At 73.2% G+C, this 47,605-nt stretch carries 35 protein-coding genes, 1 tRNA gene, 1 rRNA gene and 1 pseudogene (1 of these 38 running past the window's edge); 16 read left to right on the plus strand and 22 right to left on the minus strand.

Annotated features, from left to right (window positions below; genetic code table 11):
- Nucleotides 1-2,438: the 3' portion of a BTAD domain-containing putative transcriptional regulator gene (locus ABZ858_RS13350; RefSeq protein WP_361376055.1), read on the plus strand. The gene continues 1,039 nt to the left of window position 1, outside the view; the window shows 2,438 of its 3,477 coding nt (coding positions 1,040-3,477); the start codon falls outside the window, past its left edge; its stop codon occupies nt 2,436-2,438.
- Nucleotides 2,439-2,596: 158 nt separating this feature from the next.
- On the plus strand, nt 2,597-3,865 hold the full coding sequence (locus ABZ858_RS13355; protein ID WP_361376058.1) for a glycosyltransferase 87 family protein: 1,269 nt from the start codon (nt 2,597-2,599) through the stop codon (nt 3,863-3,865).
- A 15-nt stretch (nt 3,866-3,880) separates the two neighbouring features.
- On the opposite strand, the gene ABZ858_RS13360 is transcribed toward ABZ858_RS13355, so the two are convergent.
- Complete coding sequence (locus ABZ858_RS13360) at nt 3,881-4,288, minus strand: hypothetical protein (RefSeq protein ID WP_361376061.1); 408 nt, start codon at nt 4,286-4,288, stop codon at nt 3,881-3,883.
- A 142-nt stretch (nt 4,289-4,430) separates the two neighbouring features.
- On the opposite strand from ABZ858_RS13360, the gene ABZ858_RS13365 reads away from it, so the two are divergent.
- Nucleotides 4,431-5,429 (plus strand): TAXI family TRAP transporter solute-binding subunit, encoded by a 999-nt coding sequence (locus tag ABZ858_RS13365; protein ID WP_361376064.1) that lies wholly within the window; start codon nt 4,431-4,433, stop codon nt 5,427-5,429.
- Here the strand turns inward: ABZ858_RS13365 and ABZ858_RS13370 are convergent.
- Nucleotides 5,419-6,855, minus strand: coding sequence for a HAMP domain-containing sensor histidine kinase (locus ABZ858_RS13370; RefSeq protein WP_361376067.1), 1,437 nt, complete (start codon nt 6,853-6,855; stop codon nt 5,419-5,421). The two genes, ABZ858_RS13365 and ABZ858_RS13370, sit on opposite strands and share 11 nt — an antisense overlap.
- Before the next feature lie 9 nt (nt 6,856-6,864).
- Nucleotides 6,865-7,551, minus strand: a complete 687-nt coding sequence (locus ABZ858_RS13375) for a response regulator transcription factor (protein ID WP_361376070.1) — start codon at nt 7,549-7,551, stop codon at nt 6,865-6,867.
- Nucleotides 7,552-7,824: 273 nt separating this feature from the next.
- Here ABZ858_RS13375 and ABZ858_RS13380 point away from each other — a divergent pair, with 273 nt between their 5' ends.
- The 8 genes from ABZ858_RS13380 (at nt 7,825) to ABZ858_RS13415 (ending at nt 14,353) form a co-directional block, all read left to right on the plus strand.
- Nucleotides 7,825-8,601, plus strand: a complete 777-nt coding sequence (locus ABZ858_RS13380) for an amino acid ABC transporter ATP-binding protein (protein ID WP_361376073.1) — start codon at nt 7,825-7,827, stop codon at nt 8,599-8,601.
- Between the two features lie 142 nt (nt 8,602-8,743).
- Complete coding sequence (locus tag ABZ858_RS13385; protein WP_361376076.1) at nt 8,744-9,574, plus strand: glutamate ABC transporter substrate-binding protein; 831 nt, start codon at nt 8,744-8,746, stop codon at nt 9,572-9,574.
- A gap of 77 nt (nt 9,575-9,651) precedes the next feature.
- Nucleotides 9,652-10,317: an amino acid ABC transporter permease gene (locus ABZ858_RS13390; RefSeq protein ID WP_361376079.1), complete on the plus strand. Its 666-nt coding sequence runs from the start codon at nt 9,652-9,654 to the stop codon at nt 10,315-10,317.
- Nucleotides 10,314-11,201: an amino acid ABC transporter permease gene (locus ABZ858_RS13395; RefSeq protein ID WP_361376082.1), complete on the plus strand. Its 888-nt coding sequence runs from the start codon at nt 10,314-10,316 to the stop codon at nt 11,199-11,201. Before ABZ858_RS13390 ends, ABZ858_RS13395 begins: the two co-directional genes overlap by 4 nt.
- 175 nt (nt 11,202-11,376) lie before the next feature.
- A complete protein-coding gene (locus ABZ858_RS13400; protein ID WP_361376085.1) occupies nt 11,377-13,107 on the plus strand; it encodes an FAD-dependent monooxygenase in 1,731 nt (576 codons plus the stop codon).
- Nucleotides 13,108-13,218: 111 nt separating this feature from the next.
- Nucleotides 13,219-13,290, plus strand: a complete 72-nt coding sequence (locus tag ABZ858_RS13405) for a putative leader peptide (protein WP_332836340.1) — start codon at nt 13,219-13,221, stop codon at nt 13,288-13,290.
- 113 nt (nt 13,291-13,403) lie between these two features.
- Nucleotides 13,404-13,943, plus strand: a complete 540-nt coding sequence (locus tag ABZ858_RS13410; protein ID WP_361376088.1) for a cysteine dioxygenase — start codon at nt 13,404-13,406, stop codon at nt 13,941-13,943.
- Nucleotides 13,940-14,353, plus strand: coding sequence for a rhodanese-like domain-containing protein (locus tag ABZ858_RS13415; RefSeq protein WP_361376091.1), 414 nt, complete (start codon nt 13,940-13,942; stop codon nt 14,351-14,353). Before ABZ858_RS13410 ends, ABZ858_RS13415 begins: the two co-directional genes overlap by 4 nt.
- A gap of 12 nt (nt 14,354-14,365) precedes the next feature.
- Here the strand turns inward: ABZ858_RS13415 and recX are convergent, their stop codons facing one another.
- A complete protein-coding gene (recX, locus tag ABZ858_RS13420) occupies nt 14,366-15,271 on the minus strand; it encodes a recombination regulator RecX (RefSeq protein ID WP_361376094.1) in 906 nt (301 codons plus the stop codon).
- Between the two features lie 3 nt (nt 15,272-15,274).
- Nucleotides 15,275-16,402 carry a recombinase RecA gene (recA, locus tag ABZ858_RS13425; protein ID WP_361376097.1) on the minus strand — a complete coding sequence of 376 codons (1,128 nt, stop codon included), beginning with the start codon at nt 16,400-16,402 and terminating at the stop codon, nt 15,275-15,277.
- 360 nt (nt 16,403-16,762) lie between these two features.
- On the opposite strand from recA, the gene ABZ858_RS13430 reads away from it, so the two are divergent.
- Entirely contained in the window at nt 16,763-17,554 is a 792-nt protein-coding gene (locus ABZ858_RS13430) for a hypothetical protein (RefSeq protein WP_361376100.1), read from the plus strand.
- A gap of 100 nt (nt 17,555-17,654) precedes the next feature.
- On the opposite strand, the gene ABZ858_RS13435 is transcribed toward ABZ858_RS13430, so the two are convergent.
- Together ABZ858_RS13435 and ABZ858_RS13440 are read right to left on the minus strand one after the other, a co-directional pair.
- Nucleotides 17,655-18,935 carry an AI-2E family transporter gene (locus ABZ858_RS13435; protein ID WP_361376103.1) on the minus strand — a complete coding sequence of 427 codons (1,281 nt, stop codon included), beginning with the start codon at nt 18,933-18,935 and terminating at the stop codon, nt 17,655-17,657.
- 68 nt (nt 18,936-19,003) lie between these two features.
- Nucleotides 19,004-19,198 carry a DUF3046 domain-containing protein gene (locus ABZ858_RS13440; RefSeq protein WP_361376106.1) on the minus strand — a complete coding sequence of 65 codons (195 nt, stop codon included), beginning with the start codon at nt 19,196-19,198 and terminating at the stop codon, nt 19,004-19,006.
- An 81-nt stretch (nt 19,199-19,279) separates the two neighbouring features.
- Here ABZ858_RS13440 and ABZ858_RS13445 point away from each other — a divergent pair, with 81 nt between their 5' ends.
- Nucleotides 19,280-20,224, plus strand: coding sequence for a hypothetical protein (locus ABZ858_RS13445; RefSeq protein ID WP_361376109.1), 945 nt, complete (start codon nt 19,280-19,282; stop codon nt 20,222-20,224).
- 45 nt (nt 20,225-20,269) lie between these two features.
- Here ABZ858_RS13445 and ABZ858_RS13450 read toward each other — a convergent pair whose 3' ends face one another.
- From ABZ858_RS13450 to ABZ858_RS13460, 3 genes and pseudogenes are all read right to left on the minus strand, one after another.
- Complete coding sequence (locus tag ABZ858_RS13450; protein WP_361376112.1) at nt 20,270-20,578, minus strand: AzlD domain-containing protein; 309 nt, start codon at nt 20,576-20,578, stop codon at nt 20,270-20,272.
- Nucleotides 20,575-21,483, minus strand: a complete 909-nt coding sequence (locus ABZ858_RS13455) for an AzlC family ABC transporter permease (protein WP_361376191.1) — start codon at nt 21,481-21,483, stop codon at nt 20,575-20,577. Before ABZ858_RS13455 ends, ABZ858_RS13450 begins: the two co-directional genes overlap by 4 nt.
- 92 nt (nt 21,484-21,575) lie before the next feature.
- Nucleotides 21,576-22,595, minus strand: a pseudogene (locus ABZ858_RS13460) (AraC family transcriptional regulator); the annotation flags it as partial.
- Here ABZ858_RS13460 and ABZ858_RS13465 point away from each other — a divergent pair.
- Nucleotides 22,483-27,564, plus strand: a complete 5,082-nt coding sequence (locus ABZ858_RS13465) for an ATP-dependent helicase (RefSeq protein ID WP_361376115.1) — start codon at nt 22,483-22,485, stop codon at nt 27,562-27,564. The pseudogene ABZ858_RS13460 and the gene ABZ858_RS13465 sit on opposite strands and share 113 nt — an antisense overlap.
- Nucleotides 27,565-27,737: 173 nt before the next feature.
- Nucleotides 27,738-28,595, plus strand: coding sequence for a DNA-formamidopyrimidine glycosylase family protein (locus ABZ858_RS13470; RefSeq protein WP_361376118.1), 858 nt, complete (start codon nt 27,738-27,740; stop codon nt 28,593-28,595).
- Here the strand turns inward: ABZ858_RS13470 and ABZ858_RS13475 are convergent.
- From ABZ858_RS13475 to ABZ858_RS13515, 9 genes are all read right to left on the minus strand, one after another.
- Nucleotides 28,574-28,837 carry a hypothetical protein gene (locus tag ABZ858_RS13475; RefSeq protein WP_361376194.1) on the minus strand — a complete coding sequence of 88 codons (264 nt, stop codon included), beginning with the start codon at nt 28,835-28,837 and terminating at the stop codon, nt 28,574-28,576. The genes ABZ858_RS13470 and ABZ858_RS13475 overlap by 22 nt on opposite strands.
- Before the next feature lie 366 nt (nt 28,838-29,203).
- Nucleotides 29,204-29,584 (minus strand): helix-turn-helix transcriptional regulator, encoded by a 381-nt coding sequence (locus ABZ858_RS13480; RefSeq protein WP_361376120.1) that lies wholly within the window; start codon nt 29,582-29,584, stop codon nt 29,204-29,206.
- Between the two features lie 109 nt (nt 29,585-29,693).
- On the minus strand, nt 29,694-30,239 hold the full coding sequence (locus ABZ858_RS13485) for a CinA family protein (protein WP_361376122.1): 546 nt from the start codon (nt 30,237-30,239) through the stop codon (nt 29,694-29,696).
- Nucleotides 30,236-31,015, minus strand: coding sequence for a CDP-diacylglycerol--glycerol-3-phosphate 3-phosphatidyltransferase (pgsA, locus tag ABZ858_RS13490; protein ID WP_361376125.1), 780 nt, complete (start codon nt 31,013-31,015; stop codon nt 30,236-30,238). The genes ABZ858_RS13485 and pgsA overlap by 4 nt, the downstream gene beginning before the upstream one ends.
- Nucleotides 31,012-32,484 (minus strand): 30S ribosomal protein S12 methylthiotransferase RimO, encoded by a 1,473-nt coding sequence (gene rimO, locus ABZ858_RS13495; RefSeq protein WP_361376128.1) that lies wholly within the window; start codon nt 32,482-32,484, stop codon nt 31,012-31,014. Before rimO ends, pgsA begins: the two co-directional genes overlap by 4 nt.
- Before the next feature lie 102 nt (nt 32,485-32,586).
- Entirely contained in the window at nt 32,587-33,432 is an 846-nt protein-coding gene (locus tag ABZ858_RS13500) for a RodZ domain-containing protein (protein ID WP_361376131.1), read from the minus strand.
- A 307-nt stretch (nt 33,433-33,739) separates the two neighbouring features.
- Nucleotides 33,740-36,559 (minus strand): DNA translocase FtsK, encoded by a 2,820-nt coding sequence (locus ABZ858_RS13505; RefSeq protein WP_361376134.1) that lies wholly within the window; start codon nt 36,557-36,559, stop codon nt 33,740-33,742.
- A 181-nt stretch (nt 36,560-36,740) separates the two neighbouring features.
- Nucleotides 36,741-37,421 (minus strand): response regulator, encoded by a 681-nt coding sequence (locus ABZ858_RS13510; protein ID WP_361376137.1) that lies wholly within the window; start codon nt 37,419-37,421, stop codon nt 36,741-36,743.
- A gap of 373 nt (nt 37,422-37,794) precedes the next feature.
- The gene (locus ABZ858_RS13515; protein ID WP_361376140.1) at nt 37,795-43,368 is read right to left on the minus strand and encodes a HAMP domain-containing protein; all 5,574 of its coding nucleotides are present in this window, start codon (nt 43,366-43,368) and stop codon (nt 37,795-37,797) included.
- Nucleotides 43,369-43,704: 336 nt separating this feature from the next.
- Between ABZ858_RS13515 and ABZ858_RS13520 the strand changes: the two genes are divergently transcribed.
- Entirely contained in the window at nt 43,705-46,470 is a 2,766-nt protein-coding gene (locus tag ABZ858_RS13520) for a SpoIIE family protein phosphatase (protein ID WP_361376143.1), read from the plus strand.
- A gap of 70 nt (nt 46,471-46,540) precedes the next feature.
- On the opposite strand, the gene ABZ858_RS13525 is transcribed toward ABZ858_RS13520, so the two are convergent.
- From ABZ858_RS13525 to rrf, 3 genes are all read right to left on the minus strand, one after another.
- A tRNA-Thr gene (locus ABZ858_RS13525) sits at nt 46,541-46,613 on the minus strand.
- A gap of 41 nt (nt 46,614-46,654) precedes the next feature.
- The gene (locus ABZ858_RS13530) at nt 46,655-47,353 is read right to left on the minus strand and encodes a DegT/DnrJ/EryC1/StrS family aminotransferase (RefSeq protein WP_361376146.1); all 699 of its coding nucleotides are present in this window, start codon (nt 47,351-47,353) and stop codon (nt 46,655-46,657) included.
- A 100-nt stretch (nt 47,354-47,453) separates the two neighbouring features.
- A 5S ribosomal RNA gene (rrf, locus tag ABZ858_RS13535) occupies nt 47,454-47,570 on the minus strand.
- Between the last annotated feature and the right edge of the window lie 35 nt (nt 47,571-47,605).

The raw sequence follows: 47,605 nt of genomic DNA on the forward strand, positions 1-47,605 counted from the left end.
CACTGCCCGACGGGGTACGGCTCGTGGAGTTCGCCGGCGTACGGTCCGGCACCGCCGCCGCTCTCGCCCAGATCGTCGCCGCCGCCCTCGGTGTCCGCGACGACGCCGTGCCGGGCACCGGTCCGGTGGCCGGGCCGGGTGCCGCCTCCCCCGCCCACCGGCTCGCCGCCGCCGTACGGGACCGGCGGGCGCTGCTCGTCCTGGACAACTGCGAGCACGTCGTGGACGCCGCCGCCGAACTCGCGGAACTGCTCCTGAGCACCGCCCCCGGGCTGCGCGTGCTGGCCACCAGCCAGGAACCGCTCGGCCTGACCGGCGAGGCCGTGTTCCTGGTGGAACCGCTGGGCGACGCCGACGCCGTACGGCTGTTCACCGAGCGTGCGGCGGCCTCCGCGCCCGGCTTCCCGGCCGATCCGGACGCCGCGGAACCGGCCGACCGCGAGGCCGTCGCGGAGATCTGCCGCCGCCTGGACGGCATCCCGCTCGCCCTCGAACTCGCCGCCACCCGGGTGCGCGCCCTGGGCGTACGGGAACTGGCGGCCCGGCTCGGTGACCGGTTCCACCTGCTGACGTCCGGTCAGCGCGGGGCGCCCGCCCGGCAGCAGACGCTGCGGGCGGTGATCGACTGGAGCTGGGAACTGCTCAGCGCGCCCGAGCGGATCGTCCTGCGGCGGCTCGCCGCGTTCAGCGACGGCTGCGACCTCGCGGCGGCCGTGGCGGTGTGCCCGGGCGGCGGTGTCGCCCGCGACGAGGTGCTCGACCTGGTGACCCGGCTCGTCGACCGCTCCCTGGTGGCCGTGGTGGAGGGCTCGGCCGGTCCCCGCTACCGCCTCCTGGAGTCGGTGGCGGCGTACGCGACGGAACGGCTGCACGAGATGGAGGACCTGGACAACGTACGGGACCGCCATCTGCGCCACTACCTCGCGCTCGCGGAGGACGCCGGGCCCCGGCTGCGCGGCGGCGCGCAGAGCGAGTGGCTGGCGCGGCTGGACGCGGAGGCGGGCAATCTGCGCGCAGCCCTGGACGAGGCGGTGCGCCGCGCCGCCGCGGGCGCCCCGGAGCAGGCCGCGCGGCTGGCCCTCGCCCTGTCCTGGTGGTGGCTGCTGCGCGGCCGGCTCACCGAGGCCCGCAGCCGACTGGCGGCCCTGCTGGCGGCGCTCGCGCGAAGCGGCGGGTCCGGCGGCGGCGCCCTCCCCTGCGAGTCGGCCGCCGAACTCGCGCTGCTGCACGCGGGGTTCGCGCTGCTCACCGGGGATCAGGTGCCGGTGAGCGCCACCGGGGACGCCGACGCCGTCGCGGACCCGGTACGCCGGGCGCGCGCGCTGTGGCTGTGCGCGTTCGGGCTGTTCAGCTCGGGCGCCACGGCCGAGAGCGGCGCGCTGAACGATCGTGCCTGCACGCTGTTCACGGCCGCGGGCGACCAGTGGGGCACCGCCGCCGCGCTCAGCCTGCGGGCGCGGCTCGCCCTGGACCGCGGCGACCTGGCCGCGGTGGAACGCGACGGGCTGCGCGGCGCCGCGCTCTTCCGGGAACTGGGCGACCACTGGGGCGAGTTGCAGACGGTGTCGCCACTGGCCACGTTCGCCGAGATCAAGGGCGACTACCAGGACGCGGCGCGCCGCCAGCGCGAGGGGCTGCGGATCGCCCGCGAACTGGGCCTGGCGGCCGAGGTCTCGGCGCGGCTGTCCGGCCTCGGCCGGCTCATGCTGCTCACCCGGGACTGGGACCGGGCCCGCGAACTGCACGAGCGGGCGCGGCGCATCGCCGCCCGGCACGGCTACCGGTACGGCGAGATCCACTCCGAGATGGGGCTCGCGCTCGGCGCCCGCCGCTCGGGCGACCTCGACGCCGCCGAGACGCACCTGCTGCACCTGCGCGGCCACGCGGCCGTCTCCTCCCCGGCCGGCGACCACCTGCTGCTCGCGGAACTCGGTTTCCTCGCCGAACTGCGCGGCGACGCGGCCGGGGCCGCCGCGCACCACCTGCGCGGCCTGGAGATCGCCCGCTCCCTCGGTGAGCCGCGCGCCCTGGCCCTCTCGCTGGAGGGACTCGCGGGCGCGGCGGCCCTCCCGGCCGGGCCCGGACCGGCGTACGCGGCCCTGCTGCTCGGCGCGGCGGACGCGGCACGCCGCAGCGTGGGCGCGCCGCTGCCGCCCGCCGAACGCGGCGACGTGGACCGCGTCACCTCGGCCGCGCGGGCCGCTCTGGGCGCGGGGCCCTTCGCCGAGGCGTTCGCCCGGGGCACCCGGCTGACCCCGGAGGAAGCGGTACGCGAGGCTCCCGCGCCCTTCGGCCGACGGCACCCGGCGAATCCGACCGATAAGGCTGATACGGCTGATACGGCTGATACGGCTGAACCGACCGAACCGACCGAACCGACCGAACCAACCGATCCGGCCGATCCCGCCGATCCGGCCGATCCCGCCGATCCCGCCTGAGCACGCTCCCCCCTCCCGACGCCCGCCCCGACACGCCCGCCCCCCCCTGACTCCGGGACAGACCCCGCGACCCCAGAATGGGACATATCGCCCGGCGGCCCCCGTTCCGCTCATGGCGGACCATACCGGACAGGCGACAGGTAACAGGTACACGTGTGATGCAGCTTCGTGCCGCCCAGAGGACCGCGGCCCCGGCCGTCCCCCCGCCCGTCCCCCCGCCCGGCTCGCCGCAGGCGTGGCCGCTGCGTCCGGCCGGTCCGGTGCCGCTCCTCGTGCTCGCCGTGGTCCTGCTGGCGCGGGCCGCGCACGTGGCGGTGGTCTCCGCCCAGGGCGGCATGGACAACGCCTTCGTCCTGCACGCCGGACAGACCTGGCTGCACGGCGGCGCCCCGTACGCCGACCGCCGCTTCCTCTACCTGCCGAGCGCCGTGCTCTTCGCCGCCGGTCAGGCACTGCTGCCCGCGGCCCTGCTGCGGCTCGCGGCGCCCGCGGTGTGCGTGGGGCTGATCGCGGGCGGCTGGTGGTGCGCCCTGCGGCTGTTCCGGGTGCCGGCGCGCAGCCGGTTCGCGGTGCTGGGGCTGCTCGGCCTGGTGCTGTGCTGGGCACCGGTGGGGCACCTCGTGGAGCTGGGGAACTGGACCGCGGTCGGCGCCTTCGCGCTGCCGTGCGCCCTGCTGCTCGCGGACCGCGGGCGCTGGACCGCAGCCGGGGTGGTGCTGGGGCTGTCCGTGGCGGTCAAGCCTTTGCTGCTGCCGGTGCTCCTGCTGCTGGTGGCGGCCCGCAGGTGGGGCGCCCTGGCCTGGGCGGCGGGGCTGCCGCTGGCCCTGTCGGCGGGCACCGCGCTGGTCATGCCGGACCCGGGCGGGTTCTTCACCCGTACGCTGCCCTTCCTCCTCAAGGGCGGGGACCGGCTGATGCGGCCCTTCGACTGCTCGCTGCCCGCGGTGCTGCCGCGGCTCGGGGTGCCGCCGCTCGCGGCCGAGGCGGTGGCGCTGGCCGCCGCGGCGGCCGGCCTGGTGTGCGCCTGGCGGCGCTGGCGGCGCGCCGACCCGGGCCCGGCCCGGCTCGCGGAGACGGCCGCCCTGCTCATGCTGTCGTCGTTCCTGGTGTCCCGGCCTTCGTACGAGCACTACCTGGCCGTCGTGGTGCCGCTGCTGGCGGCGGGCGTGCTGCGGCCAGGCGCGGTGGCGCGCTCACCGTGGTTCTGGGCGGCGCTGGTGCCGCAGGTGCCCGGGATCGCGGTCCCGTACCTGGACGCCTCCACCCGCCGGGCGTTCAAGGACACGGTCACGCTGTGCGGCCTGGCGCTGGTCGTGGCGGTGCGCTGCGCGCGGCCGGCGCCGGCCCGGCGGACCGCCTCCGCTCCCGGGCGAGCACCCGGGCCGGGGCCCGCGCCCGGCTCCGAGCCGCCCGCCGCGGTTCCCTGACCCGGGGCCGCCCCGTCAGGCGTCGCCCCCGGGCTCCCAGCCCTGCCGGCGCAGCACGGCCGACACGTCGGGCGCCTCGTAGTGGTCGCCCTTGAGCACCTTGCCGTCGGCCCGGCGGGCGACCTGGCCGTCAGGGCCGAGCTTGGTCATGTTGGACCGGTGGATCTCGGCGATGACCGCGTCGAGGTCGACGCCGTGCACCAGGGCGGTGCCGTACGCGATGTACACCACGTCGGCCAGTTCGTGCGCCAGCTTGTCGAGGGGGCCGTCGACCGAGACCTCCGCCACCTCGGCCGCCTCCTCGGCGAGCAGTTCCCCGCGGTGCGCGGCCAGCTCCGGGGAGACCCGCGCCGGAGTGGCGCGGACGTCGAGCCCGAAGGCGCGGTGGAACTCACGGACGAGGTCGGCGGGGGAGGAACTCATACGGCGACTCTATCGGCCGCCGGTGACAGTCAGCCGTCCGTCACGGACAGGCACCCTCTGCCCCTCACCCCGGCCCCCTGCTCCACCCCCACCCCCACCCCCGGCCCTGTTCAGCCGCCCCCACTGCTGGCAGGATCGCGCCATGTCCAAGCTGTCCCCCTCCGCCGGCAGGCGCCGTGGCCTGCGGGGCGCGGCCGTCGCCGCCGTGGTCCTCGGGCTGCTGCTGTGGTGGCTGCTGCCGCTGGGCGAGCGCCCGCCGAGCGGCACCATCACCTTCAGCACCGGCACGCTGCGCGGCGTCTACCAGGAGTACGGCGTACGGCTGCGCACCGCGTTCGCCCAGGACATGCCGCGTCTGAAGGTGCGGCTGCTGACCAGCGACGGCTCGCAGGAGAACGTCACCCGGGTGGCGACCGGCAAGGCCGACTTCACCATCGCCGCGGCCGACGCGGTGGAGACGTACGAGCTGAACGACGGTCCGGGCGCCGGGCGGCTGCGCGGGGTGGCCCGCCTCTACGACGACTACGTGCAGCTCGCCGTCGCCCGCGATTCCAAGATCAACTCGGTGGCGGACCTGCGGGGCAAGCGAGTGGCGATCGGGCCGCCGGAGTCGGGCGTGCGGCTGATCGCGGAGCGGGTGCTGCGGGCCGCCGGGATCGACCCGGCCAAGGACATCCAGCCCAGGGCGGACGGCATCGACACCGGGCCGGGCCAACTGCGCGGCGGTGCGATCGACGCGTTCTTCTGGTCGGGCGGCCTGCCCACGGACGGGCTCAAGCAGCTCGCCTCGAAGTTCGCGTTCCGGTTCGTGCCGATCGACGCCGATCTGGTGGCGCGGCTGCACGCGGAGGGCGGTGCCACGCGCTACTACCGGGCCACCAACATGCCGGAGTCGGCGTACCCGACGGTGCAGAACGGCGCGACCGTGCCGACGATCGCGGTGTCCAACGTGCTGATGACCCGCGCGGACATGGACCCCCGGCTCACCGAGTGGCTGACCCGGACCGTGATCAGGAGCCGCGACGGCATCGGCGCCCACGTCCACTCCGCCCAGCTCGTCGATCTGCGCACCGCGATCTACACCGACCCGCTGGTCCTGCACGAGGGCGCGCGGCGCTACTACCGCTCGGTCAAGCCGTAGGCACGCCGGAGGCGGACCCGGGCTCCGTCCTCGGGACGGTCACCGTCACCTTCAGCCCGCGCGGCTCGGCGGCGCGATGGGCGGCGTACGCGATGGAGCCGCCGCCCGCGGCGAGCAGGGCCCGCGAGATGGACAGGCCGAGCCCCGAGCCCTGGACGTTCTGGTGCCGTCCGCTGCGCCAGAACCGGTCGCCGACGCGGGCCAGTTCCTCGTCGGTGAGGCCGGGGCCGTGATCGGCGACCACGATCGTGGAGGTGTCGCCGCCGCCGGACACCTTCACCTCGACGCGCTCGCCGCCGGGAGTGAACTTCACCGCGTTGTCGATCACCGCGTCCAGGGCGGACGACAGCGCCACCGGGTCGGCCCAGGCGGTGGTGGCGGGCCACTCCCCCACCAGGGCCACGCCCTCGGCCTCGGCGGCCGGGGCCCAGGCCGCCACCCGCTCCGCGGTCAGCTCGCCGATGTCGATGAGCCGGAGGTCGGCCGCGGCGTGCTCGGCGAGCGCCAGGTCCAGCAGGTCGTCGAGGACCTGGGCCAGGCGCTTGCCCTCGGTGCGCACCGAGGCGATCTCCTCGTTGCCCTCGGGCAGTTCGAGGGCGAGCAGCTCGATGCGCAGCAGCAGCGCGGCGAGCGGGTTGCGCAGTTGGTGGGAGGCGTCGGCGACGAAGGCGCGCTGCTGCTCCAGGACGTCCTCGACGTGGTCGGCCATCTCGTTGAACGAACGGGCCAGCCGCCTGAGTTCCGGTGGCCCGCCGGCCGCCGCCACCCGGGACTTGAGCCGTCCGGTGGCGATGTCGTGGGTGGTGGCGTCGAGCACCCGTACGGGCCGCAGCACCCAGCCGGTCAGCCGCAGCGCGGCGCCGACGGCGAGCAGCATCGCGGCGGTCTCCCCGGCGCCCAGGAGCAGCCAGTCGTGCAGAGTCCGCGAGCGCATCTGCCCGGTGGGCGAGTCGGTGACGACGACCGCGACGACGTCGCCGTCCCGGATGACGGGCGAGGCGACGACCAGCCGCCGCCGCTGCCAGGGCCAGACCTGTGCGGGGTCGTGGCTGCGCCGGCTCAGCAGGGCCTCGCCGAACGCCTCACGGACCTCGCCCGTGGCGGGCAGCGACCAGTCGCCGGGAGCGTTGGCCATGGCCACGCCGGAGCGGTAGAAGACGCCGGCCCGGATGCCGTAGACCTCGTTGTAGCTGGTCAGTTCGCGGCTCAGCGTCTCCAGGCGCTCGTCGGGGACGGTCTGGCGCGAGCCGGTGGGCCGGTCGGTGACGAACTGGGCGAGGGCGGCGAACCGGGCCGTGTCGTCGATCCGGTCGACGACCACCTTCTGCTGCTCGCCGCCGGCCAGGCTGACGGCGAGCGGGAAGCCGAGGGCGAGCAGCACCGCCGCCATCAGGACGATGAGCAGCGGCAGCAGGCGGGTGCGCACCCGGGCCCGCTACCCGGCCGGGGCGACGAGGCGGTAGCCGACGCCGCGGACGGTCTCGATCAGGGCGGGCATGCGCAGCTTGGAGCGCAGCGAGGCGACATGCACCTCCAGGGTGCGGCCGGTCCCCTCCCAGCTGGTGCGCCACACCTCGCTGATGATCTGCTCGCGGCGGAAGACCACGCCGGGCCGCTGGGCGAGCAGCGCGAGCAGGTCGAACTCCTTGCGGGTGAGCTGGACGACCGTGCCGTCCACGCTGACCTGCCGGGTGAGCAGCTCGATGCGCACGGGGCCGAGCCGCAGGGCGGTCTCGGTGGTGCCGGTGATGTCGTCCTGGACGGTGCGGCGGCTGACCGCGTGGATACGGGCCAGCAGTTCCCCGGTGTCGTAGGGCTTGACGACGTAGTCGTCGGCGCCGAGGTTGAGGCCGTGGATGCGGGAGCGGACGTCGGAGCGGGCGGTGACCATGATCACCGGGGTGCTGGTGCGCTTGCGGATCTTTCCGCAGACCTCGTAGCCGTCCTGGTCGGGCAGACCGAGGTCGAGCAGGACCACGCCGAAGCCCGCGCCCTCCGGGACGAGCGCCTGGAGGGCCTCCGCCCCGCTGCGGGCGTGCGTGACGTCGAAGCCGTGCCGGGCCAGGATCGCGGACAGGGCGGCCGCGACGTGGTTGTCGTCCTCGACGAGCAGCAGTCTCATCCCGGCCCCCTCCGGTTCATCCGTTCGTACTCCTGATGTGGGCACGCGCGCGTGCCCCATGCAGTCACGCCGATGGACGAGGACCGCGTCAAGGGCTTCCGGGGGCGCGCACGCTGTCGTTATCCAGCCGGTACGCGCCCCTGTGCCCGGTGCTACGACACGTGTCCGATTGCTATCGGATCGTGATGCTCAGATCCTCCTCAGATGTGATGACGCTGTTCGCACGGCATGGCTACTGTCCTCCGCAACCGAGGAGGACGGAGCCTGAAAGCGATGACCGAAGTATCGATGGCCAAGGAAGACGTGGCCTCGACCGGCGATCTGGTCACCCTGAAGAGCGTCAACAAGCACTTCGGCGCGTTGCACGTGCTCCAGGACATCGAGCTGACGATCTCCCGCGGCGAAGTCGTCGTGGTCATCGGCCCGTCGGGGTCCGGGAAGTCCACCCTGTGCCGCACCATCAACCGCCTGGAGACCATCGACTCGGGCGCGATCACGATCGACGGCAGGCCGCTGCCCGACGAGGGCAAGGAGCTGGCCCGGCTGCGCGCCGACGTCGGCATGGTCTTCCAGTCGTTCAACCTCTTCGCGCACAAGACCGTGCTGGAGAACGTGACCCTGGGCCAGGTCAAGGTCCGCAGGACCGACAAGGCCAAGGCCGAGGAGCGGGCCCGCTCCCTGCTCGACCGGGTCGGGGTGGGCGCGCAGGCGGACAAGTACCCCGCCCAGCTCTCCGGCGGCCAGCAGCAGCGCGTGGCGATCGCGCGGGCGCTGGCCATGGACCCGAAGGTCATGCTCTTCGACGAGCCGACCTCCGCGCTGGACCCGGAAATGATCAACGAGGTGCTGGAGGTCATGCAGCAGCTCGCCCGGGACGGCATGACGATGATCGTCGTCACCCATGAGATGGGCTTCGCCCGCTCCGCCGCCAACCGGGTGGTCTTCATGGCCGACGGCCGGATCATCGAGCAGGCCGCGCCCGACCAGTTCTTCAGCAACCCGCGCAGCGACCGGGCCAAGGACTTCCTGTCCAAGATCCTGCACCACTGACGGCTTCCGGGCCCGCCGCGCACGCGACACGTGCCGCGCCGGGCCCCGGGCGCCCCGCCGGCCGGCCTCCCGGCCCCGCGGCGGCGCCGTCGCCCGCCCCGGGCGGGCCAGACGACACCGCATTGAACAAAGGACGTTCATCATGAAGCTCCGCAAGGTCACCGCCGTCTCGGCCGTCGTGCTCGCTCTCGCCGTCTCGGCGACGGCGTGCGGTTCGGGCGACAAGAAGGACGGCTCGTCGGGCGGCAAGAAGATCGCCATCGGCATCAAGTTCGACCAGCCCGGCCTCGGCCAGAAGACGCCGCAGGGCTACTCCGGTTTCGACGTGGACGTGGCCAAGTACGTCGCCAAGAAGCTCGGTTACAACGAGGACCAGATCGAGTGGAAGGAGTCGAAGAGCGCCGACCGCGAGACGATGCTGCAGCGCGGTGACGTCCAGTTCATCGCCGCCACCTACTCGATCACCCCGGCCCGCTCGGAGAAGGTCGACTTCGCCGGCCCGTACCTGCTGGCCCACCAGGACGTCCTGGTCCGCGCCGACGACGACTCGATCAAGTCGCCGTCCGACCTCGACAGCAAGAAGCTGTGTTCGGTCACCGGCTCGACCTCGGCGCAGAACATCAAGGACAAGCTGGCCCCGAAGGCCAACCTCCAGAAGTACCCGACCTACTCGGCCTGCCTGACGGGCCTGCAGAACAAGGCGATCGACGCCCTGACGACGGACGACTCGATCCTCGCCGGCTACGCCTCCCAGGCCCAGTTCAAGGGCAAGTTCAAGCTGGGCGGCCTGAAGATGACCAACGAGAACTACGGCATCGGCGTCAAGAAGGGCAGCGACCTCAAGGCCAAGATCAACAAGGCCCTGCAGGACATGGTCGCCGACGGCTCCTGGGAGAAGGCCGTGAAGGCCAACCTGGGTCCGGCGGACTACAAGAACGACCCGGCGCCGAAGATCGGCGACATCAAGAGCTGAGTCAGCGCCCGCCGGCTGCGCCGCCCACGGGGGGCGGCGCAGCCGGGGCCCACCCACACGCGGAAGCACGGGAGATCGTGTTCGACTTTCTTCAAGGCTACGACCTGCTGGGAGCCTTCTGGGTGACGGTGCAGCTCACCCTGCTCTCCGCCGTCGGCTCCCTGGTCTGGGGCACCCTGCTGGCGGCCATGCGGGTCGGCCCGGTACCCCTGATGCGCGGCTTCGGCGCCGCCTACGTCAACATCGTGCGGAACATCCCGCTGACGGTGATCATCCTGTTCACCTCGCTGGGCCTGAACCAGACGCTCGGTGTCGACCTCGGCGCGACCGCCTTCGACAGCATCAACTTCCGGCTCGCCGTCATCGGCCTGATCGCCTACACCTCGGCCTTCGTCTGCGAGGCGATCCGCTCCGGCATCAACACCGTCCCGGTCGGCCAGGCGGAGGCGGCCCGCGCCCTCGGGCTGAACTTCACCCAGGTCCTGACCCTGGTGGTGCTGCCGCAGGCGTTCCGGTCGGTCATCGGCCCGCTCACCAACGTCCTGATCGCGCTCACCAAGAACACCACGGTGGCCGCCGCCATCGGCGTGGCCGAGGCCGCCCTGCTGATGAAGGAAATGATCGAGAACGAGGCGCAGCTGCTGGCGATCTCGGCGGTGTTCGCGTTCGGCTTCGTGTGCCTGACGCTGCCGACCGGCCTGATCCTCGGCTGGGTGGGCAAGAAGGTGGCGGTGAAGCGATGAGCGGCTCGGTGCTGTACGACGCGCAGGGTCCCAGGGCCAAGCGGCGCAACGTCGTCTACTCGATCGTGTTCGTCCTCGCCTTCGCGGTGCTGGCGTGGTGGGTCTACCGGAGCCTGGACGACAAGGGGCAGCTCGACTGGGTGAAGTGGAAGCCACTGCTCGCCGGGTCCGAGGCGTGGACCACGTACATCCTGCCCGGCCTGAAGAACACACTGATCGCCGCGGCCCTGTCGATGGTCATCGCGCTGCCGCTGGGCGCCTTCTTCGGCATCGCGCGGCTCTCGGACCACGCGTGGGTGCGGGTGCCGGCCGCCGTGATCGTGGAGTTCTTCCGCGCCATCCCGGTGCTGATCCTGATGATCTTCGGGAACGCCCTGTTCGCCCAGTACAGCGACGTCGGCTCGGACGACCGCCCGCTGTACGCCGTCGTCACCGGCCTGGTGCTCTACAACGCCTCGGTGCTCGCGGAGATCGTCCGCGCGGGCATCCTGGCGCTGCCCAAGGGGCAGGCGGAGGCCGGGCAGGCCATCGGCCTGCGCAAGACGCAGATCATGACGTCGATCCTGCTGCCGCAGGCGGTCACCGCGATGCTGCCGGCGATCGTCAGCCAGCTGGTGGTGATCGTGAAGGACACCGCGCTCGGCGGCGCGATCCTGACCTTCCCGGAACTGCTCGCGGCGGTGAACCCGATGAGTTCGTTCTACGGCGCGAACACCATCGCCTGCTTCACGATCGTGGCGCTCATCTACGTCGTCCTCAACTTCAGCCTCACCAGCTTCGCGAGCTGGCTGGAGGGCCGGCTGCGGCGCGGCAAGAAGTCGACGGGCGCCGTGCTGCCGCCGGCGGCGGTGGCGGGCGCCGAGGCCGCCGGAGCGGCGGTCTGACGGGCGGTCAGCCGGTCGCGGCGGCACGGGGGCAGTGGAGTGATCACCACTGCCCCCGTCACTTGACGCAAGCAGCGGCAATAGGTTGCATACGTTCTGTGATCGTGCACCCTGGTCCATCCGTTTCTTCCCGTCCGGCCGTCAGGACACCGCCACGGGCAGGGGGCGCCGCGCCGTGGACCCGGTGATCGTGGTCGGAGCGGGGCCCGTCGGGCTCACGCTCGCCCTGGCGCTGGCGCGCCAGGAAGTGCCGTCGGTCGTCCTCGACGAGGGGCCGGGCACGGACGCGCCGCGCGCCGCGCGCACGGTCGTGCTGCGCGAGGACACCGCCGCCCTCGTGGAGCGGCTGACCGGCACCCCGCTCGACCGGGCCGGACTGCGCTGGGCCGGATGGTGGTCCATGCGGCGCAAACAGGTGACGGGCGAGGCGATCTTCGACACGACCCGGACGTCCGGCACCACCGGGGCCTCCGGCACCGCCGGGACGTCCGGCACCACCGGGGCCTCCGGCACCGCCGGGACGTCCGGCACCGCCGGGGACACCGACCCCGTCGAGATCACCACCGCGAGCGCCGGCCCCGCCCCGCTGCACATCGCCCAGCACGCCCTGACCGCCGCCCTGCGCGCCGCCGTCGCCCGCGAGCCGCTGGTCGAACTCGCCACCGGCGGCCGCCTGGACGCCCTGGAGCAGGAGCCCGCCGGCGTCACCGCCCACACCCGCGGCGCGCAGGGCGTCTGGTGGCGGGGCAGCCATCTGGTGGGCTGCGACGGCCCGCGCTCGACCGTCCGCAAGCTCCAGGACATCCGCTTCCCCGGCCGGACCGCCGTCGAGCGGTACGCCGTGGCCGCGCTGCGCACCGAACTCCCGCGCCCCGGTGAAGCGTTCCTCCACCGCACCCCGCCCTGGCGGACCACCGGCCCCTCGGCCGGGGAGATCACCGCCCGCCCGCTCCCGGACGGCGTGTGGCGGCTGGACTGGCTGCTGCCGCCCGGCAAGGACCTGGTCACCCCCGAACTGCTGCTCGCCCGCGTCCGGGAGACCCTGACCGGCTGGACCGGCGAGACCTCGCCGTCCTACGAACTCCTGGACACCGGCGTGCACACGGTCCACCACCGGGTGGCCCGCCGCTGGCGCGCCGGCCGGGTCTTCCTCGCCGGGGACGCCGCCCACCTGCTGGGCGCGTTCGGCACGCACGGGCTGGACGAGGGCCTGCGCGACGCCGACAACCTGGCCTGGAAACTGGCGCTGAGCTGGCACCACGGGCCGCACGAGGTGCTGCTCGACAGCTACCAGGCCGAGCGGCGCGCGATCGTCGCCGCCCGGCTGCGCGCCGCGGACCAGCTGCTGCCCGTGGTGCGCGGGCGCGGCGGACTGCGCGCCTACGTCCCCGGAGCCGCCCGCGGTCACGACGGGCTCCTCATGGACGGCCACCTGGGGCGCGGGACACTGGGCGCGCCGGGAGCGCACGCCGACTCGCCGCTGGCGCCGCCGCGCTTCGATACGGAGGTGCCCGTGGACACCCCGACCGGCGCGCCGGTCGCGGACGTCGTGGTGACCGCGGAGGACGGCACGTTCGTGCCGCTGCGGGACCGGCTGGGCCGCGGGGCACTGCTGGTCGTGCTGGTGGCGCCGGGCACGGTGGTGTGGGAGCGCCGCCACTGGGTGGGCGCCGGGATCATGCCCCGGCTGGCGGCCGCGGTGACCGCCCTGCCGCACCCCGCCGAACTGCTGGTCGCGGAGAGCTACCCGGGCGCCGCCCCGCACACCGTCCTCCTGGTACGGCCGGACGGCCATCTGGTCACCGCGCTGGCCGGGGTGCGCCCGGCCGACCTCTACACCGCGGCCCGGGCCACGCTCGGCGGGCCCGCGCCCGCCGCGGAACCCGCCGGGGCGGGTGCCCGCTGACGCGCCCCCGCACTCGCCCACGCACGCACCGTCATCCTCGGTCCGCATGGTGACGGTGAGTTGACCGGTTCCGGCCGTCATGGTGTACTCCGGACCGTGACCGACACCGATGTGCGCCTGTGGCGGAGGGTCCATATGGACCTCGTCCGCTATGCGGGCTGCGTGTGTCGCACCTCCTGTTGAATTCGCGCCTCTCCCTGCCCTTTCCGCGCGTCGCTCACGTCTGCCCCCGCGCCTTCCGCGCGCCCTCGTGCTGCCGCGCGCGTGTACCGCGAACCTTCTCCAGGACGGTGTACATGTCTGTCTCCTCCCCCGCGCCCGCCCCGGCAGCTCCCGCTCCGGCGGCGCCCACGCAGGCGGAACTCCTCGACTTCGTCCGGCGCACCGCCGCCGACGCCGAACTGATCGCCTCCCTGCCGCTCGACCCCGAGGGCCGCACCTGGGTGCGCCTGGAGGGGCCCGGGGGCAGCGAGGCGTGGCTGATCGGCTGGCCGCCCGGCACCGGCACCGGCTGGCACGACCACGCCGACTCGGTCGGCGCCTTCCTCACCGCCACCGGCGAACTGACCGAGCACTCGCTCGCCGCCCGGCTGCCCACCGACGGCTGGAAGACCCTGGAACTCACCGACGACGTGGACCGCGCCCGGCGGCTGCCGGCCGGCCGGGGCCGCGCCTTCGGCCACCACCACGTCCACGAGGTGCTGAACGAGTCCACCGACCGGCATGCTGTCTCCGTGCACGCCTACTACCCGCCGCTGCCCCGCATCCGCCGCTTCAGCCGCACCGGCCAGACCCTCCGCCTGGAGCAGGTCGAGCGCCCGGAGGACTGGCAGTGAGCGCCCCGGACGAGCGGCCGGCCGGCATCGACGAACTGCTGGAGCGTGTGCGCCGCGGCTACGAGCGCGTCGGCCCGCACGAGGCGCACGCCGCCGCCCGGACCGGCCAGGCCCTGCTGGTGGACATCCGGTACGCCGCGCTGCGCGAACGGGACGGGCTGATCCCGGGCGCCGTCGTCGTCGAACGCAACGAACTGGAGTGGCGTCTTGACCCCCGGGGCAGCCATCGCCTCCCGGAGGCCACCGGCCACGACCTGCGGATCGTCGTCGTCTGCAACGAGGGCTACGCGTCGAGCCTGGCCGCCGCGTCGCTGCACCAGATCGGCCTGCGCCGGGCGACCGACCTGATCGGCGGCTTCCAGGCCTGGCGCTCGGCCGGGCTGCCGGTGTCGCCGCGGCCCGGACCGTGAGGTGAGCGCCGCTCAGTACCCGCCGTCGTCCAGGAACCCGGTGTCCTCGCCCTCCTCCTCCAGCGCCTGGCGCACCACCCGCAGGGCGAGGCCCTGGGAGTAGCCCTTGCGGGCGAGCATGCCGGCCAGGCGGCGCAGCCGCTTGTCGCGGTCCAGGCCCCGGGTGGAACGCAGCTTGCGCGCGACCAGCTCCCGCGCGGTGGCCTCCTCCTGCTCGTCGTCGAGCCGGCCCACGGCCTCGTCGATCAGCGTGACGTCGACGCCCTTGGTGCGCAGCTCCTGGGCGAGCGCGCGCCGGGCCAGTCCGCGTCCGTGGTGGCGGGACTCCACCCAGGCGTCCGCGAACGCGCTGTCGTCGATCAGCCCGACCTCCTCGAACCGGGACAGCACCTCCTCGGCCGCCTCGTCGGGGATCTCCCGCTCGCGCAGGGCGTCCGCGAGCTGCTTGCGGGTGCGCGGGGTCCCGGTGAGCAGGCGCAGGCAGATCCCGCGCGCCCGCTCCACCGGGTCCCCCGGGGACTCCCCCTGCTCCGCCCTCGATGGGGAAGAGGTGTCCCCGTCCGCCGCGGACGTCTCGCCGACGTCCCGCCGTCGACGCCCGCGCCCGCCGTGCGCCCCGCCGTCACGCGAGCCGCGCCGGCGTGAGCCGCCCGTACCCGAGCCACCGGACCTGCCGCCCGGCCGGCCCCCGCCGTCCGGGCCGGTGCCGTCCATACCGCCGCTGTCCAGGCCGCCGCCGGACCCGTCCTCGCCGTCCGGGCCGGTACTGAACCGGCCCTCGCGATCCGGACCGGTGCCGAACCGGTCCTCGCCGTCCTGACCGGTGCCGGCGGCCCCGGTGCCCCTCCCCCGTGGGGCACCGGGAGCCGTGTACGCCTGCTCGTACTCGTACTCGGCCCAGTCGGTTCGCCGTGTCACGGGTCAGCTCTTGGCCGCGGCGGCCTTGGGCTTGGTGGCCTTGGCGGCCGCCGGGGCGGGCACCGTCTTGGCCGCGTCGCCCGGGGCGGCGGTGACCGGCGCGTCCGCGGCCGCCTCGGTGGCCGGCTCCTCCGGCCGCACGCCGACGCCCAGCTTCTCCTTGATCTTCCTCTCGATCTCGTTGGCCAGGTCGGGGTTGTCCTTGAGGAAGTTGCGCGCGTTCTCCTTGCCCTGGCCGAGCTGGTCGCCCTCGTACGTGTACCAGGCGCCGGCCTTGCGCACGAAGCCGTGCTCCACGCCCATGTCGATCAGGCCGCCCTCACGGCTGATGCCCTGGCCGTAGAGGATGTCGAACTCGGCCTGCTTGAAGGGCGGCGCGACCTTGTTCTTGACGACCTTGCAGCGGGTGCGGTTGCCGACCGCCTCGGTGCCGTCCTTCAGGGTCTCGATGCGGCGGATGTCGATACGCACCGAGGCGTAGAACTTCAGCGCGCGGCCACCGGTCGTGGTCTCCGGGGAGCCGAACATCACGCCGATCTTCTCGCGCAGCTGGTTGATGAAGATCGCGGTGGTCTTCGACTGGTTGAGCGCGCTGGTGATCTTGCGCAGGGCCTGGCTCATCAGGCGGGCCTGCAGACCCACGTGCGAGTCGCCCATCTCGCCCTCGATCTCCGCACGCGGCACGAGCGCGGCGACCGAGTCGATGACGATGAGGTCGAGCGCGCCGGAGCGGACCAGCATGTCCACGATCTCCAGCGCCTGCTCGCCGTTGTCCGGCTGGGACAGGATCAGGTTGTCGATGTCGACGCCGAGCTTGCGCGCGTACTCGGGGTCGAGGGCGTGCTCCGCGTCCACGAAGGCGACCTGGCCGCCTGCCTTCTGCGCGTTCGCCACGGCGTGCAGGGTCAGGGTCGTCTTGCCGGAGGACTCCGGTCCGTAGATCTCCACGACACGGCCGCGCGGCAGGCCGCCGACGCCGAGGGCCACGTCGAGCGCGGTCGACCCGGTCGGGATGACCTCGATGGGCTCCCTCGACCGCTCGCCCATGCGCATGACCGCGCCCTTGCCGAATTGCCGTTCAATCTGTGCGAGCGCGGCGTCGAGCGCCTTCTCGCGGTCGGTTCCTGCCATGGGTTCCACCCGGTTTGCTTGAGTCGATCGCTTCACGTCAAAGACGCTAACGCCTGCCACTGACAATGCGCCTCGACGCATGTCCGGCCTGTGGATAACCAGGGGATCTATTACCCCAAAACTGGGCGAAATCCCCTCGGTTGAGCCTCGCCGGAGCCTCCATAAGAATGGATGTTCGATTTTCGTGTCAAGCGTGCCACGCGGCATCCGCACCGCACCCCGCAGCGGCATCCGAAGGACGTCCGGACGGCCTCCGCGGCCCCCGGCCGTCCGCCGCTCCCCGCCCGCTCTCCACGGGGTACGGCAGGTGCCTTCCCCCGGGCGACGCCGGATCGCCGCGCCTCGGTGACGCTTGCGGTCATGGCAGTCTCCACGCTCCCGCCCGCCCCCTCCGCCCCGGCGCCGCATGCCCGCGCGCCCCGCACCGTCGAACGGCTGTGCCACACGATCAGGCTGCTGCTCGTCCTCTCCGGCCTGGCCCACCTCGTGGTGTTCGCGGTCGACGGCGGCCCGTGGGACGGGCCCGTCTCCTGGCGCAAGCCCGTCACGTTTGGGCTGTCCTTCGGGGCGACGCTGATCGCGCTCACCTGGGTGACGTCTTATCTGCGCACGGGGCGTCGTGCGCGCGCCGCGCTGCTCGTCGTCCTCGCCACCGACCGCGTCACCGAGGTGGGCGGCATCACCCTCCAGGCATGGCGCCGGGTGCCCCCGCACCCGAACATGGAGACACCCTTCGACACGGCGGTGTCGATGACGCTGACGGTGGGCGGCGGGGTCCTCGTGGTGCTCCTGACCGCGTTGGCGGTCGTTTCCTTCCGGCGCCGCCCGGCGGGCCCCGCCGGGATGGCGCTCGCGCCGCGCTCCGGGTTCGCGATCCTCCTGGTCGCCCTGGCGTCGGGCGCCGCGATGATCGCACGCGGCGTGTTCCTGGTGCGGACCGGTCACCAGCAGGCGGCGTACCACTCGACGGCGGCGCTCAAGCCGCCGCACGCGGTGAGCCTGCACGCGGTCCTGGTGCTGCCCGCGCTGGCGTGGCTGCTGTCCCGCACGCCCTGGAGCGAGCCGGTGCGCCGGCGGGTCGTCGCCGGCGCGGTCGGCCTCTACGGCGTGACCGTGCTCGGCGCCGGGCTCCTGCCGCTCCTGAGCCACTGACCCCCAGGACCGCCGGGGCCTCGGCCTCCGGGGCCCGGGCCTCCGGGCCTCGGGCTTTCCAGGCCCCCGGCGCACGACCGGGTCCGGTCCGCACCCCCGGTCACTCCCCGGCGGAGCCCTCCTCCGCCGCCGGCGGCGGGGCCGGCGCCCACAGCCGTCGCGCGCGGGTGAGCATCCCGGGCGCCGGAGCCCTGTTGCGGTGCCCGTGCACCCGGGGGTCGTCCGTGACGTCGTACCGCTTCACGTACGCCCCCAGGAACGCCTGCAGTGTGGCGACCGCCGGGATGGAGATCAGCGCGCCGACCGCGCCGAGCAGCGCGGTGCCCGCGATGACCGAGCCGAAGGCAACCGCCGGGTGGATGTCGACGGTCTTCGCGGTCAGCTTGGGCTGCAGCATGTAGTTCTCGAACTGCTGGTAGATCACGACGAAGACCAGCACCCACACCGCGTACCAGGGGTTGACCGTGAAGGCGATCAGCATCGGCAGGGCGCCCGCGAGATAGGTGCCGATGGTGGGGATGAACTGCGACACCAGGCCCACCCAGACACCGAGCACGGGCGCGTACGGCACATCGAGGGCCTGCAGCAGGACGTAGTGGGCGATGCCCGAGACGAGCGCCATCAGGCTGCGTGAGTACAGGTAGCCGCCGGTCTTGTCGACGGCGATCTCCCACGCGCGCAGCACCTCGGCCTGGCGGGCGGGAGGCAGCACGGAGCACAGGGCGCGGCGCAGCCGCGGTCCGTCGGCGGCGAAGTAGAACGAGAACAGCGCGACCGTCAGCATCTGGAACAGCCCGCCGAGCACCTGTGCGGACACGTCGAGCACACCGGCGGCGCTGTTCTGCGCGTACTTGCGCAGCCAGTCGGAGTGGAGCAGGCCCTCCTGGACGTCCACCCGTCTGAGGTCGGTGTGGAACGTGGCGTTGATCCAGTGGATGACCGAGTCCAGATAGGCCGGGAAGCCCTCGATCATCTTGATGATCTGCCCGGCGAGCATCGAGCCGAGCAGGGTGACGAAGCCCGCCGTGGCGATCGTCAGGCCCAGGAAGACCAGGAAGGTCGCGACGCCCCGGCGCATGCCCCGGGCGGCCATCCGGCTCACCGCGGGCTCGATGGCCAGGGCCAGGAAGAACGCGATCAATATGTTGATCAGCAGGCCGGTGACCTGGTGGAAGGCCCAGCTGCCGAGCTGGAAGGCGGCGATGAGCGCGAGCGCGAGCACCATGGCCCGCGGCAGCCAGCGCGGCATGCGGGCGGCAGGCCCGGCTGCGGCCGGTCCGGCGGCGCCTTCGGCGGCGGGCCGGCCGGGCGGCGTCGGAGCCGTCGGAGCGGTCGGGGATGCGTGCGGGGCCGTCTGCCCGGACTCTTCAGTGGGTGCCACGGTGCAAGTCTCGCCCATGGCGCCGACAGTCCCGTACGGCCCCGGTGCCCCGGAGCCCCGGAGCCCGGTCAGTGCCTCTCGCGCGGCACGTTCATGACCCGGCAGACCACCCGCCACACGTCCTTGGCCTCCCAGCCGTCCTCCAGCGCCTCGTGCACCGTGCGCCCGCCCAGCTCCGCCATCACGTGATCGCGCGCGAAGGTGTCGGCGTACTCCGCGCCGAAGTGCTCCGCCATCCGCTCCCAGAAGACCGTCAACCGCATGCCCCCAGTATCCCGTCCCTGGGAGTGAGCCCAGGGACGGGACCGCCTGCCGCGGCCGCCGCGCGTCCTACGGTCTGACGCATGGCCGAGACCGGAGCTGTGCCCGCCTGCCCGCCGCCCCCGGCGTCCTCACCGCTGGCCCGCGCGGAGCACTTCGTGTGGCGCACCGCGCGCGTGCTGGAGCAGCGGCTGTTCGCGTACCACTTCCTGGGCGGCGGCGCGGACCCGGTGGAGACCGCGCTGGACGCCTACCGCAATGACGACGGCGGCTACGGCCACGCCCTGGAGCCGGACCTGCGCGGCCCTGCCAGCCGGCTGCCGCACACCGCGTTCGCGCTGCGTGTCCTGGACGCCCTCGGGCGCTGCGGCGGCGGCCGGGCGGAGCGCGTGTGCCGCTATCTGACCTCGGTCTCCACACCCGACGGCGCGCTGCCCGCGGCCCGTGCCGGCCTGCGCGGCGGTCCGGCGGCGCCCGGCGTGCCGCTCGCGGACGACCCGGCCGGCGACCTCCTCGCCACCGGACCGGTGACCGGCCTGCTGCACCGCAACGAGGTGTGGCACGCCTGGCTGTTCCGGGCGACCGACTTCTGCTGGCAGCGGATCGAGTCCCTGGAGCGGCCCCACCCGTACGAGGCCGGGGCCGCCGTCGTCTTCCTGGACGCCGCGCCCGACCGCCCGCGCGCGCGGGCCGCCGCCGACCGGCTCGGCCGCCTGGTCCGCGCGCAGCGCCTCGCGGTGCTGGACCCCGCCCGACCGCAGGAGTGTCCGGGCGCGCCCGGACACTCCCCCGAGGAGCGGCGCTTCCCGCACGACTTCGCCGGGACACCCGGCTCCCTCGCGCGCGCGTGGTTCACGGACGAGGAGATGGCCCGCTCCCTGGACCACCTCGCGGCCCGGCAGCAGGAGGACGGCGGCTGGCCGGTCACCTGGCGCCAGTGGGCCCCGGGCGCCGCCCTGGAGGCGCGCCCCATGGTGACGATCGAGGCACTGCGTACCTTGCGGGCGCACGGCCGCCCCCTCGGCTGATCCCAGGGACTCGGCTGATCCGAGGGACGGGGCGGCCCGCCCGTCTCACCCGCCCATGGCGCGTACCCCGGCCGTCACCACCACGGCCGCCGCGACGACGACCAGGAAGGGCGCCCGCAGCAGCAGCGCCACCGCGGCGGCCGCGACCCCGGCCGCCCGCGCGTCCAGGACGAGCGCGTGCCCGTCGGCGAAGGTCTGCTGGGCGGTGAGGGCGGCGAGCAGGGCGACGGGCAGCAGCGCGGCCAGCCGCCGCACCACCGGCCGCTCCAGGGCGGCGGCCGGGACGAGCAGCCCGGCCAGCTTGACGGCGTAGCAGCCGAGGGCGGTCACGGCGACCGCGATCCAGATGTTCACCGGTCCGCCCCTCGTACGCCCCGTCCGTCCGATGCGCCCCGTACATCCCGATCGTCCTGTGCGTCTCGTGCGTCCTGTGCGTCTCGTGCGTCCTGTGCGTCTCGTGCGTCTCGTGCGTCTCGTGCGTCTCGTGCGTCTCGTGCGTCTCGTGCGTCTCCTGCGTCCCGGCCGCGGCGGCGGCCCTCCAGGTACAGCACGGCCGGTGCGGCGAGCGCGGCGGCCAGCACCGGCACCCCGGCCGGGAGCACGGGCAGCAGGCCGAGTCCGAGCAGTACGGCGAGGGCGGCCACGGCCCGCTCGGTGGTGGCCTTGAGCATGGGCGCGAGCAGCGCGAGGAACACGGCGGGCCCGGCCGCGTCCAGTCCCCACGCGTCGGTGTCGCCGAGGGCCTTGGCGCCCAGCGCGCCGAGCAGCGTGGTGACGTTCCACAGCACGTACAGGCTGACCCCGGTGACGGTGAACCCGATGCGCGCGCCGCGCCGGGTGGGCTGGGCGAGGGCCACCGCGGTGGTCTCGTCGATGACCCACTGGGCGGCCAGCGGCCGCGTCCCGCGCGGGAGGGCCAGCACCTGGGACAGGCGCAGTCCGTAGAAGGCGTTGCGCACGCCGAGGAAGAAGGCTCCGGCGGCGGCCGTGAACGGGTTGCCGCCGGCCGCCAGCGCCCCGACGAGGGCGAACTGGGAGGCGCCGGTGAACACCAGCAGGCTGAGCGCGCAGGTCTGGAGCACGGTCAGGCCGCCGCCCGCCGAGGTCACCCCGAAGGCGAACCCGGACAGTCCTACGGCGATCCCGACGCCGAGGGCGTCCCGGACGACGGCGGAGTCCGGTTTCCCGCCGCCGTCGTCCGTTCGGGCGCCTCCGGCCGGTCCGCCGCCTCCGGCCGGTCCCGCGCGGTCGGCGCGTATGTCTGGGAGAGCTGTCTCTTCTGCCACACCCCGGACGGTAGGAGCAGACGCGACCGCGCGTCTTGTACGTTCTTGCGCTCGCGCTGGTAGGCGCCGGGCGGCACCCCCACGATCCGGGAGAAGTGCCGGCTCAGGTGCGACTGGTCGGTGAACCCGACGGCCGCGGCGGCCCGGGCCGGTGCGGTGCCCGTGTCCAGCAGCCGTCTGGCCCGGCGCACCCGGGCGTCGGTCAGCCAGGTGTGCGGCGGCATCCCGTAGGTGTCCCGGAAGGCCCGCAGCAGGGCGAACGGGCTCGCTCCGAGATCGGCCGCCAGCCTCTCCAGGGTCGGCGGCTCGGTCATGCGCTCCTCCAGCACGGCACGCGCGCGTGCCGCGATGCCCGCTCCCGCCGTGCGCACCTCCCGCTGCGGCACGGACCCGCCGTTGAGCCGCAGCAGCCGGGTCACGGTCACCCGCAGCAGGGTGTCGGCGGCGAGCGCGTTGCCCTCCTCGGCGGCCCGCAGGACCCGGTGGACCAGGGCGGCGGCGCGGGGATCGTCGAGCACCGGGCTCACGAATCCGGGAGTGCCGCGGATCGCCGTCGTCTCGGCGGCGATCTCGGCCACCAGTCCGGGCGCCGGGTACACCGCCCCGTACCGCCATCCCTCGGGCACCCCGGCCCGCCCCGTGTGCGGTGTGTCCGGATTGACCAGCGCGAGGGCCCCGGGTCCGGCGTACCGGTCGGCCCCGCCGTGGTGGAACACCTCGACGCCCTCGGCGATGGCGGCGATCACGAAGTGCTCGTGGGTGTGCCGGACGAACTCCTTGCGGACGTAGCGGGCGCGCAGCAGATCGACACCGGGCAGTTCCGCGTACTGCCAGTGCCGTGCCCGTTCCTCGCCGGTCGCCGCCATGCCCCGATTCTCCGCCGTCCGGCGCCGCTCGCCGTGTTCACCCGGCCGCGCAGGGGAAATGCCCAGGTCAGAGCGGATTGTCAGTGGCCGGGTGCAGGATGGACGCATGGTCAGCGACGCACACCGAGCCCTCGACGGCTTCTCCCCCGCGACCCGCGGCTGGTTCACGGGGGCGTTCTCCGCGCCCACCGCGGCCCAGGCGGGCGCGTGGCAGGCCATCGGCGCGGGCTCGGACGTGCTGGTGGTCGCGCCGACCGGTTCCGGCAAGACCCTGGCCGCCTTCCTCGCCGCCCTGGACCAGCTGGCCTCCACCCCGCCCCCGGCCGACCCGAAGAAGCGCTGCCGGGTGCTGTACGTCTCGCCGCTCAAGGCCCTCGCCGTCGACGTCGAGCGCAATCTGCGCAGCCCGCTGACCGGCATCCGGCAGGAATCCGTCCGCCTCGGCCTGCCCGAGCCGGAGGTGAAGGTCGGCATCCGCTCCGGGGACACCCCGCCCGCCGAGCGCCGCGCCCTGTCCACCCGCCCGCCGGACATCCTGATCACCACACCCGAGTCGCTGTTCCTGATGCTCACCTCGGCCACGCGCGACGCGCTGACCGGGGTGGAGACGGTGATCCTGGACGAGGTGCACGCGGTGGCCGGCACCAAGCGCGGCGCCCACCTCGCGCTGACCCTGGAGCGCCTGGACGAGCTGCTGCCCCGGCCGGCCCGGCGGATCGGGCTGTCCGCGACCGTCCGCCCGGTCGACGAGATCGCCCGCTATCTGTCGCCCCGCCGCAAGGTGGAGATCGTCCAGCCGGAGTCCGGCAAGGAGTTCGACCTGTCGGTCGTGGTCCCGGTGGAGGACCTGGGCGAGCTGGGCGGCGCCCCGGCCGCCGACGGCGACGAGGGCGCGGAACGCCCCTCGATCTGGCCGCACGTCGAGGAACGGATCGCCGATCTGGTCCAGGCCCACCGCTCGACGATCGTCTTCGCCAACTCCCGGCGGCTGGCCGAGCGCCTGTGCAACCGGCTCAACGAGATCGCCTACGAGCGGGCCACCGGCGAGCCCCTGGACGAGCACCACTCCCCGGCCGAGCTGATGGGCGGCGCGGGCGCGGCCCAGGGCGCGCCCCCGGTCATCGCCCGCGCCCACCACGGCTCGGTCTCCAAGGAGCAGCGCGCCCTGGTCGAGGAGGACCTCAAGGCGGGCCGGCTGCCGGCCGTGGTCGCGACCTCCAGCCTGGAGCTGGGCATCGACATGGGCGCGGTGGACCTCGTCGTCCAGGTCGAGTCGCCGCCGTCGGTCGCCTCCGGCCTGCAGCGCGTCGGCCGCGCGGGACATCAGGTCGGCGCGGTCTCCACCGGTGTGGTCTTCCCGAAGTACCGCGGCGATCTGGTCCAGGCGGCTGTGGTCACCGAGCGGATGCGCTCGGGCTCCATCGAGTCCCTGCGGGTGCCCGCCAACCCCTTGGACGTGCTCGCCCAGCAGCTGGTCGCGATGACCGCGCTGGACACCTGGCAGGTCGACGACCTGCTCGCCCTGGTGCGCAGGGCCGCGCCGTTCGCCTCGCTGCCGGAGTCGGCGTTCACCGCCGTGCTCGACATGCTCGCCGGCCGCTATCCCTCCGACGCCTTCGCGGAGCTGCGCCCGCGCGTGGTGTGGGACCGCGTGGCGGGCACGGTCACCGGCCGCCCCGGCGCCCAGCGCCTCGCCGTCACCTCCGGCGGCACGATCCCCGACCGGGGGCTGTTCGGGGTCTTCCTCGCCGGTTCCGACCCGAAGAAGGGCGGCGGCCGGGTCGGCGAGCTGGACGAGGAGATGGTCTACGAGTCCCGGGTCGGCGACGTCTTCACCCTGGGGACGAGTTCGTGGCGCATCGAGGACATCACCCGCGACCGGGTGCTGGTCTCCCCCGCGCCGGGGGTGCCCGGCCGGCTCCCGTTCTGGAAGGGAGACCAGCTGGGCCGTCCGCTGGAGCTGGGCCGCGCGGTGGGCGCGTTCCTGCGCGAGGTCGGCTCGCTGTCCGACGAGGACGCCCGGCTGCGGCTGCTGGCGGCCGGACTCGACGCGTGGGCCGCCGGCAATGTGCTCTCCTATCTGGCCGAGCAGCGCGAGGCGTGCGGGCACGTCCCGGACGACCGGACGATCGTCGTCGAGCGCTTCCGCGACGAACTGGGCGACTGGCGGGTCGTCGTGCACTCGCCGTTCGGCGCCCAGGTGCACGCCCCCTGGGCCCTGGCCCTGGGCGCCCGCCTGTCCGAGCGGTACGGCATGGACGCGCAGGTCATGCACGCCGACGACGGCATCGTGCTGCGCCTGCCCGACGCCGACCTGATGGGCCTGGACCTGCTGGACCAGGACCCGGTGAAGGCGGGCACGGAGTACGACACCGAGCAGGCGCCCATCGGCGCGGCGGACGTCGCCTTCGACAAGGGCGAGGTCGATCAGGTCGTCACCGACCAGGTCGGCGGCTCGGCCCTGTTCGCCGCCCGCTTCCGCGAGTGCGCCGCCCGCGCGCTGCTGCTGCCCCGCCGCAACCCGGGCAAGCGCACCCCGCTGTGGCAGCAGCGCCAGCGCGCCGCCCAGCTGCTCCAGGTGGCGAGCGAGTTCGGCTCGTTCCCGATCGTCCTGGAGGCCGTCCGCGAGTGCCTCCAGGACGTCTTCGACGTGCCGGGCCTGGTCGAGCTGATGGGCGACATCGAGTCCCGCAAGGTCCGCCTGGTCGAGGTCACCACACCCGAGCCGTCCCCCTTCGCCCGCTCGCTGCTGTTCGGCTACGTCGCCCAGTTCCTGTACGAGGGCGACTCCCCGCTGGCCGAGCGCCGCGCCGCCGCCCTGTCCCTGGACTCGCGGCTGCTGGCCGAGCTGCTGGGCCAGGCGGAGCTGCGCGAGCTGCTGGACGCCGAGGTGCTGACCGAGCTGGAGCGGGAGCTGCAGTGGCTGGCGGAGGACCGCCGCGTCAAGGACGTCGAGGGCGTCGCGGACGTCCTGCGGCTGCTCGGTCCGCTCACCGACGCCGAGCTGGCCGAGCGGGGCGCCGAGCCCGGCTGGGCACCGGAGCTGGCCGGGGCCCGGCGGGCGATCCGGGTCAGGATCGCCGGGGCCGAGCACTGGGCCGCGATCGAGGACGCCGGCCGGCTGCGCGACGCGCTCGGCACGGCGCTTCCGGTGGGCGTCCCGGAGGCGTTCACCGAGCCGGTCAAGGACCCCCTCGGTGACCTCCTGGCCCGTCATGCCCGCACGCACGGTCCGTTCACGTCGGCCTCGGCGGCGGCCCGGTTCGGCCTCGGTGCGGCGGTCACCGAGGGCGCGCTGCAGCGGCTCGCCGCGGCCGGCCGGGTCGTGCAGGGCGAGTTCCACCCGGCGGGCATCGGCCAGGAGTGGTGCGATACCGCCGTGCTGCGCCGGCTGCGCCGCCGCTCGCTGGCCGCGCTGCGGCACGAGCTGGAGCCGGTGCCGCCGCCCGCGCTCGCGCAGTTCCTGCCGCAGTGGCAGCACATCGGCAAGGGGCACGCGCTGCGGGGCGTCGACGGCCTGGTGCGCGCCGTCGAGCAGTTGCAGGGCGCGTCCGTGCCCGCGTCCGCGCTGGAGAAGCTGGTCCTGCCCTCCCGCGTGCAGCACTACGCCCCGGCGATGCTCGACGAACTCACCGCCGCCGGCGAGGTGGTGTGGGCGGGCGCGGGCGCGCTGCCCGGCAAGGACGGCTGGGTCTCCCTGTACCTGGCGGACGCCGCCCCGCTGCTCCTGCCGCCACCGCATCCCCTGGAGCTGACCGCGCTGCACCGGTCCGTCCTCGACACCCTCGCCGGCGGCTACGGGCTGTTCTTCCGCCAGATCGCCGATCAGGTCCGCGCCACCACGCACCCGGAGGCCACCGATCCCGAGCTGGCCGACGCCCTGTGGGACCTGGCCTGGTCCGGCCGGCTCACCAACGACACGCTCGCCCCGATGCGCGCCCTGCTCGGCTCCGGCCGCACCGCAGGGTCCACGGCCCACCGCGCCAAGCGGGCGGTCCCGCGCGGGCGTTACGGCTCGCTGACGGCCGCGGCCCGCGCCACCTCCCGCAGCGGTCCGCCGACCGTCGCCGGCCGCTGGTCGCTGCTGCCGGACCGCGAGGCCGACGCCACCGTGCGCGCCCACGCCCTGGCCCGGACCCTCCTCGACCGGCACGGCGTCGTCACCCGGGGCGCGGTGGCCGCGGAGGGCGTCGAGGGCGGCTTCTCCGCGGTGTACCGCATCCTGTCCGCCTTCGAGGAGACCGGCCAGGCTCGCCGGGGGTACGTGGTGGAGGGGCTGGGTGCCGCCCAGTTCGCGATGGACGGCGCGGTCGACCGCCTGCGGGCGGCGGCGACCGCCCGCGAGCGCGGGGAGAACCTGCCCGGCACGGGACCGGGCGGCGTATACGGGAGCGGCGGCTACGGCAGCGGCCTCCCCGGCCTCCCGACCGGCTTCGACACACCCGGCGCTCCGCCCGCCGCCCCGCACGCCCTCCCCGGCGCCCTCGACCCGACCGGCACCGGCACCGGCACCGACCCCAGCCCCGGCGCGCCCGACTTCGGTACGCCGGACTTCGGTACGCCGGACTTCGACGTGTCCGGCCTCGGCCCGTCCGGCACCGGCCCGTCCGGCTTCGGTACCGACCCGGACTGGACGGACCCCGACCGCCCCCGGCCAGGGGAGTACATCTCACCGAGGGACTTCACCGCGCCGGGCACCGCCTCCCCCGGCCACGGCGGCCCGAGGGGCGGCGGGCGCGGCCTCCCGTACGGTTCCGCCCCCGCTGACCGGCGCGGTGGCCGTGGCGACTCCGTCGCTTCCCGCGCGGTGCTCCTGGCCGCCGCCGACCCGGCGAACGCGTACGGCGCCGCCCTGCCCTGGCCCGAGCCGCCGACCGGGGCCGGGCACAAGCCGGGACGCAAGGCCGGCTCCCTGGTGGTGCTCGTGGACGGCGAGCTGACCCTGTACATGGAGCGCGGCGGCAAGACCCTGCTGGCCTGGCCCGCCGACCCGGACGGCGCCGCCACCGAGGACCCGCGGCTGTCGGCGGCGGCCGAGGGGCTCGCCGCGGCGGCCCGCGCGGGCTCCCTCGGCACGGTCACGGTGGAGCGCGTCAACGGCGCCTCCGCGCTGACCGCCCCCATCGGCACCCTCCTGGAAGGCGTGGGCTTCGTCGCGACCCCGCGCGGACTGCGGCTGCGCGCATGACCCGACCACCAGCGAGCCACAGCGACCCGCCCGAAGCCACCGGTGCGCCGACGCCGCCGGTACGGCCAATGCGGCCAGTACGGCCAGTACGGCCAGTACGGCCTACGCAGCCGATGCCACCCGGAGCCGACGCGCACCGCCCCGCTCCGCCGCGCCCGTGCCACCCTTGAGCCATGCCCGAAGGTGACACGGTCTGGCAGGCCGCGAAGCGGTTGCGCGACGCCCTCGCGGGCAAGGCGCTGACCCGCAGCGACTTCCGGGTGCCGAAGTACGCCACGGTCGACCTCGCCGGCCGGACCGTCCTGGACTGTGTCGCACGGGGCAAGCACCTGCTCACCCGCTTCGAGGGCGGCCTGACCCTGCACTCGCATCTGAGGATGGAGGGCGCCTGGAAGGTGTACGGCAGCGGCGAGCGCTGGAAGGGCGGCCCCGCCCACCAGATCCGGGCCGTGCTCACCACCGCCGACCGCGCGGCCGTCGGCTACCGCCTGCCCGTGCTGGAACTGCTGCGCACCACCGAGGAGGAACGCGCCGTCGGCCACCTCGGCCCCGACCTGCTCGGCCCGGACTGGGACCCCGCACTCGCCCTGGCCAACCTGCTGGCCGACCCCGCCCGCCCGCTCGGTGAGGCGCTGCTCGACCAGCGCAACCTGGCGGGAATCGGCAACGTCTACAAGAGCGAGCTGTGCTTCCTGCTCGGCGTGACCCCGTGGCTGCCCGTGGGCGCCCTGCCCGCCGACCGCGCCGCCGAAACGCCCGCGCTCGCCCAGCGGCTCCTGGAGGTCAACCGGGACCGGACGGTCCGCCGGACCACGGGGCTGCGGGGCCAGGACCTGTTCGTGTACGGCCGTGCGCCCCGCCCCTGCCTGCGCTGCGGCACCTCGGTCCGGGTGGCCGACCAGGGCGACGGCTCCCAGGAGCGCCCCACGTACTGGTGCCCGTCCTGCCAGGCGGGACCCGCCCCGGCACCGGGTTCACCGCAGAGGTGGCGGGACCGCCATCCCGACCGCTACCCCCGCACCCGCCGCTGACGCCCCAGCACTGACACCCCGTCAGGTATGTCCCCCCGGCCCGCGCCCCGCCCTGCCGTACGGCCGGCCGCCCCACCCTTCGGCACACAGTGCACCGGCAGCAAGCTCAGCCCCCACCCACTCACCGCGACCGCCCCTTCCACCACCCCCGCGTCACGCGCCAGCGCCAGCCGCAGCACCGCCCACCACCACACCGCGCCCAGCACCAGGGCTGCCCCCCAGCGGCATATCCGCCCTGCCATCGCACCCACGCGCCCACCTCCAGCCCGACGCTAGAACGCCGCCCTCGCGTACAGGAGGGCGCACCGGGGCGCGCGGAGGCGCTCCTCTCACTCCCTGGCGCCGGTCGGCCGGAGACCCGGCCCGCCCTCCACCTTCGCCGCACCACCCCGCACCGGCAAGCGCGCGGAAGACCACCGGAAGGCAGCCGGACGGCAGCCAGACGGCAGCCGGAAAACAGCCAGAAGACAACGGAAAGGCAACAGAAACACAGCGACAGACGCGCAAATGCCCCGGCCGCGCTCCCCCGGATCTCCCGGAGAAGCCCCGGCCGGGGCCTCACGACGTATGCGTCAGCTCACACGCACGGATTCACGCGCACAGGACCGTCACGCGGCCACCACGTCCACCGCTTCCGCGGCGGCGGGCGCCTTGATGGTCACCCGTTCCGGTGGCACACCGGTCACCGACACGGAACCCAGCATCGGGCGGACCGGCGCGGGTACGGGCTCGGTGGCCGCAGCGGACTGAGCCAGCTCCGCGAGGGCGAGTTCGTCGCTCACTTCCCGCATGAGTTCGGACATCCGTACGTCCAGCGCGTCGCAGATGGCGGAGAGCAGCTCGGAGGAAGCCTCCTTCTGCCCCCGCTCCACCTCGGAGAGATAGCCGAGCGAGACTCGGGCGGACGAGGAGACTTCGCGCAGAGTACGGCCCTGGCGTTGGCGCTGCCGACGCAGCACGTCACCCAGCAGGCGACGGAGCAGAATCATCGGTGGCTCCCTCCTCGGACCGCGTAGCCGCAACCTTCACGCCCCACCGTACCGCCTCGTGACGCGGCCGTGCGGGGAGCGATGTCGTGTTCACTCAGGGCTGCAAACATCAAAACCCCCCGTTCCGTTCCGTATCCTGTGCCCGCTCGTTCCCGGTCTGTTGGCCCGCGGCCCGCTCCAGAAGCAGGGCGAGCACGCTCCGTACACTCTCTCTACGGATTTCCGCCCGGTCGCCGTTCAACCGCAATGCGGCGGTTTTCCCGCCACGATCCGCTCCGGCCACCGGGCCGCCCGGCCCGGCCACGGCCACGAAGACCGTCCCGACGGGCTGCCCGTCCTGGGGGTCGGGGCCGGCGACCCCGGTGGTCGCGACACCCCAGTCGGCTCCCAGGGCATCGCGTACCCCGGCCGCCATCTCGGCCGCGACCTGCGGATCCACCGCTCCGCGCTGGGCCAGCAGGGTGGCGTCCACGCCGAGCAGCTCATGCTTCAGCTCGGTGGCGTAGGCGGTGACCGAGCCCCGGAAGACCTTGGAGGCCCCCGGGACCGAAGTGATCTCCGCCGCCACCAGGCCACCGGTCAGCGACTCGGCGACGGCGAGGGTCTGGCCCCTCACTGTCAGTAGTTCGACGACTTCGGCGGCCCGGGAACTCACGCTTCCGTTTCCTCCAACGCCGCACGGCGCTCCGCGATTCCCCGCCTGCGCAGCACGATGGCCTGTTTCACATAGTCGAGCCCGGTCACCACGGTCAGCACGACGGCCGCGGCCATCACCCAGAACCGCAGGGTGGCCAGCCAGCCCGTCAGCGCCAGGACGTACATCCCGACGGCCACGCCCTGGGTGAGCGTCTTGAGCTTGCCGCCCCGGCTCGCGGGGATCACGCCGTAGCGGATGACCACGAACCGCAGCAGGGTGATCCCGAGTTCCCGGCCGAGGATCACGCCGGTCACCCACCAGGGCAGGTCACCCAGGCTGGAGAGGCAGATGAGCGCCGCCCCCATGATCGCCTTGTCGGCGATGGGGTCGGCGATCTTCCCGAAGTCGGTGACGAGGTCGTAGGTGCGCGCCAGGTGCCCGTCGAACAGGTCGGTGATCATGGCGACGGCGAAGGCGGCCCAGGCGAAGGAGCGCCAGGCCGGGTCGTAGCCGCCGTCGGCCAGCATCAGGGCCACGAAGCCGGGCACGAGCAGCAGCCGCAGCATGGTCAGCAGATTGGCGACGTTCCACACGCTGGCCTGGTTCACGGCGGCGGCCGTGATCTTCCCGCCGCGCGCGGGCGCGGGCCTGCCGCCCTCCTGGTCCCGTACCGTGCCGTCGGACCCGGCGGAGTCCGAAGCCCCGTCCGCGCCGGCACGGTGTGCCACCGCTGCCTCGGCCGCTTTCCGCGCGCCGGAGGAGCCGCCCGCCGCGGATGCCGGGACTCCGGTCATCTGCCCGTCTCCTCACTCCGTCCGAACGAGCCGGTCGGCGGCTCGGCCACCAGGTCGACCCCCTCCGTGCCGATCACCTTCGCCTCGACGATACGGCCGACGCGCAGTTCCTCGCCGCCGGTGAGCAGCACCTGCCCGTCGGTCTCGGGCGCCTGGTGCTCGGCCCGGCCGCGGACGCCGTCCTCGGGGTCCGCGGACTCCACGAGCACCCGCACGGTCTCCCCGACGCGTTCCTCGGCGCGCTGGGAGACGAGTTCCTCGGCCAGCCGGGAGACCCGCGCCAGCCGCTCGGCGACGACGTCCTCGTCGAGCTTGTCCTGGTACGTCGCCGCTTCGGTGCCCTCTTCGTCGGAGTAGCCGAAGACACCGATGGCGTCCAGGCGGGCGCCGTTCAGGAAGCGCTCCAGCTCGGCCAGGTCGGACTCGGACTCGCCGGGGAAGCCGACGATGAAGTTGGAACGCACACCGGCCTGGGGCGCCTTGGCGCGGATGGTGTCCAGCAGCTCCAGGAAGCGGTCGGTGTCGCCGAAGCGGCGCATGGCGCGCAGCACGCCGGGCGCGGAGTGCTGGAAGGACAGGTCGAAGTAGGGGGCGACCTTGGGGGTGGAGGTCAGGACGTCGATGAGCCCGGGGCGCATCTCGGCCGGCTGGAGGTAGCTGATCCGCACCCGCTCGATGCCGTCGACCTCGGCCAGCTCGGGCAGCAGGGACTCCAGCAGCCGGATGTCGCCGAGGTCCTTGCCGTAGGAGGTGTTGTTCTCGGAGACCAGCATGACCTCCTTGACGCCCTGCTCGGCCAGCCACCGCGTCTCGTTGAGCACGTCGCTGGGGCGGCGGGAGATGAAGGAGCCGCGGAAGGAGGGGATGGCGCAGAACGAGCAGCGCCGGTCGCAGCCGGAGGCCAGCTTGACCGAGGCGACGGGGGCGCCGTCCAGCCGGCGGCGCAGCGGGGCGCGCGGGCCGGAGGCGGGGGCGAGGCCCTCGGGCAGGTCGGCGGGTCCGTGCCCGGGCAGGGCGACGGCGGTGCCCGCCTCCTGGCGCTCGGCCGGGCTGATCGGCAGCAGCTTGCGGCGGTCGCGCGGGGTGTGCGCGGCGTGGATGCCGCCGCTCAGGATGGTCTGGAGGCGGTCGGAGATGTCCGCGTAGTCGTCGAAGCCGAGCACGCCGTCGGCCTCGGGCAGGGCCTCGGCGAGTTCCTTGCCGTACCGCTCGGCCATGCAGCCGACCGCGACGACGGCCTGGGTTCTGCCGTGGTCCTTGAGGTCGTTGGCCTCCAGGAGGGCGTCGACGGAGTCCTTCTTGGCGGCTTCCACGAAGCCGCAGGTGTTGACGACGGCGACGTCCGCTTGCGCGGCGTCCTCCACGAGCTGCCAGCCGTCCGCCTCCAAACGGCCTGCGAGCTCCTCCGAGTCCACCTCGTTACGGGCGCAGCCGAGAGTGACGAGTGCGACGGTGCGGCGTTCAGGCATGGGCTCAAGACTACTTTGTCTCTGTCGCGCCCCATGTCGAAGGGGTTGGCCGATCTTGGCCAACCCCTCGTCCGTGTGCCCCGCCGACCCCCAGGTACCGGGCTATCCGACCTGCGGGTCGCCCTTGGTGTACGTGAGGCGTTCCACGGCGCCGGGCTGGAACTGGTCCTCGATCTTCTTGCCGTTGACGAAGAGCTGGATGGCGCCGGCGTCACCGAGAATGAGGTTGATCTTGGTGCTGTCCTGGAAGGTCTTGGACTGGCCCTTGTCGAGCAGCCCGTCGAAGAGCATGCGCCCGTTGTGGTCCTTGGCGGAGATCCAGCTGCGTCCGTTGGGTGCGCTGACCTGGACGGTCACCTTGTCCTGGGGCGCGGCGGCGATGGCGCTGTCGGACGGGGCCGGCTTCGGGGCGGCGGGCTTGCTGGTGTGCGGCTTGGGCGAGGCGGGCGCGCCGGTGGTGGCGGTGGAGCCCTCGGCGGCCTGGGCCTGGGCGCCGTCGTCACCACTGCCGCCACCCTTGACGGCGGTGAAGCCGACGAACCCGATGACGACGACGATCGCGGCGACCATGGCGGCGGTCCAGTTGGGCCCGCGCCGCTCCGGACGGATACGTTCCGCCTCGAAGAGCGGGGCGGCCGGGGTCGGCGCGGGGCGCCCGCCGTGCCCGGCGTCGTACCGGGCGAGCAGCGGGGCCGGGTCGAGGTGCACCTCGCGGGCCAGGGTCCGGATGTGTCCTCGGGCGTAGACGTCACCGCCGCAGGGGGCGAAGTCGTCGGCCTCGATGGCGTGCACGATGGCGATGCGGACCCGGGTGGCGGTGCTGACCTCGTCGACGGTCAGCCCGGCGGCGAGCCGGGCGTCCTTCAGGATTCGGCCGATGGAGGGGCGGGCTTCCTCGGAAACGTCTTCGAACGGACGCTCGTCTTCAGGGGAGTTGCCGATGGACACGGGGGCGCCTTTCGAGCGTGTAGCCACCTGTGCTGGAAATTCAGTCTAGGGGTGTGCCAAAGGGTGGAGCGACCCGGCGGAAGTACTTTGTACGCCATCGGAATGGCCGGACGAACCGATGGCGGGACCGGTCCGGGACCGCTGTGCGACCGAGGATTCGGACCTGCACGGACCCGTACCGGACCTCTTGCCCAACTGGACGTACGGCCCGGGTGAAGGGTTGCCCGCCGTCGGCTAACGGGTGGATCACGGTGCCCTCCCTCGCGGCCGGCCCGCCCCCGGACTCCCGGGACCGCGCCCTGTACGCCTACCCCTCGCTCTCGCCCCGAATCACGGCCAGCACACCGTCCAGCTCGTCGGCCTTCACCAGGACGTCCCGCGCCTTGGATCCCTCGCTGGGGCCGACGATGTTCCGCGACTCCATGAGGTCCATCAGCCGGCCGGCCTTGGCGAAGCCGACCCGCAGCTTGCGCTGGAGCATGGAGGTGGACCCGAACTGCGTGGAGACCACCAGCTCGGCCGCCTGGCACAGCAGGTCGAGGTCGTCGCCGATGTCCTCGTCGATCTCCTTCTTCTGCTTGGTGCCGACGACGACGTCGTCCCGGAAGACCGGCGTCATCTGGTCCTTGCAGTGCTGGACGACCGCGGCGACCTCGGCCTCGGTGACGAACGCGCCCTGCAGCCGGGTCGGCTTGCTCGCCCCCATCGGCAGGAACAGGCCGTCGCCCTTGCCGATCAGCTTCTCGGCGCCGGGCTGGTCCAGGATGACGCGGCTGTCGGCGAGCGAGGAGGTGGCGAAGGCCAGCCGGGAGGGCACGTTCGCCTTGATCAGGCCGGTGACGACGTCCACCGAGGGCCGCTGGGTGGCGAGCACCAGGTGGATGCCGGCCGCGCGGGCGAGCTGCGTGATGCGCACGATCGCGTCCTCGACGTCACGCGGCGCGACCATCATCAGGTCGGCCAGCTCGTCGACGATCACCAGCAGGTACGGGTAGGGCTGCAGCTCGCGTTCGCTGCCCTCGGGCGACTTCACCTTGCCGCTGCGCACGGCCTCGTTGAAGTCGTCGATGTGCCGGAAGCCGAACGCGGCCAGGTCGTCGTAGCGCAGGTCCATCTCGCGCACGACCCACTGCAGCGCCTCGGCGGCCCGCTTGGGGTTGGTGATGATCGGCGTGATCAGGTGCGGGATGCCCTCGTACGCAGTCAGCTCGACGCGCTTGGGGTCGACCAGGACCATGCGGACGTCCTCCGGGCTCGCCCGCATCATGATCGAGGTGATCAGGCAGTTGATGCAGGACGACTTGCCGGAGCCGGTGGCGCCAGCCACCAGGATGTGCGGCATCTTCGCGATGTTCGCCATCACATAGCCGCCCTCGACGTCCTTGCCGAGCGCGACCAGCATCGGGTGGTCGTCCTCGGCGGCCTCCGCCAGGCGCAGCACGTCGCCGAGGTTGACCATCTCCCGGTCGGTGTTGGGGATCTCGATGCCGACCGCGGACTTGCCGGGGATCGGGCTGATGATCCGCACGTCCGGGCTGGCCACGGCGTAGGCGATGTTCTTGGTCAGCGCCGTGATCCGCTCGACCTTCACGGCGGGGCCGAGTTCGACCTCGTAGCGGGTGACCGTGGGGCCGCGGGTGAAGCCGGTGACCCGGGCGTCCACCTTGAACTCGGTGAAGACGGTGGTGAGCGAGTCGACGACGGCGTCGTTCGCGGCGCTGCGCGCCTTGCCGGGGCCGCCGCGCTCCAGCAGGTCCAGCTTGGGCAGCGCGTAGGTGATGTCACCGGAGAGCTGGAGTTGCTCGGCGCGCGGCGGCAGGTCGCGGGTCTCGGCGGGCGGGGCCTTGGTGAGGTCGGGGACCCCGGCGGGCGGCTCGCCCGGTGCGGGGCGCGCGGCCGCCGGACCCGCCTTGCGTCCGGCCGGCGGCTGCGCCTTCGGGGGCGCGGCGGGGGCGTCCTGCTCGGGGCGCGCGGCCGGTACCGGGGTGGGGGTGGGGGTCTCACCGCGATCGCCCACGGCGACGCCCTGGGTGAGGTCGGCGACGACCGGCGACGGCGGCATGCCGTGCAGTACGGCGCCGTCCAGCGCGGCGGCGGCCGCGGCGGCCACGTCCACGGCGTCCATCGGCCGTTCCATGTCGGGCTGCGGCACGGCCGAGCGCCGGGGCCGGGCGCGCCGCTTGGTGAGGGCGTCCTGCTCCGCGGTGTCGGGGTCGTACTCCGGGCCGGGGCTCCGGCGGCCGCGGGGGCGCGCGGGCAGCGCTTCGCGCCACTGCTCGTCGTAGCGGGCGTCGTCCTCGGGGTACGCGGCGTACTCGGCGTCCTCGTCGTCCTCCGGGTCGGGCAGCAGGCCGAGTCTCACCCCGAGGAGCCGCAACCGCTGCGGGATGGCGTTGACCGGGGTGGCGGTGACGACCAGCAGGCCGAACACCGTGAGCAGCACGAGCAGGGGTACGGCGAGCACCTCGCCCATGGCGTACGTCAGCGGGGTGGCCGCGCCCCAGCCGATGAGGCCGCCGGCGTCCCTTATGGCCTGCATGCCGTCGCTGCGCGCGGGCGAGCCGCAGGCGATGTGGACCTGTCCGAGCACGCCGAGCACGAGGGCGGACAGGCCGATGACGATCCGGCCGTTGGCCTCGGGCTTCTCCGGGTGCCGGATGAAGCGCACCGCGATGATCCCGACCAGGATCGGCACCAGCAGGTCGAGCCGGCCGAAGGCGCCGGTGACCAGGATCTCGACCAGATCCCCGACCGGGCCGCGCAGGTCGGCCCAGGTGCCGGCGGCGACGATCAGGGCGACGGCGAGCAGCAGCAGGGCGACGCCGTCCTTGCGGTGCGCGGGGTCGAGGTTCTTGGCTCCCTGCCCTATGCCCCGGAAGACGGCGCCGACGGCGTGCGCCAGGCCGAGCCAGAGGGCGCGTACGACACGGAACAGGCCCCCGGTCGGGCTCGGCGCCGCCGGGCGGGGCACGGGCCTGCCCGCCACGGCCTTCCTGGCGGGGGCCCGCTTGGCGGGAGCCTTCTTGGCCGGGGCCCTTTTCGCAGCGGCCTTCCTCGCCGGAGCCTTCACGGGAGCGGCCGCCTTCTTCGCGGGCGGCTTGTTGGCTGCGGAGGGACGTGAGGCCATAGGTGTGAGGTTACCGTCGCGGGCGACGCCGGACACGTGTGCCCAGCCCTTCACCCGTTCGTGTCGTGCCTGCGGGGCCGACAGTTGACCGGGCCTCAGCGGCCGTGCGGCGGGGCCGGAGTTGCCCGGCGGGTCAGGTGACGTGTCTCACCCGGGTGTCCCAACCCGCCGGGGCGGGCGGTCAGTTCTGCGAGGGGACCGACGACGGGTTCCCGGTGCCCGGCTCCAGCGCGTCCAGCGCCCGGCGCAGTCCCGTCAGCTTCCGCTCCAGATGGGCGGCGGTGGCCACCGCCGCCGCGTCGGCCGCGTCGTCGTCGAGCTGCTTGGAGAGGGCCTCCGCCTGCTCCTCCACGGCCGCCAGGCGCGCGGACAGCTCCGCGAGCAGGCCGGCGGCCTCCTTGCCGTCGCCGACGCCGCCCTTGCCGCCGCCCTCCAGCTGGAGCCGCAGCAGCGCGGCCTGCTCCTTCAGCTGGCAGTTCTTCATGTACAGGTCCACGAACACCGAGACCTTGGCGCGCAGCACCCACGGGTCGAACGGCTTGGAGATGTAGTCCACCGCACCCGCCGCGTAACCGCGGAAGGTGTGGTGGGGACCGTGGTTGATCGCGGTCAGGAAGATGATCGGGATGTCCCGGGTCCGCTCCCGCCGCTTGATGTGCGCGGCCGTCTCGAAACCGTCCATGCCCGGCATCTGGACGTCCAGCAGAATCACCGCGAAGTCGTCCGTGAGCAGCGCTTTGAGCGCTTCCTCCCCGGACGATGCCCGCACCAGCGTCTGATCGAGCGCGGAGAGGATGGCCTCCAGCGCCAGCAGATTCTCCGGCCGGTCATCGACCAGGAGGATCTTGGCCTTCTGCACCATGGCCCGCCCTCCTCGCCCCGGCTTGGGGCCGCCCCTGTCCGCAGGAACCCGGGAGACACCACCCGGTGCCGCCCCAGGGGACGACTTCCTTGCGCCGCCCGTCCTTGTGCCGGTCATCGTAGCCGCACCCCGCCCGTCGCCACACCCTGTCACCGCGATGTCACTGTGCACGTAGCGGAAACGCGGCAGGAGACCAGAAGGTTCCCCGGATCCCGCGCCTGTATGCGGCCTCCGGCGACCTCACCCGACACCTCCCGGCGTCCGACGTCACAACTCCCGGCGCCCGCGGAAGGTTCCCGGCGCCGGGACCGGATTCCCCCGGTCCCGGCCGTGCTCCCCGGCCACGCCCCCGGGCGCCGGTGCCGGACCGGCCTCACTCCTCCCGCATCCACTGCTCCATCACGCCCAGCAGGTGGTCCGGATCGACCGGTTTGGTCACATAGTCCGAGGCGCCCGACTCGATCGCCTTCTCCCGGTCGCCCTTCATCGCCTTCGCGGTCAGCGCGATGATCGGCAGCCCGGCGAACTGCGGCATCCTGCGGATCGCCGTAGTCGTCGCGTAGCCGTCCATCTCGGGCATCATGATGTCCATCAGGACGACCGCCACATCGTCGTGCTGCTCCAGCACCTCGATGCCCTCGCGCCCGTTCTCGGCGTACAGCACCGACAGGCCGTGCTGCTCCAGGACGCTGGTCAGCGCGAAGACGTTGCGGATGTCGTCGTCGACGATGAGCACCTTCTCGCCGCCGAACCGGACGTCCCGGTACGAGCGGGCCGCCGCGTCCGCCTGGGCGGCCGCCCCGGCCGGTCCCGTCGGTCCCAGCGGTCCCATCGGCCACTGCTGCTCAGGCGCCTGCGGCTCGGGCCGCTCCTCGGGCTCCGGCCGGGCGCCGGGGGGCAGCGCCCTGCGGCGGCGCCGGAAGAGCGCGGCGGCCCCGTTCTGCGTCTCCTGGTACGACCGCACCTCCGCCGGTGTCTCCACCTCGGCCGCCGTCAGCTCGGAGGCGTGCGACAGGCCGGACAGATCGGACAGGTGCGGCTCGGCGGCGGCGACCAGCTCGTCGGCGTCCAGGGCGGACGCGGGCTGCTGGTAGCCCTGCGGCGGCAGCTCGCCCGGGTGCAGCGGCAGGTACAGGGTGAACGTCGAGCCGCGGCCCGGTTCGCTCTGCGCGTGGATCTCGCCGCCGAGCAGCTGGGCGATCTCCCGCGAGATGGACAGCCCGAGCCCCGTACCGCCGTACTTGCGGCTGGTGGTGCCGTCGGCCTGCTTGAACGCCTCGAAGATCACCCGCATCTTGCTGGCCGCGATCCCGATGCCGGTGTCGGTGACCGAGAACGCGATCATGTCCGCGTCCGGGCCGGTCAGCGAACCGGCCTCCAGCAACTGCTCGCGGATCGCCTGCGGAACCTCGTCCCGCGCGGGACGGATGACCAGCTCCACCGACCCGGAGTCGGTGAACTTCACCGCGTTGGACAGCAGGTTGCGCAGCACCTGGAGCAGCCGCTGCTCGTCGGTGTGCAGGGTGGCCGGCAGCTCGGGCGAGACCCGCACCGACAGGTCCAGGCCCTTCTCGGCGGTGAGCGGCCGGAAGGTGGCCTCCACGTAGTCGATGAGCTGGACCAGCGCGATGCGCGTCGGGGAGACGTCCATCTTGCCCGCCTCGACCTTGGACAGGTCCAGGATGTCGTTGATCAGCTGGAGCAGGTCGGAACCGGCCCCGTGGATCGTCTCGGCGAACTCCACCTGCTTCGGGGACAGGTTCCCCTCGGCGTTGTCGGCGAGCAACTTGGCCAGGATCAGCAGCGAGTTCAGCGGCGTACGCAGCTCGTGCGACATGTTGGCCAGGAACTCGCTGCGGTAGCGCATGGAGACCGCGAGCTGCTCGGCACGCTCCTCCAGGACCTGCCGGGCCTCCTCGATCTCGGAGTTCTTCGCCTCGATGTCCCGGTTCTGCTGGGCCAGCAGCTCGGCCTTCTCCTCCAGTTCGGCGTTGGACACCTGGAGGGCCTTCTGCCGCTGCTCCAGCTCCTCCGAGCGCAGCCGCAACTGCTCGGTCAGCTCCTGGGACTGCTTGAGCAGCACCTCGGTCTTGGTGTTGACGGAGATGGTGTTGACGCTGGTGGCGATCATCTCCGCGATCTGGTTGAGGAAGTCCTTCTGGATGTGCGTGAACGGCGTGAAGGAGGCCAGCTCGATCACCCCGAGCACCTTGCCCTCGAACAGCACCGGCAGCACGATCACCTGCGCGGGCGGCGCCTCGCCGAGCCCGGAGGAGATCTTCAGGTAACCGCTGGGCGCGTTGTCCACCAGGATCGTGCGCTTCTCCTGCGCGGCCGTCCCGATCAGCGCCTCACCCGGCCGGAACGAGGTCGGCATGGACCCCATCGAATAGCCGTAGGAGCCGAGCATCCGCAGCTCGTACGCGTTCTCCAGGTCCTCGGCGAAGTCCTTGTCGTCGGCCGCCGGCATCGCCACGAAGAACGCGCCGTGCTGCGCGGACACCACCGGCGTCAGCTCGCTCATGATCAGCGACGCCACGTCCTCCAGGTCGCGGCGGCCCTGCATCAGCGCCGAGATGCGGGCCAGATTGCCCTTGAGCCAGTCCTGCTCCTTGTTGGCGATCGTGGTGTCACGCAGGTTGGCGATCATCTTGTTGATGTAGTCCTGGAGTTCCTGGATCTCGCCGGAGGCGTCGACGTCGATCTTCAGGTTCAGGTCGCCGCGGGTCACCGCGGTCGCCACCCGTGCGATGGCCCGCACCTGCCGGGTCAGGTTCCCGGCCATCTCGTTCACCGACTCGGTCAGGTCCCGCCAGGTGCCGTCCACGTCCCGCACCCGCGCCTGCCCGCCGAGCTGTCCCTCGGTGCCCACTTCGCGGGCCACCCGGGTGACCTCCTCGGCGAAGCTGGAGAGCTGGTCGACCATCGTGTTGATGGTCGTCTTCAGCTCCAGGATCTCCCCGCGCGCGTCGATGTCGATCTTCTTGGTCAGGTCGCCCTTGGCGATGGCGGTGGTCACCATGGCGATGTTGCGCACCTGACCGGTCAGGTTGGACGCCATCTGGTTCACCGACTCGGTGAGGTCCTTCCAGGTGCCCGCCACACCAGGGACGTACGCCTGCCCGCCCAGGATGCCGTCCGTGCCCACCTCACGGGCCACCTTGGTGACCTGGTCGGCGAACGAACTCAGCGTCTTCACCATGGTGTTGAAGGTGTCCGCGAGCTGCGCGACCTCACCGCGCGCCTCGATCGTCACCGTCCGCGTCAGATCGCCGTTGGCGACCGCCGCCGCCACCTGGGAGATGTTGCGCACCTGCATGGTCAGGTTGTTGGCCATCAGGTTGACGTTGTCGCTGAGGTCCTTCCAGATGCCGACCACACCCGGCACGTGCGCCTGGCCGCCCAGGATGCCCTCGGTGCCCACCTCGCGGGCCACCCGCGTGACCTGCTCGGCGAACGAGGACAGCTGGTCGACCATCGTGTTGACGGTGGTGACGAGTTCGAGGATCTCGCCCTTGGCGTCGACGGTGATCTTCTTCGACAGGTCGCCCTTGGCGACGGCGGTGGTGACCTCGGCGATGTTGCGGACCTGGATGGTCAGGTTGTTCGCCATGAAGTTCACCGACTGGGTGAGGTCCTTCCAGGTGCCGGCCACGCCCTGCACCTCGGCCTGGCCGCCCAGGATGCCCTCCGTGCCCACCTCGCGGGCCACCCGCGTGACCTCCTGGGCGAACGAGGAGAGCTGGTCCACCATCGTGTTGAGGGTGTTCTTCAGCTCCTGGATCTCGCCCCGCGCGTCCACGGTGATCTTCTGGGAGAGATCGCCGCGCGCCACCGCGGTGGCGACCTGCGCGATGTTGCGCACCTGCGAGGTCAGGTTGCCTGCCATCCCGTTCACCGAGTCGGTCAGGTCCCGCCACACACCGGCCACACCCGGCACCTGCGCCTGCCCGCCGAGCCGCCCCTCGGTGCCCACCTCGCGGGCCACCTTGGTCACCTGGTCGGCGAAGGCGGACAGCTGGTCCACCATCGTGTTGATGGTGTTCTTCAGCTCCAGGATCTCCCCGCGCGCGTCCACGTCGATCTTCTGCGACAGGTCGCCGCGCGCCACCGCCGTCGTCACCTGCGCGATGTTGCGCACCTGGCCGGTGAGGTTGGACGCCATGGAGTTGACGGAGTCGGTCAGCTCCTTCCAGGTGCCCGACACGCCGTCCACGCGCGCCTGGCCGCCGAGCCGGCCCTCGGTGCCCACGTCCCGGGCCATCCGCGTCACCTGGTCGGCGAACGAGGAGAGCTGGTCCACCATCGTGTTCACGGTGTTCTTGAGCTGGAGCATCTCGCCGGAGACGTCCACGGTGACCTTCTGCGAGAGATCGCCGTTGGCCACCGCCGTCGTCACCTGCGCGATGTTCCTCACCTGGCCGGTGAGGTTGCGGAAGGCGGTGTTGACGGAGTCCGTCAGGTCCTTCCAGGTGCCCGCCGCGCCCGGCACCTGCGCCTGGCCGCCCAGCTCGCCCTCGACCCCGACCTCCCGGGCCACCCGCGTGACCTCGGCACCGAACGACGACAGCTGGTCGACCATGCCGTTGACGGTGTTCTTCAGCTCCAGCATCTCGCCGGCCACGTCGACCGTGACCTTCTGCGACAGGTCACCGCTGGCCACCGCCGTCGTCACCGCGGCGATGTCCCTCACCTGGGTGGTGAGGTTGCGGAACACCGTGTTGACGGAGTCCGTCAGGTCCTTCCAGGTACCGGCCACGCCGGGCACGGTCGCCTGCCCGCCCAGCCGCCCCTCCCCGCCGACCTCGTTGGCCACCCGGGTGACCTCGTCCGCGAAGATCCGCAGCGTCTCGGTCATCTGGTTGATCGTCTCGGCCAGCCGGGCGACCTCGCCGCGCGCCGGGACGGTCACCTTCTGCGACAGGTCGCCGTCGGCGACGGCCGTGGTGACCTGCGCGATACCGCGCACCTGGGCCGTCAGGTTGCCGGCCATCAGGTTCACCGAATCGGTGAGTTCCTTCCAGGTGCCGTCGACACCCGGCACATGCGCCTGCCCGCCCAGGATGCCGTCCGTGCCCACCTCACGGGCGACCCGCGTCACCTCGGAGGAGAACGCGGACAGCTGGTCCACCATCGTGTTGACGGTGTTCTTCAGCTCCAGCATCTCCCCGGCGACATGCACGGTGACCTTGCGTGACAGATCGCCCTTGGCCACCGCCGTGGTCACCAGCGCGATGTCCCGCACCTGCGCGGTCAGCCGGGACGCCATCGTGTTGACGGAGTCCGTCAGGTCCTTCCACGAACCCGAAAGGCCCCGCACCCGGGCCTGCCCGCCCAGCTTGCCCTCGGTGCCCACCTCACTGGCCACCCGCGTGACCTCGTCGGTGAACGTCGACAGCTGGTCGACCAGATTGTTGACGGTCCGCCCGACCTTCAGGAACTCGCCCCGCAGCGGATGCCCCGCACCCTCCGCGGCCTGCGTGCGCAGCTCCATCCGCGGCGACAGGTCACCCTCGGCGACCGCGGACAGCACCCGCCCCACCTCGGAGACGGGCCGCACCAGATCGTCGACGAGCGCGTTGGAGTTCTCGACCGCGGCCGCCCAGGACCCCTCACAGGCACCCGTCTCCAGCCGCTCCGTGAGTTTTCCCTCACGCCCCACCATGCGCCGTACCCGCGACAGCTCGCCCGTCAGGTGCAGATTGCGGTCGGCCACCTCGTTGAAGACCGCGGCGATCTCCGACATCACGCCGTCCCCGGACACCGTGAGCCGCTTGCGGAAGTTCCCGTCCCGCATCCCCACCAGAGCGGCCAGCAACCGGTTCAGGGCCGCCGTGTCCACCGCGGTGGTGCCGCCCCGCGGCGCGCGCCGGTCGCTCGGGGACTGCCCGGACGGTCCGCCTTTCGCGCGCGTCCTCGTGCCCCGCGTCGCTGCGCCAGACTCCACTGTGTCCCTCCCGCAGGGGTCGACCGTTACTGCTTCGTATGTCTGCCCGATTCCACCAGGCCACACGAAGGGCTGCTGTCCCACGTGCGCGGACCACACTCGTCCCGCCCGCGCCGTCAGAACAAGCCTGCCCAGTGTTTCACCCCCACCGAACCAGGCCATAACAGTTCGGCAGCTTCGCACACCGTCCGCACACCCTCCGGGCGAAAACACTGGTGACCGGCATCCGCACGGACGGCGAAGGTAAGTAACCTTGCATGCGGCTGTCCAGCCACGGTCCGTCCGGCCTGGGCGGTGGCACGGGAACGAGCGGGCATCGGAGGGCGGCCGCACACAATGACCACCGGAGTGATCCCCGGGGGACCGCCCCCGGAGCCAGGGCCGACCGGGCCGGACGGCCCCCAGCTGCCGGAACAGCGGGGCGAACCGGCCGGTCACCAGGACCGGCACGTCGACAACCGGACGAGGAGTTCTGTGATCACCGCGCGCGCGGCCGCCAGCTTCGAGCCCCTGGGGCGATCGGTCGCGACCGCCCGGTCCTTCGTCCGCGACACCCTCCAGGGGTGGGGCTTCGGCGACATCGTCGACGACGCCGTGGTCCTCACCAGCGAACTGGTCACCAACGCCGTCGTGCACGCCGGCACCGCCGCCGACGTCCTGTGCCTGCGCAGTGCCAACGGGGTACGCGTCGAGGTCGCCGACCGCTACCCGGAGCGCGAGGTCCCGCTGCAGAGCGCGGCCGTCTCCATGGGCAGCCCGGACCGGGAGGGCGGCCGCGGCCTCCAGCTGTGCGCGGCCCTGGCCGGCCGCTGGGGCGTGGAGTACACCCCCACGCACAAGAACGTCTGGTTCCAGCTGGACTCGCCCGAGCGCCCGGTCGGCACCCGCTCCGCGGGCCCCTCGCTGCCCGCCGAACTCCTCCCGCTGGCCGACGGCCGGGTCCGCGTCGCCGTCGTCCAGATCGACCGCGGCGGCACCATCACCGCCTGGAACGAGGACGCCGAGGAACTCTTCGGCTACGCCGCCGAGCAGGTCACCGGCAAGCCCCTGACCGACCTCGCCGCCTGGCCGCACACGCCCGGCACCGGCACCGGCGTCGCCGAGGCACTGCGTCTGTCCCGCTGGGAGGGCAGCTACGGCATCCGCGGCGCTGACGGCCGGGTCATCCCCGTCTACGCCTCCCATCTGCGCGTCCGCGACTCCGGCGGCGAGCCCTCCACGGTCTGCCTGCTCGTACGCGATCACGAACGCGCCATCCTGCAGACTCCGTTGCGCCTCCCGGCGAACACCGACGCGGGCACCGGCGCCGACGGCTCGAACACCGACCCGTTCGAGGTGTTCATCGGCTCCCCCGCCCCCGACGACCTGGACAGCCTGCTGCAGCGCACGGTGGAGCGGGCCCGCGACATGCTCGACGCCGACGCCGCCTTCCTGCTCCTGGCCACCGACGACGAGACCGAGCTGGAGGTCCGCGCCTCCACCGGCCTGCCCTCCGCCCGCCAGCGCTTCGCCCGCGTCCCCGTCGAGGCCGGCCCCGGCCGCTACGGCTCGGCCCGCATGCCCGCCGTCCACGACGACCTCACCGCCGCCCCCGGCGCCGTCCCCCTGCTCGGCGGCACCGGCATGCGTTCCGTCGTCACGGTCCCCCTCAAGGTCGAGGGCCGCCTCACCGGCTCCCTCGGCGTGGCCGCCGAGGCCTCCGGCAGATACTCCAACGAGGAGGCACTGCGCCTGCAGTTCGCCGCCGACCGCATCGCCCTGGCCGTCGAGTCGGCCCGCCTGGGCGAGCTGGAACGGCTGCGCCGCGGCTCGCTCAGCTTCCTCGTCGAGGCGTCCGACCTGCTGGCCGGCACCCTGGACCGTGACCAGACCCTCGCCCTGATGGCACAGATGACGGTCCCGACCCTGGCCACCTGGTGCGCCGTCTACACCATCGCCGACCAGGCCTCCGACCCCTATCTCTCCTACGTCCTGCACGAGGACGAGGAACTCATCGACGGCATCAAGTCCCTGCTGTCGAAGGTCGCCCCGCCCGACCCGGTCCCCACGCCGGGCGCCCGGATCTGGCCCGCCCCCGGCGAGGCCGCCCACCAGGCGGCCCTGCGCAGCTCCATGCGCAGCCTCAGCCTGGGCGACTCCCACCACCGCATCGGCACGACCATCGGCCCCACCCTCGCCACCGCCGCCGCGGTGGGCGGCGAGACGGTCGTCCTGCCGCTGGTCGCCCGCAACCGCGTCATCGGCATGCTCACCCTGGGCAAGCCCGCCGACGAGCACTTCCGCCAGGAGATCCTGGAACTCGCCGAGGACCTGAGCCGCCGGGCCGCCCTGGCCCTGGACAACGCCCGCCTGTACTCGGAGCGTACGGCCATCAGCCAGTCCCTCCAGCGCAGCCTGCTGCCGCCGGGGCTGCCGCAGATCGACGGCGTCGAGGTCGACGTCATCTACCGCGCGGCCGGCGAGGGCAACGAGGTCGGCGGCGACTTCTACGACCTCTTCCCCATCCGCGACGGCGCCTACGGCTTCGCCATCGGCGACGTCTGCGGTACGGGCCCGGAGGCGGCCGCCGTCACGGGCCTGGCCCGGCACGCGCTCAGACTGCTGGCCCGCGAGGGCTACGGCGGCCCGGCGGTCCTGGAGCGCCTGAACTCCGCGATCCTCGACGAGGGCGCCCGCAGCCGCTTCCTCACCCTCCTGTACGGCGAGCTGTGGCCGCAGGAGGACGGCAGCGCCCGGCTGAAGGTGGTCTGCGCCGGTCACCCGCTGCCGCTGCGCCTGCGCCAGGACGGCACGGTCGAACCGGCCGCCGAACCGCAGCCGCTGCTCGGCGTCATGGAGGACCTGGAGCTGTACGAGCAGACGGTCACGCTGGACCCGGGCGATGTCCTGCTGTGCGTCACGGACGGCGTCACCGAGCGCCGCGAGGGCACCCGCATGCTGGGCGACGACGGCCTCGCGGACGTCCTCACCACCTGCACGGGGCTGACGGCCGGCGCGGTCGCCGCCCGCATCATGCGGGCGGTGGAGCGCTTCGCGGCGGACGCGCCCTCCGACGACATGGCGATCCTGGCGATGCGGGTCCCGGAGGTCCTCCAGGACTGACCTGGAGCCCGGGGACCCGCCCCGGCATAAGAAAAGGCCCCGCCCGGAAGGGCGAGGCCTTTTCTTTCGGAGCCCCCAAACGGAATCGAACCGTTGACCTTCTCCTTACCATGGAGACGCTCTGCCGACTGAGCTATAGGGGCCGGTCGCCTTTTCGGGGTTTCCCCCTCGGCAACGAAATAGATCATACCCCGAACACCGGCGTGCTCCCAACCGCGACCGGACCGCCGAGCGCATTGCACGCCGACACGATCCGCTGCATCTCCCGCCGGGTCAGCGCGGCCTCCACCGGCAGCGCCAGAGTCTCCTCGGCGGCCCGCTCGGTCTCCGGCAGGCACACCAGCCACCGGCGGAATTCGGGAAGCCGGTGCACGGGTGTCTTCACGGGCACCGTGCAGCCGATGCCCCGCTCCCGCAGCGCCCGCGCGAACGCGTCCCGGTCCGGCCGGCCGTTCCCCGGCACCCGCACCACGTACTGCTGATAGGTGTGGCCGCCGTCGCCCTCGGGCGTCCGCACCCCGCGCAGCTTCGCGTCCAGATAGGCGGCGCGTTCCCTGCGCTGCGCCAACTCGTCGCAGGGCGCCTCGGATTCACCATGCTCCAGCACCGGCAGCCCGTGCCGCCGGCCGACCTCCCGCAGCCTCGTCAGGTCGGCCGGCCGCCCGAAGCGGTGCACGGCGACGACGGCCACCGTACGGGGAGTCGCGGCGGCCTCGACGGCGCAGGGATCGAGGCAGTACGTCACCGGGTCTATGTCCGCGAACACGGGCAGCGCGCCCGCCCGGACCACCGCCTCGGCGACCTCGGCGTTCCCGAACGCCGGCACCACGACCTCGTCACCGGCTCCGACGCCCACGGTTCTGAGCAGTGCATCAGTACCCATGCGGCGGATGCTGGTCGCACGACGTGAACGTCAAGTGACGGAAAACAAAAAAGGGTTGGACCCGGAACCGAAGTTCGGGGTCCAACCCTTTTGAATAATTGTTCGGCGGTGTCCTACTCTCCCACAGGGTCCCCCCTGCAGTACCATCGGCGCTGTGAGGCTTAGCTTCCGGGTTCGGAATGTAACCGGGCGTTTCCCTCACGCTATGACCACCGAAACACTATGAAACAATCAACCGCACCATGTGTGGCA

The sequence above is a fragment of the Streptomyces sp. NPDC047017 genome, assembly GCF_040644175.1.
Taxonomy (GTDB): Bacteria; Actinomycetota; Actinomycetes; order Streptomycetales; family Streptomycetaceae; genus Streptomyces.

Bases quoted from the DNA above. Each gene is read 5' to 3' on its own strand.
- ABZ858_RS13355 (WP_361376058.1), top strand. From the start codon at position 2,597: ATGCAGCTTCGTGCCGCCCAGAGGACCGCGGCCCCGGCCGTCCCCCCG.
- ABZ858_RS13360 (WP_361376061.1), bottom strand. From the start codon at position 4,288: ATGAGTTCCTCCCCCGCCGACCTCGTCCGTGAGTTCCACCGCGCCTTC.
- ABZ858_RS13365 (WP_361376064.1), top strand. From the start codon at position 4,431: ATGTCCAAGCTGTCCCCCTCCGCCGGCAGGCGCCGTGGCCTGCGGGGC.
- ABZ858_RS13375 (WP_361376070.1), bottom strand. From the start codon at position 7,551: ATGAGACTGCTGCTCGTCGAGGACGACAACCACGTCGCGGCCGCCCTG.
- ABZ858_RS13380 (WP_361376073.1), top strand. From the start codon at position 7,825: ATGACCGAAGTATCGATGGCCAAGGAAGACGTGGCCTCGACCGGCGAT.
- ABZ858_RS13385 (WP_361376076.1), top strand. From the start codon at position 8,744: ATGAAGCTCCGCAAGGTCACCGCCGTCTCGGCCGTCGTGCTCGCTCTC.
- ABZ858_RS13395 (WP_361376082.1), top strand. From the start codon at position 10,314: ATGAGCGGCTCGGTGCTGTACGACGCGCAGGGTCCCAGGGCCAAGCGG.
- ABZ858_RS13410 (WP_361376088.1), top strand. From the start codon at position 13,404: ATGTCTGTCTCCTCCCCCGCGCCCGCCCCGGCAGCTCCCGCTCCGGCG.
- recA (WP_361376097.1), bottom strand. From the start codon at position 16,402: ATGGCAGGAACCGACCGCGAGAAGGCGCTCGACGCCGCGCTCGCACAG.
- ABZ858_RS13430 (WP_361376100.1), top strand. From the start codon at position 16,763: ATGGCAGTCTCCACGCTCCCGCCCGCCCCCTCCGCCCCGGCGCCGCAT.
- ABZ858_RS13440 (WP_361376106.1), bottom strand. From the start codon at position 19,198: ATGCGGTTGACGGTCTTCTGGGAGCGGATGGCGGAGCACTTCGGCGCG.
- ABZ858_RS13445 (WP_361376109.1), top strand. From the start codon at position 19,280: ATGGCCGAGACCGGAGCTGTGCCCGCCTGCCCGCCGCCCCCGGCGTCC.
- ABZ858_RS13465 (WP_361376115.1), top strand. From the start codon at position 22,483: ATGGTCAGCGACGCACACCGAGCCCTCGACGGCTTCTCCCCCGCGACC.
- ABZ858_RS13470 (WP_361376118.1), top strand. From the start codon at position 27,738: ATGCCCGAAGGTGACACGGTCTGGCAGGCCGCGAAGCGGTTGCGCGAC.
- ABZ858_RS13475 (WP_361376194.1), bottom strand. From the start codon at position 28,837: ATGGCAGGGCGGATATGCCGCTGGGGGGCAGCCCTGGTGCTGGGCGCG.
- ABZ858_RS13480 (WP_361376120.1), bottom strand. From the start codon at position 29,584: ATGATTCTGCTCCGTCGCCTGCTGGGTGACGTGCTGCGTCGGCAGCGC.
- pgsA (WP_361376125.1), bottom strand. From the start codon at position 31,015: ATGACCGGAGTCCCGGCATCCGCGGCGGGCGGCTCCTCCGGCGCGCGG.
- rimO (WP_361376128.1), bottom strand. From the start codon at position 32,484: ATGCCTGAACGCCGCACCGTCGCACTCGTCACTCTCGGCTGCGCCCGT.
- ABZ858_RS13505 (WP_361376134.1), bottom strand. From the start codon at position 36,559: ATGGCCTCACGTCCCTCCGCAGCCAACAAGCCGCCCGCGAAGAAGGCG.
- ABZ858_RS13510 (WP_361376137.1), bottom strand. From the start codon at position 37,421: ATGGTGCAGAAGGCCAAGATCCTCCTGGTCGATGACCGGCCGGAGAAT.
- ABZ858_RS13520 (WP_361376143.1), top strand. From the start codon at position 43,705: ATGACCACCGGAGTGATCCCCGGGGGACCGCCCCCGGAGCCAGGGCCG.
- ABZ858_RS13530 (WP_361376146.1), bottom strand. From the start codon at position 47,353: ATGGGTACTGATGCACTGCTCAGAACCGTGGGCGTCGGAGCCGGTGAC.